Source organism: Pseudomonas sp. B14(2017) (assembly GCF_002113255.1).
Taxonomy (GTDB): domain Bacteria; phylum Pseudomonadota; class Gammaproteobacteria; order Pseudomonadales; family Pseudomonadaceae; genus Aquipseudomonas; species Aquipseudomonas putida_Z.
Window position 1 is genome coordinate 57,672 of record NZ_NEJY01000003.1, and the last position, 55,348, is coordinate 113,019.

Sequence of the window (55,348 nt, forward strand, 5' to 3'; positions counted from 1 at the left end):
AGCTGCGCCATGCGGTGGCAGGGTGCCTGGAGCTGCTGCCCCACTGCATGCCGATCTTCGCCCCCAACCACAATGCCTACCGCCGTTACGGCGCCATGGTCAACGCGGCGAGCAAGGCCAGCTGGGGTTTCGAAGATCGCGATGCGTGTATTCGCATCCCCGAGTCCGACCCGCGCAACCTGCGCATCGAACACCGCCTCGCCGGTGCTGACGCCAACCCGTACCTGGTGCTGGCGGCCATCCTGACCGGGATGGAGCATGGCCTGGAGCGTGGCGTCGAGCCCATTGCCCCGCTGAACGACAACCGCCAGAGCGGCATCGAGTTCCCCAAGGATGCCTTCAGTGCCCTGGCGGCCATGCGTCACCACCCGGAGGTGAACGAGGGCCTGGGCAGTGAATTCGTGATGGTCTACTGCGAAAACAAATACCAGGAGCAACTGGACTTCATGCGCCACATCGATGCCCGCGAATACCGCTGGTTCCTGTAGGTGCCGGGGTTGGGGCAGCGCCGCTGCGCCCTGCCTTTCTACCGTTTCAATACAACACGCAATATGGATTTGCCGGAGGAAGATATGCCACGTGTGCCCGTTATCGGCATTACCGCATGCACCAGCATGATCGAGCTGCATGCAACCCAGACCATCAGCGAGAAGTACGCGCGCGCGGCGGCCAAGGCAGCGTGCGGGCTGCCCATCGTGATACCCAGCCTCGCAGACCTGATGGACAGCGCCGATATTCTCGACGTGGTGGATGGGCTGATCTTCACCGGTTCGCCGTCCAACATCGAACCGTTGCACTACAACGGCCCGGCCAGTGCAGCGGGCACCCATCACGACCCGCTGCGTGATGCCACCACCTTGCCGCTGATGCGTGCGGCCATCGCCGCCGGTGTGCCGGTGCTCGGCATCTGCCGTGGCTTCCAGGAAATGAACGTGGCACTGGGCGGCACCCTGCACCAGAAGGTGCATGAGACCGGCATGTTCATGGACCACCGCGAAAGCAAGGGTGAGCCCATCGAAAAGCAATATGGCCCGCGTCACGCCCTGCATATAGAACCCGGCGGCATGCTCGACCGCATGGGCTTGCCGGCGGTCATCGATGTCAATTCCATCCACGGCCAGGGCATTGATGTACTGGCCCCCGGGCTGAGGGTGGAGGCGCTGGCACCCGATGGTCTGGTGGAAGCGATTTCGGTCGAGAACAGCAAAGGTTTTGCCCTGGCCGTGCAATGGCACCCCGAGTACCAGGTCATGGACAACCCGCATTACCTGACCATCTTCCAGTCCTTTGGCAAGGCCTGCCGGCATCGCTCGGTATTGCGCCAGATGCTGTTGAAGTCCGCCTGACAGCGATCTTTCCCAATTACAAAAAAGTACCTGCGTGGCACGGCTGCGCAACTTGATGGAGTGAAGTCAATGAGTGAGCAGAATTCCCAGACCCTCGCCTGGCAAGCCATGAGCCGCGACCACCACCTGGCCCCGTTCAGCGATGTTCGGCAACTGGCCGAGAAAGGCCCGCGCATCATCACCTCGGCCAAGGGTGTGTACCTCTGGGACAGCGAAGGCCACAAGATTCTCGATGGCATGGCGGGGCTGTGGTGCGTGGCGGTGGGCTATGGGCGCGATGAGCTGGCCGACGTCGCCAGCCAGCAGATGAAACAGCTGCCGTACTACAACCTGTTCTTCCAGACCGCGCACCCGCCGGCGCTGGAACTGGCCAAGGCGATCGCCGATGTGGCCCCGCAAGGCATGACCCATGTGTTCTTCACCGGCTCCGGCTCCGAAGGCAACGACACCGTGCTGCGCATGGTCCGCCATTACTGGGCGCTCAAGGGCCAGAAGAGCAAGAAGGTCATCATCGGCCGCATCAACGGTTACCACGGCTCCACCGTGGCCGGCGCGGGCCTGGGCGGCATGAGCGGCATGCACCAGCAGGGCGGGCTGATCCCGGATATCGTGCATATCCCGCAGCCGTACTGGTATGGCGAAGGCGGCGACATGACCGAGGCCGACTTCGGCGTGTGGGCGGCCGAACAGCTGGAGAAGAAGATCCTCGAAGTTGGCGTGGACAACGTTGCCGCCTTCATCGCCGAACCGATCCAGGGCGCTGGCGGGGTGATCATTCCACCGCAGACCTACTGGCCGAAGGTGAAGGAGATTCTGGCCAGGTACGACATCCTCTTCGTCGCTGACGAAGTGATCTGCGGCTTCGGCCGTACAGGCGAGTGGTTCGGTAGCGACTACTACGACCTCAAGCCCGACCTGATGACCATCGCCAAGGGCCTTACCTCCGGCTATATCCCCATGGGCGGCGTGATCGTGCGAGATGAAGTGGCCAAAGTCATCAGCGAAGGCGGCGACTTCAACCACGGCTTCACTTATTCCGGCCACCCGGTGGCGGCTGCGGTGGGCCTGGAGAACCTGCGGATACTGCGTGATGAAAAGATCATCGAGCAGGTGCACGACAAGACCGCTCCATACTTGCAACAGCGCCTGCGCGAGCTGGCCGACCACCCGCTGGTAGGCGAGGTACGCGGCCTGGGCATGCTCGGCGCGATCGAGCTGGTGAAAGACAAGGCCACCCGCGCGCGTCATGAAGGCAAAGGTGTCGGCATGATCTGTCGCCAGCATTGCTTCGACAACGGGCTGATCATGCGTGCCGTGGGCGACACCATGATCATCGCGCCGCCGCTGGTGATCAGCATCGAGGAGATCGACGAACTGGTGGAAAAAGCCCGCAAGTGCCTGGACCTGACGTACGAGGCTGTTCGTTAAGGGGGGCTGCTGTGCAGCCCATCGCCGGCAAGCCAGCTCCCACAGGTACTGCGCATGACTTGAAGTCGATGCGGTCGAGGTGGGAGCTGGCTTGCCGGCGATGGGCCGCAAGGCGGCCCCGGATTACACTGCCGGTTCCCGCAATTCCTTGAAGAATCTTGCTTTGTGAAATGAATCATGTACTTTTCAGGGCATCAATTTTCCCATCCGAAAGTCGCGATTCAACCATGAAAGTGCACGAAGAGATCGAAGGCCTGGCCGTACTGATTCGCGACCTGCGCAAGTTCAAGGGCCTGACACTGGGCGAGCTGGCGCAGCGCATCGGCCGTTCGGTGGGCTTTCTGTCCCAGGTCGAACGGGGCGTATCCCGCCCAACCGTGGCCGACCTCACGGCTATCAGCGAAGAGCTCGGCGTCTCCACGGCCTATTTCTACAAGCTGGACCAGCCGCGCGAGCTCGAGTGGGTCACCCGCCCTCACGAGCGTCGTACCCTTCACCTGGCCGGTGGCATCACCGATGTGCTGGCATCCCCCACCATAACGGGCGCGTTCTCCATGCTCGACAGCCACCTGGAGCCTGGGGCCAGCAGTGGCGAGGAGTACCTGGACGACAGCTCGGAGCAGGGCTGCTTCGTGCTCGAAGGCGAACTGACCGTATGGCTGGATGGCGGCGAGCCGGTAACGCTGCGCGCCAGTGACAGTTTTCAGCTGCAACCCCACGCAAGCTTTCGTTACGCCAACCTCACCGACAAGCCCACCCGCGTGCTCTGGGTGTTCAGCTGAAGGGCGGTAGTAGGCCCGACGCCTACTACGGGTTACGCCAGAAGTCTTGCCTCTGGGCGTAACCCGGTCCTGGGCCGGAATCATCACGCCCCGCGCGCTGGCCCAAAGCACCTGGCAGCCCCCTCCAAGGCAGCGTTCCTGGCTGTTTGCCAGCTTCTGATAATCGCCTCCGACATCCCGTCCCCGTTTCGGAGCGCGCCATGTACAACAATAAGAAACTGTCCCCACGCTTGCTGGCGGCTGTTACCGTCAGCCTCTCGACCCTTTGCCTGAGCAGCCTCGCCCGGGCCGAGATCATGCTGTACGACAAGGACCAGACGACGTTTTCCACCGACGGCTATATCAACGCCTTCTACGTCAACAGCGATGTCGACCGGCAGGGCGAGCAGTTCGATCGCCGCCAGTCACGGGTGAAGATGGGCTTTCTGCCCAACTACCTGGGCTTCAACATGGGCAAGCAAGTGGATGACCTGAAGCTCGGCGCGCGTGCCTCGTTCTGGGTGACCATCAACGACAGCGAAACCAACGGCACCGACACCGCCATCGATGTGCGCCAGTTCTACGGCACCGTGGCCAACCCCGAGTGGGGTGAGGTGCTGATCGGCAAGGACTTCGGGCTGTTCGCCCGTTCCAATATCCTGCTCGACGAACTGCTGGCCGGTTATGGCCAGGTCAGTGACACCCTGGGGCTGGTGGACGGCGGCGGGGTATCGTTCGGCAACATCGGTAGCGGCTACCCGTACCCGTTCCCCACCTCGCAGATCACCTACCGCACGCCAGTGATGGACGGCCTGCGGGTGGCGGTGGGCATCATGGACCCGGTGGACACCAACGACAGCAGCCCGACCGGCAAGGCCTACCAGGAAAACCCGCGTACCGAAAGCGAGATCACCTACCAGTTCGACCTGGGTGGGGCGCAGATCTACAGCTGGGTCAATGGCAGCTACCAGACCTCCGACAACACCGACCCGGCGGTGCAGTCGGTCACCTCCAAAGGCGTCGGCTACGGTGTGCAGGCGAAGATGGGGGGGCTGTCGCTGACCGGCTCGGGGTTCCAGGCCAAGGGCATCAACCCGTTCTTCACCAACAACGCTGGCGAACCGACCTTGCGCAATGTCGACAGCGATGGCTACCTGCTGCAGGGCTCCTACAAGGTCGGCAAGAACCGGGTGGCGCTGTCCTATGGCAAGACCAAGGACGATGGCAACGGCGCGGTGGGCAGTGGTGCGGATTACGAGACCCGTGGCGTGGCGCTGTTCCATGACGTCAACGACAACCTCAAGCTGGTTGCCGAGTACAACCAGTTTTCCATCGACGGCCATGAAACCAGTGACCAGAACGAAGACACCGATACCTTTGCGGTGGGGGCGGTGCTCACCTGGTAAGCCTTGCCAGACCGGGCAACACGGTCAATTGTAGGAGCGGCCTTGTGTCGCGAAAGGGCCGCAAAGCGGCCCCAGGATTTCAGCAGCGATGCACAAATTGCTGGGGCTGCTTTGCAGCCCTTTCGCGACACAAGGCCGCTCCTACAAGGTCCCGCGCATGCCGGTGATATTACGTCCATGGAACCGCCCACCCGCTACCCAAGTAGCATTCGTCGTCGATGATCGCCTTCGTACACTCATCACTCAGCCACCCCGCGCCGGAGACCACGATGCAGCAGGCTCACAACGACGGTGTGGTCAGCGCCATGTCCCAGGCAACCGACGCCCGGCAGGCAGCCCAGGAGCTGGCGGCGCAGTTGCTGCACCCGCACCTGGGCTTCGTGCTGTTCTTCTGCTCCGCCGAATACGACCTGCAAGCCTTGGGCGAAGCCCTGGAGCAGGGTTTTGGCGGCATCCGCCTGGTCGGTTGCACCAGCGCCGGCGAAATCACCCCACTGGGCTACGGCCGCAATTGCATAACGGCAGTCGGGTTCGATCATCGGCACTTTTCCATCGCCACCGAGCTGATCGATGAAATGGAGCGCTTCAGCCTGATCGACGCCCAGCAGATGGTCGAGCGCCTGGTCGGCACCTGCCGCAGCAATACCCTGGCGCCGATCAAGGGCCACAGCTTTGCCCTGACCCTGCTCGACGGCCTGTCCAGCCGCGAGGAGATGGTGCTCGCTGCCCTCAGTGCGGCCCTGGGCGATATCCCGCATTTCGGCGGTTCGGCCGGCGACGACAACTACCTGACCCGCACCCACGTGTATTTCGGCGGCGCGTTCCACCACGGCGCGGCGGTGGTGGTGCTGGTCAATACCTGGCTCGACTTCGAAGTGTTCACCACCCACCACATCCTGCCGCGCCAGGAAAAGCTGGTGGTCACCGGTGCCGACAGTGCCCAGCGCCGGGTCTTCGAACTGAATGCCGAGCCTGCTGCCGAGGAATACGCCCGGCACATCGGCGTGCCGGTGGCCGAGCTCGATCATCAAGTGTTCGCCGCCCATCCGCTGGCCGTGCGCATCCATGACCAGTATTACGTGCGGGCGATCCAGCAAGTGCACCCGGACCTGAGCCTGAGTTTCTACTGCGCGGTGGAGAACGGCATCGTGCTCACCGCCATGACCCCGGGCCCGCTGTTGCCGAACCTGCACCAGTTGTTCGACGGCTTGCAGCAGCGGCTCGGCCCGCTGCTGCTGACCATCGGTTGCGATTGCTTCCTGCGGCGGCTGGAGCTCGAAGCCCGGCACGGCCTGGAGCCGATCGGCGCGTTCCTGCGCGAGCAGCGGGTGATCGGCTTCAACACCTACGGAGAACAGTTCAATGGCATGCACATCAACCAGACCTTCACCGGGGTCGCCATTGCCCGCAACCGGCCTCCTGTCGGTCGCTGAACTGCAGGCCGAGGTCGCCCGGCTGCAGCACCAGAACCACAAGCTGCAGCGTATCAACGGCGCACTGATCGAGCGTATCGAGTCCGGCGTAACGCGTGGCAACGACCCTTATGCCGCGTTTCAGCATTCGGTGGTGCTGGCCGAGCAGGTGCGCGAACGCACAGAAGCGCTGAACCAGGCCATGGCCGAGCTCAAGGCCGTCAACCACCTGCTCAGCGAGGCCCGGCAGCGTGCCGAGACGGCACACCAGCACCAGATTCGCCTGATCACCGACCATGTGCCGGCGCTGATCGCCTACCTGAATGCCGACCTGGTCTACGAATTCACCAACAAGGTCTATGAAGAATGGTACTGCTGGCCTCGCGGCGTGATGCTGGGCCAGAGCCTGCGCGAGGCCCACAGCGAGCAGCATTACCAGCGCCTGGAGGCCTACGTGGCGCGGGCGCTGGCGGGGGAGAGCGTAACCTTCGAGTTTGCCGAAACCAACATCAACGGCCAGGAACGCTACATGCTGCGCTCCTACGTGCCGAACCGCCTGGCCAATGGCGAAGTGGTGGGCATCTTCGTGTTGATCCGCGACATCACCGAGCGGCGCAACACCGCGCAGGCGCTGCACCAGGCGTATCAGCATCTGGAACAACGGGTACGCGAGCGCACTGCCGAGCTGACCAGCCTGAACGAACAGTTGCTGCGCGAAATCGAGGAGCGCAGCCGGGTGGAATCGCGCCTGCGCGAGGCCAAGCGCGAGGCCGAGCAGGCCAACCTGTCGAAAACCAAGTTCCTTGCCGCCGTCAGCCATGACCTGCTGCAGCCACTGAACGCGGCGCGGCTGTTCACCAGTGCCTTGCTCGAACACCGCGAGCCGCACAACAGTGCTCACCTGGTGCGTAATGTCAGCAACTCGCTGGAGGATGTGGAGAACCTACTAGGTACCCTGGTGGATATTTCCAAGCTCGATGCCGGCGTGATCAAGGCCGATGTCGCCCCGTTCGCCCTGCGCGAACTGATGGACAACCTCGCTGCCGAATACGCCCAGGTGGCGCGCAGCGAAGGGCTTGAGCTGCATTTCGTGGGCTGTTCCGCCGTGGTGCGCAGTGATATCCAGCTGCTGGCGCGGATCTTGCGCAACCTGCTCAGCAATGCCATTCGCTACACCCGCAGCGGCCGCGTGGTGCTGGGCTGCCGGCGCCAGCGTGGCGGCTTGCGGATCGAGGTATGGGACAGTGGGATCGGTATCGCCGAAGAGCACCTGGAAGAAATGTTCCAGGAGTTCAGGCGCGGCGATGTGCAGCGCCCGGACCAGGACCGTGGCTTGGGCCTGGGCCTGGCGATCGTGGAAAAGATCGCCGGCATCCTCGGCCATCGGATTCGGGTGCGGTCATGGCTTGGCAAAGGCTCGGTATTCGCGGTCGAAGTGCCGGTGAGCGCCACTGCGCCAAAGGCCCAGCCGAGCCTGGCGATCAGCGAGCCGATGCTCGAGCGCCTGCGCGGGGCGCGGGTGTGGGTGCTGGATAACGATGCGGCGATTTGCGCCGGCATGCGCACCCTGCTGGAGGGGTGGGGTTGCCGGGTGGTCACCGCGTTGTCGGAGGAGGACCTGGCGCGCCAGGTGGACAACTACCATGCCGAGGCCGACCTGCTGATCGCCGACTACCACCTGGACAACGACTGCAATGGCGTCGACGCCGTGGCGCGGATCAATGCCCGCCGCGCCCAGCCCTTGCCGGCGATGATGATCACCGCCAACTACAGCAACGAGCTCAAGCAACAGATCCGCGAGCTGGGCCACACCCTGATGCACAAGCCGGTGCGGCCGATGAAGCTGAAGGCGGCGATGAGCCATTTGCTGGGCAGCCAGGGCTAGCCGCGATGCCAGACAGTCAGTGGTATTGGGGCTGCTGCGCAGCCCATCGCCGGCAAGCCGGCTCCCACAGGTGCTGCGCAGGACTCGAGAGTTGCGCAGTACCTGTGGGAGCTGGCTTGCCGGCGATGGGCCGCAAGGCGGCCCCAGATAGCGGTATCAACGCCGCAGGTAATCACCGAAATCGATATCACCGGCACTGAGGATGGCCTGCACCCGGTTGTGCACGTTGAGTTTGCGCAGGATCGCCGAAACATGGGCCTTGACCGTGGTCTCGGCGATATCCAGGGTGTAGGCGATCTGCTTGTTCGACTCGCCCTTGGTCATGCGCTCGAGCACCAGCAGCTGCTTGCGGGTCAGGGCCTGGAGCATCTCCGGCGGGAAGCTCGGGGCATCGTTCAGGCGCCGGCTGGTGCTGCTTTTCTGGGCACGGATGATGTCGGGCGGCAGGTAGACATTGCCGTTGAGGATCTGCTCGATCGCCTCGATCATCTGTGAGCGTGGCGAGGACTTGGTGATGAAACCCACCGCGCCATAAGTGATGGCCTGCAGCACGATCTGCTTTTCCTGCTCGGCGGAGACGATCACCACCGGCGTGGTCGGTGCCTCGTTGCGCAGGGTGATCAGGCCATTGAGGCCATGCATGCCGGGCATGTTCAGGTCGAGCAGGATCAGGTCGAGGTCGTCGTGCTCGTGGGTCAGCGCCAGGGCGCTGTCCAGGTCGGCAGTTTCCATGACTTCGCTGCCCTGGAAGCCATCGCTGATAACGTTGTGGATGGCTTCGCGAAACAGGGGGTGATCGTCGGCAATCAGAATTTTGTACATGGCCTTTTCACCTCGTTTTTATTGGATGGAGCGGGCACGCGTTTGCAGGCGATGAATTCAGGGGAAGGGCTCTGGCTGCGCCGGCTGCAGCGGCAGGTTGGCCTGCTGCCAGGCGTCCAGGCCGTCGCGGTACCAATACAGATTCTTATAGCCCAGGGCTTTCGCGCGTTTTACCGCGTTCCAGCTTAACCAGCAATCGGAGCGGCAGTAAAAGACCAGCGGTTGCTCCGTGCGCCCGGCGGTGGCTTGTTGCAGGTTGCGCACGAAGTAATCGTGCCACGCCGGGCTCAGCTCGCCGTCGCCGGTGTTGGCCAGCCAGCGGCTGCCGGGGATGTTGGCGTGGGGTTCATCTTCGATGAAGCGGCCTTGCAGCCATTGGCGGCGGTAGACGTCGATCAGTACCGGCCTTGGGGTGTGCCCCAGCAGGGCTTGCAGGGTGGCAGTGTCGATGACCTGGCCGCCCTCGACCTGTTGTGGGGTCGGGCTGCGGTAGAGGGTGGTGCGATAGCCGTCGGCGGAGAATAGCGGCGTGGTGTCGGCCTGGGCAATGCCCAGCGTCAGGCTCAGGGAAAGCGCCGCCAGCAATGGGCGTGGCAGCCGGGGCAGGGCACGTGGCATGGGGTTTGTCCTTTTTGTTATAGGCCCATTACATGCCAGTGGCGGTGCAATGTGAATGCGACGATCAGACAGCAAAGGCAGTACCAAAGTAGTAGAAAGCCGGGCGCCTGGAGCAACGCATATGCAACCGCTGTGGGAGCGGGCGTGCCCGCGAAACAGCCGATGCGGTGCTTGGCACCGGCTTCGCCGGTGTTCGCGGGCGCGCCCGCTCCCACAGGGTTCGCGCTAAGCAATGGATCGCTGCCAATCAGCGCGGCTTGCGCAGCGCCGCATGCTGGGGGTTGAAGGTAAGGATCGCCAGCAGGGTGAACAGCACGGTCAGCCCCAGGCATACCGCCAGCGCCAGCGGGTTGAAGCGCTCATACAAGGCAAAGCGCACCAGCTCCACGGCATGGGTGAACGGGTTCACTGCACACAGCCAGTACAGCCACTGGCTGGCCTCGCGCATCTTCCACAACGGGTACAGCGCCGAGGAAAGGAAGAACAGCGGGAATATCACGAAGTTCATCACCCCGGCAAAGTTCTCCAGCTGGCGAATCGCATTCGACAGCAACAGCCCCAGGGCGCTGAGCATCAGCGCCACCAGCAACAACGCCGGCAGCGCCAGCAACAAGCCCGCAGCCGGTGGCTGCACGCCATACAACCAGGCAATGGCAAGAAAGGCGTACACCTGCAGCAGGGAGATCAACGAGGTCGCCAGCAGCTTGCTGCCGAGCAGGAAGGGCCGCGGCAATGGGCTGGTCAGCAACACGCGCATGCTGCCCATCTCCCGGTCATAGACCATCGACAGCGAGCCCTGCATGCCGTTGAACAGCAGGATCATGCAGGCAAGGCCCGGGATGATGTACACCTCGTAGGGGATGTAGGTGTCGTAGGGCTCGATGATCGCAATGCCCAGGGCCGCGCGAAAGCCGGCGGCGAACACCAGCAGCCACAGCAGCGGGCGCACCAGGGCGCTGAGAAAACGGGTGCGCTGCAGGACGAAACGCAGGCATTCGCGCAGGAGAATGCCGTTGAAGCACTGCCAGTAAGCGTTCATCGGGCATTGGCTCCTGTGGGGGCGCTGGTCAGGCGGGCAAAGGCATGGTCGAGGTCACCGCCGTGCTCCAGGCTCAGGGCGTCGGCCGTGCCGCTGGCCACCAGGCGCCCTTGATGCAGGATCAGCAGGTCATCGCTGGGCTGCACTTCGTCCAGCAGATGGGTGGTCCACAGCACACTGAGGCGCTGCTCGCGGCACAGCAGCCGCAGGTGCTGGTTGAGCGCCAGGCGGCTGGCCGGGTCAAGGCCGACGCTGGCCTCGTCGAGCAACAGCAAGCGCGGTTCATGCAGCAGCGCGCGGGCAATCTCCACCCGGCGTCGATGGCCGATGTTTAGCGCCCGGACCGGCTCACGCCGCCGTTCATCGAGGCCCTGGCGGGCCAGTTCGGCATCGACCCGAATATTGCCCTGGCGCCGCGACAGGCCATGCAGCGAGGCGTGGTAGCGCAGGTTCTGCTCCACGCTCAAGTCAAGGTCCAGGGTGCTTTGCTGGAACACCACGCCCAGCTGGCGCAAGGCCGGGCGTGTGGCGTTGCGCAGCGAGCAGCCGCACACGCGGATGTCGCCATGCTGCAGGTCGTACAAGCGGGTGAGCAGGGCGATCAAGGTCGACTTGCCGGCGCCATTGGGGCCCAGCAAGGCGGCGAAGCGCCCGGGCGCCAGGCTGAAGCCGACCTGCCTGAGCGCCTCGCGCTGGCCGTAGGCAAAGCTCACGTCACTGACTTCGAGGGTATTCATGGCGTCACCACCACGCCCCAGGGGTAGCGGCCGACCTTCACCGACTTGAGCACCTTGAGGTTTTTTGCATCGATCACCGAAACGTCGCCGCTGACCCCGTTGGTGGCCAGCAACTGGCTCTGGTCCGGGGTGAACGCCAGTTGCCAGACCCGCCGGCCCACCAGCAGGTAGTCGAGTACTTCGTAGGTCTTGGCATCGACCACCGCCACATGGTTGGCCGGGCCCAGGGCGACGAACGCGTACTTGCCATCGGCGCTGAGCTTGATGCCTACCGGCTGGACCTTGTCCGGGTGCACGCCCTTGATCTGGAAGTTGAGGGTTTTCAGCACCTGGCGGCTGGCCACGTCGAGGATGGTCACCGTGCCGCCGATTTCCGCCGAGGCCCACAGCCGCGAGCCGTCCTGGCTGAACTCGACGAAGCGCGGCCGCTGGTCCACCGGGGTGCTGTCCGCCAGGGTCTGGGTGCTGGTATCGATCCAGTGCAGCATGTTGGTGGTTTCGCTGGTGTTGACCGCCCACTTGCCATCCGGGCTCACCGCCATGCCTTCGGGCTCGATGCCGACGTCGATCTGCCCGAGCACCTTGTCGGTCTGGGTATCGATTACCGTCACCAGCGCGTCGTCCTCGTTGGACACGTACAACCAGCGGTCGTTGGGGTGCAGGGCGAACTGCTCGGGGTCCTTGCCGGAGGGCAGTTCCTTGATGATCTTGCGGGTGGCCACATCCATCACTTGCACCCGGTCCGAATCGCTGGCGCAGATGTACAGCAGCGTGTTGTCGTGGGACAGCAGCAGGCCGCGCGGGCGCTGGCCCACCGGCAGGGTCTCGGTGACTTGCAGCGTCTGCATGTCGATCAGGCTGAGGCTGTTGTCCTTCTCGTTCGACACCCAGGCGGTGGCGGCCACGGCATGCCCGCCGGCAAGCGCCAGGGCGCCCGACAGCAGGCTGGGGTAAAGCAGTGCCCGGTGAAACGGGGAGCGGCGCATGGCGAAATCCTTTTTGTTGTGGTTATCGGGTCAGGGGTAGCCGCAGGTCACTTCGGGCTTGTCGTAGCCCAGGCTGTCCATTTCGTTGAACGGGTGCAGGAAGCCCTCCTGCGGTGAGGTACTGACCAGGGCCCGCGGCTGCACCAGCGGGATTGGCTGGCGCAGCTCGCCGTTCCACGGGCGGTAGCTGAGCTTGCGGCCCTTGAAACCGTCCAGTGGCAACTGCTCGCTGAGCAGCAGTTGCTGCAGGGCGCGGGGCTCGGCCTGGCGCAGTTTGCTCACTGCGCTGGCGATGCTGCGCACGGCCATCCAGGCGGCGAAGTCGCGGTCGTTCATCCAGCGCCCGGCCTGGGCTTCGAAGCGCTTTTGCAACTGCGCCGCGCCGAAGGTTTCCACGGTCTTGTACCAGCCGGTGGGGGTCAGGCCCTGGGTGCCGGCCACCGGGCGCGGGTACCAGGTCTGGTAGGGCAGGTACTCGCCGAAGTCGCCACGCTCGTCGGCCACCAGCACCACGTCGTACTCGGCGGTTTGGGTGAACAGCGGCATGTCGGCCTGGGCGCTGCGGCGCTGGTCGTTGTCGAAAGTCCAGGCTTTCTCCGCGACCAGCTGCATGCCAAAGCGCTTCATGGACCGGCGCAGGGCCGCCGCGTAGGCGCGGTCGTCGTCGGTCTGGCCGACGATCAACAGCGCTCGCTGCCATTTGCGCAGCACCAGGAACTGCGCCAGGGCATCGGCCAGCATGGCGCGGCTGGGCAGGCTGTGCAGCACATTGCCCAGGCACTGGCTGCTGCGCAGGCTGTCGTCCGGGCTGCCAGCGTTGAACAGCAGGCTGTCGGGCAGGGCGGCAGACAGCGCGCGCAGGCTGGCGGCGGGGGCATTCACCACGAACAGCCGCAGGCCCTGGTTGTGCTGGGCCTTGGCGGCTTTCAGCAGGGCTTCGGGGCTGTCGACGCTGGCATTGGCCAGGTGGAATTCCTGCTTGAGAAAACGCCCGCTGCTGTTGCTGTCGACAATCGCCAGTTCGGCGCCCTGCAGCCCGGCATCGGTGGGCTCGGGCAGGATGTTGGACAGCAGCGGGCCGGGATCGGGGCGATAGCCGAGGTAGCCGATGCGCACCTGCAACGGTTCTGCGGCCTGGGCCTGCGCAGCGGGCGCCGGGCTCGCAGAAAGCGTCGCGGCCAGGGCCAGCAGGCAGGTCAGGGCAAGGTGGGCAGGCTGGCGCATAAGGCAACTCCACGGCAGATGGCGCCAGCATAGGAAGCCCGCCGGGAGGGGGAAATATGCAGAAAGTAGCGCTCGGCCGGTACCAAGGTAGTAATTCACCACACGGGCCCGGGTTTTACGATGAGCCGCAGCCCCTGGAGGAGAATTGCCCATGCGCCTTGTCAACCTGTCGGCCCTGTGGCGTATCAACCTCTGGGTCACCTGTTGCTTCGCGCTGGTGACGCTGGCCTGTGCCGGGGTGCTGTTGCGCCAGGCGGTGGCTGATGTGGAGCGGGAGTTGCAGTCGGCGCAAGCCGTGGTGGCGTACCTCGGCGATACTGCCGAGCGCGCCCCACAGAGCCTGCAACCACGGCTGACGCAAAGCCTGCGTCATGTGCGGGTGCACTGGCTGGCGGCGGATGAACCTGCGCGGCTGCCGCAAGAAACCGACCTGAATGCCTGGCTGGGCCGCCAGCTGCTTGGCCAGCGTCATGACATCAGCCGGCTGCTGGAGCTGGGTGACGGCCGCCGGGTAATGATTGCCGTGGATGCGCGGGATGAAATCGACGAGGTCCGTGACTCGCTGCAGCAGCTGTTGGTCCTGTGCGGCCTGGCGTTGTTGCTGAGCTTGTTGACCATCCGCTGGGCGGTGCGGCGGGGCATGGGCTTGCTGGACGATCTGCTGCAGGCCTTGCGCCAGGTCTCGGGTGGGCAATTGACCACACGCCTGCGCGAGGCCGGCCTGCCGGAGGCGCGCCAGCTGGCCGAGCACTTCAACCGCATGACCGCGTCTCTGGAGCAGGCCCGCTGCGACAATACTCAACTTACCCAGGCCCTGCTGGCGGTGCAGGAGCAGGAACGCACCCAGTTGGCGCAGACCCTGCACGACGACCTCGGGCAATACCTGGCGGGTATTCGGGCCCAGCTCTGCCTGCTGCGCATGGTCGCGGACCAGCCCGCCGTGGTGGCGCAGACGACACGTACCCTGGAGCTCGATTGCGAACGCCTGCAGCAAGGTTTCCGCGCCCTGGTACACGACCTGTACCCGCTGGCGCTGCAGCACATGCCGCTGGCCGAAGCCTTTGGCCTGCTGGTGAGCCAATGGCAGGCCAGCCAGGGTATCGATTGCCGCCTGCGGGTCGGCGAGCAGCTGCCGGCGCTGCCCGGGGCGAGCCGGACGCATCTGTATCGCTTGCTGCAGGAGGCGTTGACCAACGTCGCCCGGCACGCCGGCGCCAGCCAGGTGCGTGTGCGCCTGCAACGCAGCGCCAAGGGCTTGCGCCTGCTGGTTCGCGACAACGGTTGCGGTGCCAGCCAGCCCCAGCGCCCCGGGGTAGGCCTGCACTCGATGGCCGAGCGCGCCCGCAGCCTGGGCGGTGAACTGCGCATCCTCAGCCGCCCGGGTGCCGGCTGGGCGCTGGACCTGAACATTCCCATGGAGGTGTGATGAATATCGTGTTGGTCGATGACCACGCCGTGGTCCGCCAAGGCTATGCCAGCCTGTTGCGGGCAGTGCTGCCGACAGTACAGGTACGTGAGGCTGCCAGTGGCGAAGAGGCGCTGGCCCGGGTTCAGGAGCAGGTGCCCAACCTGGTGATCATGGACTTCGGCCTGCCAGGCATCAGCGGCCTGGAAACCACCCGGCGCCTGCGCCAGCGCCTGCCGCAATTGCGGGTGCTGTTCTTCAGCATGCATGACGAACTGCCGTTGGTGCGCCAGGCGCTGGATGCCGGTGCCTCGGGATACCTGACCAAGAACTCGGCGCCCGAAGTGCTGATCGAGGCGGTGCAGCGGGTGTTGGCCGGGCATGCCTATATCGAACAGCCCCTGGCCACCCAGCTGGCCTGCACCTCACAGCACAATGCCAGCGACCCGCGCTTGCAGCGCATGACCCAGCGTGAGCTGGAGATTTTCGTGATGCTGGCCAAGGGCACACCGGTGCGGGGGATTGCCGAGCAGCTGTGCATCAGCGCCAAGACCGTGTCCAACCACCTGACCTTGCTCAAGAGCAAGTTGCAGGTCAGTTCCCATGCCGAGCTGGTGCATCTGGGGATTGATCTTGGGGTGGTGCGGGTGGCGGGGTGAGGTCTGTATGGTTCGGGCCCGGACCCTGTGGGAGCGGGCATGCCCGCGAACACCGGCGAAGCCGGTGCCAGGCACCGCGTTGGATTCTTCGCGGGCGCGCCCGCTCCCACACGGTACGCGGATCGCTTGCGTACTGAGTTCTCTGCGCGACAGCGCAGCCCAAAGGGCTGGGTAATCTCCCACAGGTAACCGAGTGGTTGCAAAAATGGCAGCGCTCATTTGTCCCAGGTCTCGGGGCACCCCTTGCACCCCTCCATGTTGGCCTCCTGAAAATTCCCGTAATGCTGCCGCGCCCCGCGCAAGTCGGCGCGGGCCAGGTTGCTCTGGCCAAACTTGGCCTCCTGCAGGTTGGCATCGCCAAGGTCGGCCTCTTGCAGGTCAGCCTTGCTCAGCCAGGCCATTTCCAGGTCTGCCGCCCGCAGGTTGGCCTGCTGCATCTTCGCCCCTGACAACCTGGCGAACTGCAGGTAGGCCGCGCTGAGGTCGGCCTTGGCAAATTGCGCACCCTGGGCAAACAGGCCCCAGCCCTGAATGGCCACGAGCCGGCCATGGCTCAGGTCGGCCAGGCGCAGGTTGCTCTGCTGCAGGCTGGCGCGGGTCAGGTTGGCGCCTTGCAGTCTGGCCTTTTCCAGGTTGGCCAGGTCCAGCCGGGCATGGCGCAGGTCGGCATCGCGCAGGTCGGCGCCGGCCAGGTTCATCTTGCGCAGGTCCTGGTTGGCCAGGTTGGCGCCCCGCAGGTCGGCCCCCGGGCACTGGCTGGCTTCGGCAATCACGCAGCCGTTGATGGTCAGGGGGGTATCGTTGCCAGCGTCGTCGGCATTCTCGGCCATGGCAGGGGCCAGCACGGTCAGCAAGGCAAGTGGCAGGTAGTTCATGGCGATAGGCTCTCAATGTGAAGTCGGGTGTGCACCCTCGGGCCGCTTTGCGGCCCATCGCCGGCAAGCCAGCTCCCACAGAAACTGCGCAACCCTTGAGACCTGCGCTGTACCTGTGGGAGCTGGCTTGCCGGCGATGGGCTGCATCGCAGCCCCAGTGATGCGTCAACTCATGCAGTCAACGCTGTGCAGTCTTGTTGTCCCAGCTGGGGATCTTGAACACCCAGAACGAACCACCCTGGGCCACCGGCTTGGTCAGTTCGGCCATGTCGCCGCCCCACAGCGGCACCGCACCGCCGTAGCCCACGGTCACGCCGATGTACTGCTCGCCGTCCTGTTCCCAGGTGATTGGCGGCGAGACGATGCCGCTGCCGGTCTGGAACTTCCAAAGCTCCTTGCCCGTCTTGGCGTCGAAGGCCTTGAAGAAGCCGTCGCCGGTGCCGGTGAACACCAGGTTGCCCTTGGTCGCCAGCACGCCGGCCCACAGCGGCAGCTGCTCCTTGTGCTCCCACACCAGCTTGCCGGTGCTCGGGTCCATGGCGCGCAGGGTGCCGACGTGGTCGTCATACATGCGCTTGATGCGAAAGCCCATGCCCAGGTAGGCGGAGCCCTTCTTGTAGTTCACTTCCTCGGTCCAGTACTCCTCCTTCCACTGGTTGCCAGGGATGTAGAACAGGCCGGTGTCCTGGCTGTAGGCCATGGGGTTCCAGTTCTTGCCGCCAAGGAAGGGTGGCGAGACCTCCACCGGCTTGCCCTTGGTTTCTCCCGGCAGCGGTTTGGCCGGGCGCTGCCCGGGGTTTTCCACCGGGCGCCCGGTCTTGAGGTCGATGTGGCTGGCCCAGGTGATGTTGTCGACGAAGGGGAAGGCGTTCTGCAGTTTGCCGTTGCTGCGGTCCACCACGTAGAAGAAACCGTTGCGGTCGGCGTGGCCGGTGGCCTTGACCAGCTTGCCGTCCTTGCCCTTGTAGTCGAACAGCACCAGTTCGTTGTTGCCGGAGAAATCCCAGGCATCGTTGGGCGTGTGCTGGTAGAACCACTTCACCTCACCGGTGCTCGGGTCGACGCCGACCTGCCCTGAGGTATACAGGCTGTCGTAGTCATGCGGGTTGCCGTCCTTCGAGGTGCGCGCCCAGGTGTTCCAGGGGCCGGGGTTGCCGGCGCCGACAATGATGGTGTTGGTCTCGGGGTCGAAGCTGGCGCTTTGCCAAGGCGCGCCGCCGCCGTGGCTCCAGGCTTCGACCTTGCCGGTTTCGGTGGTGGGGTCGTCCGGCCAGGACGGTGCCTTGACGTCACCGGTCGGCGTGCTGTCCTTGCCGTTCAGGCGGCCCATGTGGCCCTCGACGAAGGGCCGCATCCACACCTCTTCACCGGTGTCCGGGTCGCGGGCGAACAGTTGGCCGACCACGCCGAACTCATCGCCGGAGCTGCCGTGGATCAGCAGTACCTTGCCGCTGGTCTTGTCCTTGATCAGCACCGGGGCGCCGGTCATGGTGTAGCCGGCGGCGTGGTCGCCGAACTTCTTGTTCCACACCACTTTGCCGGTGCGCTTGTCGAGGGCGATGACCCGCGCGTCGAGGGTGCCGAAGTAGATCTTGTCGCCGTAGATCGCCGCGCCACGGTTGACCACATCGCAGCAGGGGCGAATGTTGTCCGGCAGGCGGTGGTTGTAGGTCCACAGGCGCTTGCCGGTTTTCGCATCGAGGGCGAACACCCGCGAATAGGAGCCGGTGACGTAGACCACGCCGTCACTGACGATGGCCTGGGATTCCTGGCCGCGCTGCTTTTCGTCACCGAAGGAATAGGACCAGGCCGGGGTCAGCTTGAACACGTTCTGGTCATTGACCTGGGCCAGCGGGCTCCAGCGCTGGGCGTTGGTGCCCATGCCGTACTGCAGCACGTCCTGGGTGGTCAGGTGGTCGTTGGCGATGTCTTCCCAGGTCACGTTCTTGCCGGCAGGTGCGGCTGGGGCGGTGGCGGCTGTGGCCGCGTTGCTCAGGGCCAGGCTACCGGCCAGCAGCAAGGCCCGCACGCTCAGGGCCAGAGGGGAAAGGGCGGGTAGCGTTCTTGTTGTCATGGTTGCAGTTCCCAGTGGAGGTTTTGGCCTGCACAGGGTGGGACGGGGCGGGCGTCGCCGGATACGGAAAATGTCCCGCCCTTGCCGGGAATAGTTCCCGCAGGGCACCTCATTTGGCCCTTCGCCACAAGCCCTACTACCAAGGGAGTAAGGCGCGGCCACCAAAGCAGCATTCGGCCGCTTGCGGGCTGTTTCTAAGATGGCGACACGGCCTCTGTGGTTGAGGCCTTGCGTGCAATCGTGAGGGCATAAAAATGACAACAAAACGCAACGTCTTGCTGGCTGCCGGGCTGCTTGCCAGTGCAGTGCTGACCGGCACGGCCTGGGCACATGGCAATGTGGTGCCCCAGGCCGTGGAAACCCAGGGCCTGACCCCGATCAAGGACGCTGGCGTAACCCTGGACGGCGATGGCTGGGCGGCGGTCAACCCGTACCGCAGCTCCCCGGAGCACGACAAGGCCGTGGAAATCGGTGCCTCGGCCTACAACCAGAACTGCGCCGCCTGCCATGGCCTGGAGGCCAAGTCCGGGGGCATCGCCCCGGATTTGCGCATGCTCGATGCCGGCGAGGCCGGGGATGAGTGGTTCGTCGAGCGGGTACGCCACGGTGCGGTCCGCGACGGCCGGGTATACATGCCGAAAATGGCCGACTACCTGAGCCAGGAGGCCCTGTGGGCGGTGCGCACCTACCTGGACAGCGTGCACGTCGAGGAATGACGGCCATGCGTCTGTTGGCGGTGCTGTTCAGTGGCTTGCTGCTGTGTTGCGCAGCGGCGCAGGCGCAGGTGCGCAGCTACGACGCGATCATCGCCGCGGGCGAACTGAAGGTGGCGGTGTACAAGGACTTTGCGCCCTACAGCTTCGAGGACCACGGCCAGCCGCGCGGTGTCGACGTGGAACTGGCGCAGGCCCTGGCCACTGCGTTGGGGGTGCGCTTGCAGCTGATCTGGGCGCCACCCGGGGAAAAGCTCGACGACGATCTGCGCGACTACATCTGGCGTGGCAGCCCGCTGCGCCACCAGCAGCTGGCCGACCTGATGATGCGGGTGCCGTACGACCATGCCTACGCGCAGCGGCGCAACGAGGTGGGCGAGCTGGAAAACGCCCAGGTGGTGATGTTCGGCCCTTATCAGGAGGAGCGCTGGCAGGTCGCCTACGATCGCCGCCGCCTGCCCTCGGTGGCCAGTGTCGCGGTGTTCCAGCAGCACCCGATCGGGGTCGAGGTGGACAGCGTGCCGTCGTTCTACCTGACTTCTGTGTTCAACGGCATGCTCAGTGCCAGGACCCATCATTACCCCAATGTGCAGCAGGCCTTCGGTGCCATGCAGGCCGGCCAGGTGGACGCGGTGATGGCGATGCGCGGCGAGGTTGACTGGCAACTGCACCAGGCCGCCGACCCGCAGCTGGCCCTGGCGGAAAACGCCTACCCGAACCTTGGCAAGCAGGCCTGGGAGATCGGCATGGCGGTGCATGAAAGCAACCGGCAGCTGGCCTATGCGGTGGAGGAGGCGCTTGAGGCGTTGATTCGTGATGGGCGGATGAAGGCGATTTATGCCAGTTACGGCCTGCGTTACCAGGTGCCGGAGATGTATCAGTAACAAGCTTCGCAGGCTTGTGAGTTTGTTAAGCAACACATCCCCCTGTGGGAGCGGGTTCACCCGCGAAGAATGCGACGCGGTATATGGCACCGGCTTCGCCGGTGTTCGCGGGTGAACCCGCTCCCACAAGGACCGTGCACTGTCAGCCAGGTTTGCGTTGATCAAAAGGAGTGGGCGATGAACTGGCGAGCAACTTTGCTGCTGGCCTGCTGGATGCCCTGGGCCGCACAGGCCCAGGCCAGCGAGCCGAGTAACCACAAGGACCCGGTGCCGTCGGTGATGTGGGACTTCTACCACAAGCAGCTGCTGGGGCAGGCCGCATTCGTGTTCGATGACCGGGTCAAGCTGCTGGCGCCGCCGTTTGCCGAGGACGCCCGCCAGGTGCCGCTGGAGATCGACGCCCGGGCGTTCAGCGGCGAGGTGGTGCGGATTCTCGCCTGGGCCGAACTCAACCCGCTGCCGCGCATTGTCGACTTCCAGCCTGGCGAGCGCGTGCTGCCCTGGTTGTCGATCCGCATCCGCGTCGAACAGGCCACACCGCTGCGCGCTGCGGTGCTGACGCGCGACGGCCTGTGGCATGTCGGCTCGGCCCTGATCGATGCCGCTGGCGGCGGTTGTACCGCGCCCAGTGTGGTACGTACCCAGCCCGGCTGGGAGGAGCACCTCGGTGAAGTCCTGGGCGGGCGCTACCCGCGCGGCGACAGCAGCCGCTTGCGCCTGCAGGTGGCCCACCCGATGGACAACGGCCTGGTCAGCGGCATTCCCGAATTTTTCCTCAACCATGCCGAGCTGCAAGGCGCGGACGGCCAGCGCCTGGCCAGCCTGGAACTGTACCCGGCGGTCAGCGAAAACCCCAACCTGGGCTTCGACATCCAGGGCCCTGGGCCGACCCGGTTGGTGTTGCAGGACAACAGCGGCAACCAGTTCGAGGCGGCAGTGCCCTGAACGCGTTGCCGACTCCATCCCTGACCAGAGGCGCCCGTCATGCGTTGCATTCTGCTGTTGCTACTGTGCCTGGGCCTGCCGGCCTGGGCTGACCTGGACTATCGGCTCAAGCCCCGGCAGATCGCCGAAGGCACCTGGCTGCTGGAGGGCAGCACCGACAATTTCGCCAAGGATAACGGCGGGAATATCGTCAACACCGCGTTCATCGTCACCGACAACGGGGTGGTGGTGATCGACAGCGGGCCGTCGAAACGCTACGGCGAAGCATTGCGCCAGGCCATTGCCGCCACCACCGACAAGCCGGTGGTCGAAGTGCTGCTGACCCATCATCACCCCGACCATGTGCTGGGCAACCAGGCCTTTGCCGATGTGCCCATCGGCGCCCTGGCCGGTACCGGCGAGCTGTTGCGCCAGCAGGGCGAGGCCATGGCTGAGAACATGTACCGCCTGGTCGGCGACTGGATGCGCGGTACCGAGGTGGTGCTGCCGACCCGGGTGCTGGAGCCGGGCATTCACGAGGTGGGTGGCCACCGCCTGCGGCTGCTGGCGCTGGGCGGGCATACCGGTGCCGACCTGGCGATTCTGGATGAAAGCACCGGCGTGCTGTTCGCCGGCGACCTGGTGTTCCACGAGCGCGCGCTGACCACGCCCAACACCCCGGGGCTGGAGGTGTGGCTGAAGGACCTGGACACCTTGCAAGCGCTGCCCTGGAAGCAGCTGGTATCCGGTCACGGCCCGCTGGCCAGCGATGCCCAGCCGTTTGCCCAGATGCGTGACTACCTGGGCTGGCTGGATGGGCTGATGCGTGATGGCGCAGCGCGTGGCGATGACATGGCCGAGATGATCCGCAGCCCGATACCCGAGCGGTTTGCCGGTATCAGCCTGACCCGTTACGAGCTGATTCGCAGTGTCAGCCACTTGTACCCCCGCTACGAACGCCAGCAGCTGCGGCGCGTGGACAGCAAGGACTGACACGGTCCTTGTAGGAGCGGCCTTGTGTCGCGAAAGGGCTGCAAGGCAGCCCCCGGCAATTTCAGCCATGGGCACAAATCCTGGGGCCGCTTCGCGCCCCTTTCGCGACACAAGGCCGCTCCTACAGGGAACCGCGTAGGTTCACTGATACCAAGGAACTAGAAAACTCAGCACTGCGGGCAATTGTTGGCAAGCAGGTCGGGACCAAGAATTCCCGACACACCGGGAAGTTTTCCCGGATACAACAAAAAAACCAAAGGTAGCCGTCATGACCCGATCCACACGTCGTCCCGTGTTCGCCTTGAGCCTGGTGCTCAGCGCCATGCTGCTTGCCGGTGCAGCCCACGCAGCTGTCAGCAATGAAGAAATTCTCCAGGACCCGAAGAACCCGCAGCAGATCGTGACCAATGGCCTGGGCGTGCAGGGCCAGCGCTACAGCCCGCTGAACCTGCTCAATACCGACAACGTCAAGGACCTGCGGCCGGTCTGGGCGTTTTCCTTCGGTGGTGAGAAGCAGCGCGGCCAGCAGGCCCAGCCGCTGGTCAAGGACGGGGTGATGTACCTGACCGGCTCCTACTCGCGGGTGTTCGCCGTGGACGCCCGAACCGGCAAGAAGCTGTGGCAATACGATGCGCGCCTGCCCGATGACATCCGCCCGTGCTGCGACGTGATCAACCGCGGCGTGGCGCTGTACGGCAACCTGGTGTTCTTCGGCACCCTCGATGCCAAGCTGGTGGCGCTGAACAAGGACACTGGCAAGGTGGTATGGAGCAAGAAGGTGGCCGACCACAAGGAAGGCTACTCCATCAGCGCCGCGCCGATGATCGTCAACGGCAAGCTGATCACCGGCGTTGCCGGCGGCGAGTTTGGCGTGGTGGGCAAGATCCAGGCCTACAACCCGGAAAACGGCGAGCTGCTGTGGATGCGCCCGACCGTGGAAGGGCACATGGGCTACGTGTACAAGGACGGCAAGGCGATCGAGAACGGCATTTCCGGCGGCGAGGCCGGCAAGACCTGGCCCGGCGACCTGTGGAAGACCGGCGGTGCGGCGCCATGGCTGGGCGGCTACTACGACCCGGAAACCAACCTGATCCTGTTCGGCACCGGCAACCCGGCACCGTGGAACTCGCACCTGCGCCCGGGCGACAACCTGTATTCCTCGTCGCGCCTGGCCCTGAACCCCGACGATGGCACCATCAAGTGGCACTTCCAGAGCACGCCGCATGACGGCTGGGACTTCGACGGCGTCAACGAGCTGATCTCGTTCAACTACAAGGACGGTGGCAAAGAGGTCAAGGCCGCCGCCACCGCTGACCGCAACGGCTTCTTCTACGTGCTGGACCGCACCAACGGCAAGTTCATCCGCGGCTTCCCCTTCGTCGACAAGATCACCTGGGCCACCGGCCTGGACAAGGACGGCCGGCCGATCTACAACGAGGCCAGCCGGCCGGGGGCGCCGGGTAGCGAGGCCAAGGGCAGCTCGGTGTTCGTGGCGCCGGCGTTCCTCGGTGCCAAGAACTGGATGCCGATGGCCTACAACAAGGACACCGGGCTGTTCTACGTGCCGTCCAACGAGTGGGGCATGGACATCTGGAACGAAGGCATCGCCTACAAGAAGGGCGCGGCGTTCCTTGGCGCCGGCTTCACCATCAAGCCGCTCAACGAAGACTACATCGGCGTGCTGCGCGCCATCGACCCGGTCAGCGGCAAGGAAGTATGGCGCCACAAGAACTTCGCGCCGCTGTGGGGCGGGGTGCTGACCACCAAGGGCAACCTGGTGTTCACCGGCACGCCGGAAGGCTTCCTGCAGGCGTTCAACGCCAAGACCGGCGACAAGGTCTGGGAGTTCCAGACCGGCTCCGGCGTGCTTGGCTCGCCAGTGACATGGGAAATGGACGGCGAACAGTACGTTTCGGTGGTTTCCGGCTGGGGCGGCGCGGTGCCGCTGTGGGGCGGCGAAGTGGCCAAGCGGGTCAAGGACTTCAACCAGGGCGGCATGCTCTGGACCTTCAAGCTGCCCAAGCAGCTGCAAACGGCAAGCGCCAGTCGCTAAGCCGATAACCTGCCGCTTGCTGCAGCAGACCCTGCGGCAGGCGGCCCTACTACCAAATGACGAGAGCCCCGCTGCCAACGATGCATTCGCCCGGCAGGCGGGGCTTTTTACCATCGGTCCATCGCCTGTCGCCGGACAGGCATCGACCCCCGCAGAGGCTCAGCATGATCTACGCACAACCCGGAACCCCAGGCGCCATCGTGTCCTTCAAGCCACGCTACGGCAACTTCATCAACGGTGAATTCGTGCCGCCGCTGGGCGGCCAGTATTTCACCAACAGCTCGCCGGTCAACGGCCAGCCGATTGCCGAGTTCCCGCGCTCCGGCGCCCAGGACATCGAGCAGGCCCTGGACGCCGCGCATGCCGCTGCCGAGGCCTGGGGCAAGACCTCGGTGCAGGACCGCGCCCTGGTGCTGCTGAAGATTGCCGACCGCATCGAACAGAACCTCGAAGTACTGGCCGTTACCGAAAGCTGGGACAACGGCAAGGCCGTGCGCGAAACCCTCAACGCCGATGTGCCGCTGGCGGCGGACCACTTCCGCTATTTCGCCGGCTGCATCCGCGCCCAGGAAGGCGGCGCCGCCGAGATCAACGAAGGCACCGTGGCCTACCATATCCACGAACCGCTGGGTGTGGTCGGGCAAATCATCCCGTGGAACTTCCCGCTGCTGATGGCCGCCTGGAAGCTCGCCCCGGCCCTGGCCGCTGGCAACTGCGTGGTGCTCAAGCCGGCGGAACAGACGCCACTGTCGATCACCATTTTCGCCGAACTGATCGCCGACCTGCTGCCGGCAGGCGTGCTGAACATCGTCCAGGGCTTTGGCCGCGAAGCCGGCGAAGCCCTGGCCACCAGCAAGCGCATCGCCAAGATCGCCTTCACCGGTTCCACCCCGGTGGGCTCGCACATCATGAAGTGCGCGGCCGAGAACATCATCCCGTCCACCGTCGAACTGGGCGGCAAGTCGCCGAACATCTTCTTCGAAGACATCATGCAGGCCGAGCCCGCGTTCATCGAAAAGGCAGCCGAAGGCCTGGTGCTGGCGTTCTTCAACCAAGGCGAGGTGTGCACCTGCCCGTCGCGGGCGCTGATTCAGGAGTCGATCTACGAGCCGTTCATGGCCGAGGTGATGAAGAAGATCGCCAGGATTACCCGTGGCAACCCGCTGGACACCGCGACCATGGTCGGTGCCCAGGCATCGGAGCAGCAATACGACAAGATCCTTTCCTACCTGCAGGTTGCCCGGGAGGAGGGCGCGCAGCTGCTCACCGGTGGCGCTGCCGAACGGCTCGACGGCGACCTGGCCAGCGGTTACTACATCCAGCCGACCTTGCTCAAGGGCAACAACAAGATGCGCGTGTTCCAGGAGGAGATCTTCGGCCCGGTGGTGGGCGTGACCACCTTCAAGGACGAAGCCGAAGCCCTGGCGATCGCCAACGACAGCGAGTTTGGCCTGGGCGCGGGGCTGTGGACCCGTGACATCAACCGTGCCTACCGCATGGGTCGTGGGATCAAGGCCGGGCGCGTGTGGACCAACTGCTACCACCTGTACCCGGCGCATGCCGCGTTCGGTGGCTACAAGAAGTCCGGGGTGGGCCGCGAGACGCACAAGATGATGCTCGATCACTACCAGCAGACCAAGAACCTGCTGGTGAGCTACGACATCAACCCGTTGGGCTTCTTCTAAAACCTGGGATGGCCTCGGGGGCTGCTTTGCAGCCCATCGCAGGCAAGCCAGCTCCCACAGGTACTGCACAAGGTTCAAGGCCCATGCAGTACCTGTGGGAGCTGGCTTGCCGGCGATGAGGCCAGGGCAGGCTCACCATTGCTTTTGAAGCCAGTGCCACCCTGTGGGAGCGGGCGAGCCCGCGAAGAGGCCGGCGCTGCCATGCACAGATCCACAGCAGCTCTGTGTTACCCCTACCAACGCACCCCGCAAACCTGTCCCAAAGTAGCATTCGGCCCCGCCGCCCCTCGTGCATTAATGCCTCTACCGGAATCGCCCGGCACCAAGAAGAGGAATGCCCCATGTGGACTAAACCCGCCTTTACCGACCTGCGCATCGGCTTCGAAGTGACGATGTACTTCGCCAATCGTTGATGCCTGTCCGGCCATCAGCGCGATGGCCGGGTCTTCATTGAGCAAGCCTGTTGTGAACCTGATCGATCGCGAACAAGCCCTGGCCTTGCGCCGGGGCTTCCGCCTGCGCTGGGAGCCGCGCCAGGCGTGCCATGTGCTGCTGTACCCCGAGGGCATCATCGAGCTCAATGCCAGTGCCGGCTGGGTGCTCGAGTTGCTGGACGGCCAGCGCAGCGTGGCGGCTGTCATCGACCGCCTGGCACAGCGCTTCCCCGGTGTGCCGGGGCTCGACGAGGACATCCTGGCGTTCCTGGAGGTGGCCCGTGCCAAGTACTGGATCGAATGAGCCATGGTCACGCTTTGGTCTGGTTGCTTTCGCTACGGGATGCTTTACGCTGGCGGTTACCTTCCAGAACAATAAGAACAGGCTTCCCGATGAGCCAGAGTTTCAGCCCGCTTCGCAAGTTCGTTTCGCCCGAGATCATCTTTGGTGCCGGCTGCCGGCACAATGTCGCCAATTACGCCAAGACCTTCGGTGCGCGCAAGGTGCTGGTGGTCAGCGACCCCGGTGTGATTGCCGCCGGTTGGGTGGCGGACGTGGAGGCCAGCCTGCAGGCCCAGGGCATCGACTACTGCCTGTACAGCGCCGTATCGCCCAACCCGCGTGTGGAAGAGGTGATGCTTGGCGCCGAGATCTACCGGCAAAACCACTGTGATGTGATCGTCGCGGTCGGTGGCGGCAGCCCGATGGATTGCGGCAAGGCCATCGGCATCGTGGTCGCCCACGGGCGCAGCATCCTCGAATTCGAAGGCGTGGACATGATCCGCGTGCCCAGCCCGCCGCTGATCCTGATCCCGACCACGGCCGGCACTTCGGCGGACGTGTCGCAGTTCGTGATCATTTCCAACCAGCAGGAGCGCATGAAGTTCTCCATCGTCAGCAAGGCGGTGGTGCCGGACGTGTCGCTGATCGACCCGCAAACCACCCTGAGCATGGACCCGTTCCTGTCGGCCTGCACTGGTATCGATGCGCTGGTGCATGCCATCGAAGCCTTCGTTTCCACTGGCCACGGCCCGCTGACCGACCCCCATGCGCTGGAGGCCATGCGCCTGATCAACGGCAACCTGGTGGAAATGATCGCCAACCCCACCGATATCGCCCTGCGCGAGAAGATCATGCTGGGCAGCATGCAGGCGGGGCTGGCGTTTTCCAATGCGATCCTGGGTGCGGTCCACGCCATGTCGCACAGCCTGGGCGGGTTCCTCGACCTGCCGCATGGCCTGTGCAATGCGGTGCTGGTGGAGCACGTGGTGGCGTTCAACTACAGCTCGGCACCGGAGCGTTTCAAGGTGATTGCCGAAGTGCTGGGTATCGACTGCCGCGGCCTCAACCACCGGCAGATCTGCGCGCGTCTGGTGGAGCACCTGATCGCCCTGAAGCATGCCATCGGCTTCCACGAAACCCTGGGCCTGCACGGGGTGCGCACGGCCGATATCCCGTTCCTGTCGCAACATGCGATGGATGACCCGTGCATCCTCACCAACCCGCGTGCGTCGAGCCAGCGTGATGTCGAGGTGGTCTATGGCGAGGCCCTCTGACGAGCAGCAACGGGCGCTGGCCGGGCTGCTGGGGCTGGGCGACCACTCGGCGCGCAAGAGCCATTACCCGGAGCTGGCGGCGCGCCTGGACGAACTGGAGGCCGAACGCAACCGATACAAGTGGCTGTTCGAAAACGCCGTGCACGGGATTTTCCAGGCCAGCCTGCAAGACGGCATGCGTGCCGCCAACCCGGCGTTGGCACGCATGCTCGGTTACGACAACCCGCAAGCGTTGCTGTTTCCGCTGACGGACCTTGCCGACAACCTGTTTGTCGGCGGGGCCGAAGAATTGCACGCCATCACCGCCACCCTCGCCCGTGAACGCAGCCTGCACGGCTATGAAACCCGCTTGCGGCGCAAGGATGGCAGCCACCTCGATGTGCTGATGAACCTGTTGCTCAAACCCGGCCAGGAAGGGCTGGTGGAAGGGTTTGTCGCCGACATCACCGAACGCAAGCTGGCCCAGCAGCGCCTGCAGCAACTGAATGACGAACTCGAGCAACGGGTGGCCGCCCGCACCGATGAACTGCTTGAGGCCAACCGCAACCTGCAACAGCAGATCGCCGAGCGCAAACAGATTGCCCGCGCCCTGCGCGATGCCCGCGACGCCGCGGAAACCGCCAACCGCAGCAAGGACAAGTACCTCGCTGCCGCCAGCCATGACCTGCTGCAACCGCTGAATGCTGCGCGGCTGCTGATCTCGACCTTGCGCGAAAGGCCATTGCCAGACGCGGAAAAGGTGCTGGTGGAGCGTACCCACCAGGCCCTGGAGGGCGCCGAAGACCTGCTGACCGACCTGCTGGACATTTCCCGGCTCGACCAGGCGGCGGTCAAGCCGGACGTGGCGCTGTACCGCCTCGACGAACTGTTCGGGCCACTGGTCTCGGAGTTCCGCACGGTGGCCGATGCGGCAGGCCTGAAGCTGCGCGCGCGCATTGGCGACTACGCCATCAGTACCGACCTGCGGCTGATGACGCGTATCCTGCGCAACTTTCTCAGCAACGCCTGCCGTTATACCGACGAGGGCAGGATCCTGCTGGGGGCCAGACGCCGCGGCGATCACTTGCGCCTGGAGGTGTGGGATACCGGGCGGGGCATCGCGGCGGATCGGCTGCAGGCCATTTTCCTCGAGTTCAACCAACTGGACGTAGGCCGCGCCGCCGACCGCAAGGGCGTGGGCCTGGGGTTGGCGATCGTCGAGCGGATCGCCAAGATTCTCGGCTACCGCATCGAGGTGCGTTCGTGGCCGGGGCGTGGCTCGATGTTCAGCATCGACGTGCCGATCGGCGAAGCCATGCCGCTGCCTATCCACCAGGCCGCGCCGCAGCCGGGCGCCGGCAACCCGTTGCCGGGCCGCCGCCTGCTGGTACTGGACAACGAAGTGAGCATTCTCGAGAGCATGGGCGCGCTGCTCGGGCAGTGGGGCTGCGAAGTGGTTACCGCGACCGACCAGGCTGGTGCCTTGCTGGCCTTGCAGGGGCGGGCACCGGAATTGATCCTGGCGGACTTTCACCTGGACCACGGTGTTGTCGGCTGCGAGGTGGTCAGGCACTTGCGTGAACATTTCGGCGTCGCCATTCCTGCGGTGATCATCACCGCCGACCGCAGCGATCAGTGCCGACGCTCCTTGAACAAGCTCGGTGCGCCGTTGCTGAACAAGCCCGTCAAACCGGGGAAGTTGCGTGCGGTGTTGAGCCAGTTGCTGGGCTGAAGCCTCAACCCCACGGCCTTGCGCGACAGATAACTGAATTCGCAAGCGATCCTCGTACCCTGTGGGAGCAACTGTCTTGCTCAAATTCTAAAAGTTGGCGCGATCCCTGTGGGAGCGGCCTTGTGTCGCGAAAGGGCTGCAAAGCAGCCCCAGCAATTTCAACTATTGCGCATCAATCCTGGGGCCGCGTTGCGGCCCTTTCGCGACACAAGGCCGCTCCCACAGGGGCCCTGCTAATTCAATGAGTCATGTGCAGTTCTATGAGAGCAGCCTTGTGCTGCTCCTACAGGGGTTCGCGCAGTGCCAGGTGGCTGTTCCCGAAATGGGACTCTGTGTTGCGGATGTCAGCCTGTCACGGCTCTGCCTGGCTGGTTATCTTACCGGGGCGCCATTGTTTGGGCGAAGTCATACCAAACGCATCCAACCCGAGTAAGGAAAACATCATGGCCTTTCAATACAAGCGACTGGACAAGAATAACGCCGCCGTACTGCTGGTGGATCACCAGACGGGTTTGCTCTCTTTGGTAAGGGATATCGAACCTGACCGTTTCAAGAACAATGTGCTGGCCCTGTCGGACCTGGCCAAGTACTTCAAGTTGCCGACCATCCTCACCACCAGCTTCGAGAACGGCCCAAATGGCCCGCTGGTGCCCGAACTCAAGGAGCAGTTCCCTGACGCGCCGTACATCGCGCGCCCGGGCAACATCAATGCCTGGGACAACGAAGACTTCGTCAAGGCGGTCAAGGCCACCGGCAAGAAACAGCTGATCATCGCCGGTGTGGTGACCGAGGTTTGCGTGGCCTTCCCGGCACTGTCGGCCCTGGAAGAAGGCTTCGATGTGTTCGTGGTCACCGATGCCTCCGGCACCTTCAACGAACTGACCCGTGATTCGGCCTGGCGCCGGATGGAAGCCGCCGGCGCGCAGCTGATGACCTGGTTCGGCGTGGCCTGCGAGCTGCACCGCGACTGGCGCAACGACATCGAAGGCCTGGGCACGTTGTTCTCCAACCACATCCCGGACTACCGTAACCTGATGACCAGCTTCAGCAAGCTTTCGAAGTAATCCGGCCGGGGCGCCATGCGCGTGCATGGCTCCCCGATCGCTTGTGTCACACGTCAGTTTTGTGCCGCCGGTGCCTGCGCCTCGAGCAGGGCGGTACCCAACCTGTCGTCAGTTAATCTGCTTATATGTCTTACGGTTGCTCGACTCGCGCACTTGAACGGTAATGTGAGTGTGCTCGCGGATGCGTAGAGACGCCTCCAGCTCATGAATCAACCCGGCCCGGAATGCCATGCGCCCATGCGCGGCTCCCTGGCCGTGTCCCGAGGTGCCGGATGGCTCCACTGATTTCCTATTTCAAGATGGCCTTGAACCCTGGCCGTGGGGTGCTGTTCTTCGCGCTGCGTACCATCGTTGCAGGCCTGTTGTGCCTCTACCTGGCGTTCATCTTCGACCTGGAGCAACCGAAGTGGGCGCTGATGACCGTGATCATCATCAGCCTGCCGTTGGCCGGCATGACCCTCAAGCGCAGTTTCGCCCAGGTACTGGGCACCGCAGCGGGGGCGGCCATGGCGGTGGTGATCATGGCCTTGTTCCCCCAGGCGCCAATGCCTTTCATCGTCTGCCTGGCCCTGTGGCTGGCGTTCTGCACGGCGGGCGGCACGCTGCTGCGCTATACCGACTCGCATGCCTTCGTCCTCAGCGGGTTTACCGCCGTGGTGGTCGCGATGCTGGCCGTGCCGGAACCGGACGGCATCCTCCTGCTGGCCATCACCCGGTTGACCGAAACCCTGCTGGCGGTGGCCTGCGTGGCCGTGGTCAGTTTGGTGAGCGCGCGCCCACAGGCAGTGGCGCATGGCTACTTCAGCAAGGTCGATAGCCTGGTCAAGCTGATCGCCCGGCACGCCGCCGAGGTGGTGCGCAGCGAAGAGGATGAAGCCGCGCTGCACCAGCGGCAGGCGCAACTGATCAGCGAGATCAGTGTGCTGGAAGGCCTGCGCCGCCATCTCTATTTCGATGCGCCGCACCTGCGCAACGCCGATGGGCTGGTGCAGCTGCTGGCCAACCAAATGGTGCTGCTGGTGTCGCGCCTGCTGGTATTGCGCCAACAGCGCGAGTTGATCAAGCAGCACTGGCAAGGGCCGTTGCCAGAAGAAATCCAGCTGTTGCGCCAGGACGAGCTGGACAACCTGGAGGCACTGGCCCGTGACGGCGTGAAGTTGTCGGCGCAGCGCCGCGAAGCGATCCACCACCTGTACCAGCGCTTCGACGCCGCCGCTGACCGGGTCGAGTTTCTCGACGAGCCCTTGCCCCCGCGCATGCGCTCGCTGGCCTGGGCCCTGCGCTGGGAGCAGGCGCGCCTGCTGCAGCAGCTGAACGAACTGATCGAGCTCAACGAGGCGATCCAGCAGCGCAGGGGCGCCAGTTGTCCCCACGCCCAAGGGCAAGCCAGCGCGCTGCATCTGGACTTCCGCCTGGCCGGCATGAACGCCGTGCGGGCCTTCCTGGCGCTGTTTCTCGCCGGTTGGTTGTGGATCGAAACGGCCTGGGACGGCGCGCGTTCCGGGGTGATCCTGATCGGTGTCATGTGCTCGCTGATGGCGACGCTGCCGCGGCCGTTGCTGGCCAGCCAAAACTACAACCGTGGCCTGCTGGTCGCGCTGCTGTTGTCCGCCGTGTACCAGTTTGCCCTGCTGCCGATGTTCACCGATTTCGAAATGCTTGCCGTGTGCCTGGTGCCGTTGCTGTACCTGGCGGCCGTCGGCCTGGCCAGCCCCATGACAGCGGGCATCGGCATGGGCATCGGGTTGATCAGCCTGTTGATGATCGGGCCGCAGAATGTCGGCGCCTACCACAACAGTGCCATGCAGTGGTTCGAGTTTGCCGGTGGCTATGCGGCGGCTGGCGGGCTGGCGATGGTGGTGTTCGCCCTGGTGTTCCCGTTCAACCCGCAAAAGCGCATGGCCCGGCTGTTCCGCCAGACCCGCGAGGATGTGCATGAGTACGTGACGGCACCTGCCAGCGTGGCGCGTCAGTTCGATTTCGAGAGCCGTATGCTGGACCGCCTGTCGGCGATGATCGGCCTGTTGCCCGCCGCCACTGATGCGCGCTCCCGGGAGCTGTTCGATTGCAGCCTGGTGTGCCCGGCGCTGGCCATTGCGCTGGGCCAGGCGCATGCCCAGTGCGTCAACCTCACGGTGCTGCCTGAAGGCACGAGGGCGCGTTTGCGCCTAGGGTTGCAGGAGATGGCGGATCTGATCGGCGCACGCCGGCGGGTGGATGTGGACGGGCTGTTGCGCGAGCTGGCCGAGCTTGCCGAAACCCTGGATGCGCTGCACCAGGCACACGCCGAGGCGGGCCGCGAGACGCTGCGGCAGTTGTTCATCCTGCGGGTCGCGCTATCGGTTGTCGGCCAGTTGTTGCAGCGCTATCGACCGGTGCTGGCAGCGCAGACGTTGCCTGAGGAGGAGGGCGCCTATGCCCGTTGATTTCGAGTTTGGCGGGGTCTACCTGCCGCCGATTGCCCAGGCGTTGTTGCTGGGGTTGCCGTTGTTTCTGGTGCTGGACGCCCTGTTGCGGCGCAGTGGCGTGCTGGCGCGTGTGTGGCACCCGGCGCTGTTGCAGGGCGCCTTGTATGCCGCGATCTGCGCGGCGCTGGTGTTGTCGATGGGAGCGAGTGCCTGAATATGCCTGTGTTGAAACCTGTTCTTGCCAAAGCCGTGACCCTGGCGGTGCTGGCGCTTGCGGTGGTGCTGGGCTGGTTTGCCTGGGACTACTACACCCGTGCGCCCTGGACCCGTGATGCCCGTGTGCGGGCCGATGTGGTGACCCTGTCGGCCGAGGTGGCAGGGCGCATCATCGAGCTGCCGGTGCAGGACAACCAGTTCGTCAGGCAGGGCGACCTGTTGCTGCAGATCGACCCGGCGCGCTACGAGCTGGCCGTGCTGCATGCCGTGCGAGCCGTCGAAGTCGCGCGTGCGGCGCTGGGGCAGTCGCAGGCCGCCATCGTCGCCAACGAGGCGCAGCTCAAGCAGCGGCGCAGCGAAGAGCAACGCCGACGCAAGCTGCAATCGATGTCGGCAATCTCTGCCGAAGAATGGGAAAAGGCCGGCACCGACGTGGCCGTGGCCCAGGCCGACCTGCTGCGCGAACAGTCCAACCTCGGCCTGGCACAGGCCAATGTGCAACTCGCCGAGGCCACGCTGCAGCAGGCCCGGCTGGACCTCGAACGCACCCGGGTCAGCGCCCCGGTCAGCGGTTACGTGACCAACCTGCTGACCCGCCAGGGCGACTATGCCCAGCCGGGCATGCCGCTGCTGGCGCTGGTCGACAGTTCGTCGTTCCACGTCAGTGGCTATTTCGAGGAAACCAAGTTGCCGAAAATCAAGGTGGGCAGCCGTGCGCGCATCGCCCTGATGAGTGGCGAGGTGCTGGATGGCACGGTAGAGAGCATCGCCTATGCCATTACCGACCGCGAGAACCAGCCGGGCAACCGCCTGCTGGCCAACGTCAACCCAAGCTACACCTGGGTCAAGCTTGCCCAGCGGATCCCGGTACGGCTGCGCCTGGAGCGCAGTGCCGATGCACCACCCTTGCGTGCGGGGACCACTGCCACCGTGACCATTCTCGAATAGCTGGGGGTGGGCGATGAGCATGATGTTCGATTTGAATGAGCTGTACCTGTATACCAAGGTGGTCGAGTGTGGCGGTTTCGCATCGGCCGGGCGCGCGCTCGGCCTGCCCAAGTCGCGGCTGAGCCGGCGAGTCGCCAATCTGGAGGACCGCCTGGGGGTGCGCCTGATCCAGCGCTCCACCCGGCAGTTCGCGGTCACCGAAGTGGGGTTGGAGTACTACCATCACTGTATGTCGATGGTCGATCGGGCATTTGCTGCCGAGGACGCGATCCAGCGCAGCCGCGCCGTGCCCAGCGGCATTGTCCGGCTGGCCTGCAGCACCTCGCTGCTGGATGCACGCCTGGCGCCGATGCTTGGGCAGTTCATGGTGCAATGCCCGGCGGTGGAGTTGCTGGTGAAGAGCTACAACCGGCGGGTCGATGTGATCGGCGAGGGCTTCGACCTGGTCCTGAGCGTGCGCCATCAACCGCTGGAAAGCAGCGAGCTGGTGATGCGCAAACTGGCGCAGAGCCGCCAGTGCCTGGTGGCTTCGCCCGGCTTGCTGGCGCAGTACGACCGCCCTCTGCAGCCTGCCGACCTGTTTGAACTGCCCAGCCTTGGCTGGGGGGCGAATGTTCAGGAGTACGTCTGGGACCTGGACGGCCCCGAAGGCGGGGTGGCGTCCATTCGCTTCCGCCCACGGTTGGTCTCCGACGATATCGCGGTGCTGTACCAGGGCGCGCTCGCGGGCGTGGGCGTGGTGCTGCTGCCAGCGGATATGGTGAAGGATGACCTGGCCGCCGGGCGTTTGCTGAACGTGCTGGAGAGCTGGGTACCCAGGATGGGCGAGATAATCGCCCTGTTTCCTTCGCGGCGAGGGCTGACGCCTGCGGTGCGGGAGTTGATCGACTTTCTTGCGGTGGCGTTCGAGCGGTCGGCGTAGCGCCTTTGACCGGGCGCAGCGTTCACCAGGCAGAACGCTGCGGCGCATTTCATCACCTACCGTCCGTTGCGTCGTGCAACTATCATTCAGGCTTTGCAGCCTGTGCAGCAGGGTGGCCACAGGCAATCGTCAATCAGGAGTTTCAATGTCAGAGCGAGCAATCCGCGCTTCGTTTGCAGGCGTGGCGTACCAGGTGAACGTGACAGATGGCCAGCACCAGTGGGCCAGCGATGTTGATGCGGCGGCAGGCGGCGGGGATGTCGGGCCGTCACCCCATGGGCTGTTGCTGTCATCCCTTGGCGCCTGCACCTCCATCACGGTTGCCATGTACGCACAGCGCAAGGAAATGCCGCTGCAAGCCATCGATGTGGATATCCGCATCGAGCAGGAACAACTGGGGCGCGAACCTCGGATCCAGATCGCTCGTGACATTCGCTTGAGCGGGCCGCTGAGCGAGGAGCAACGCACGCGCTTGCTGGAAGTTGCCAATGCCTGCCCCATTCACAAGGTGTTGAGCGGCGAAATCATCATCGCCAGCAAGCTGGTTGGATGAGGCCAGGCGCAGCGTTGCGCCTGCCGGCTGCCGGTTAGAGGAGCAGCACATGGGCACATGCGCCAACTATCCCTTGGCGGGCATGAGGTGCACGGCGATGGCGACCCTCGACGCGAATCGGCGCCTGCTGCTTTGCCCGTTGGGGCTTGGCCTGGTGCTTGCGGCGCCTGCCCAGGCCGACAACGCCCTGGGCCAGAAGGACAACATCTTCACCGGTGTCAATGACCGGCAGGCCGTGGAACTGGGCATCCCGCCCGGGCTGGTCGAAGGCGCGCGCCTGGATGCGCTGGTGAGGAACTACTATTTCCAGCGCGATAACCACTCTGACCTGGTACCCCGCGACCCGACCGAATGGGCCCAGGGTTTTCTGTTTTCGTTCCGCTCGGGCTTCACCGATACGCCTGTCGGGTTGGGCGTGGATGCGCACGCCTTCCTCGGCATCAAGCTCGATGGCGGCGGTGGAAGTGGCGGCGCTGGCTTGCTCCCGCTGGACTCATCGCTCAAGCCGGGTGACACGTTTTCCAGTGCCGGCGCGGCGCTCAAGCTGAGGTACCTCGACACCTTGGTGAAGGCCGGCGACCAATTGGTCGAGAACCCGGTGGTGGCGAGCGGCACAAGCCGCCTGTTCCCGCAGACGTATCGTGGCGTCACCCTGAAGAACCATGGCATCGACGACCTGTGGCTGGATGCCGGGTTCGTGGAATCTACCCGGCTGCGCAACCAGAGCGGCCACTCTCACCTGGTCACCGCCTACGGCGCGCGCAACAGCGCGGGTGTGGCGGCGGACCGCGAAAGCCCTCATATCGGCTGGCTTGGCGCGGTGTACGGCCGGCCGCAAGGGCTGCAGCTGACCGTTTATGGCGGCCAGCTGGAAGACATCTGGAATCAGTATTACCTGGGGGGTTCGCAGGTGTTTCGGGTCAATGATGCGCTGCTGCTCAAACCCTACCTGCACTACTTCAAGACCCGGGACCAAGGGCGCAGCCAGCTGGGCGACATCGATAACGACACCTACAGCGCCGGCATCTCCGCGACAGCCTATGGCCAGACCCTGACCCTGGGCTTGCAGAAGGTCGACGGCCGAACGCCGTTCGACTACATCACGCAGAACGACCGTGTCTTCCTTTACCTGAGCAACTCCCAGCAATTTGCCGATTTCAACGGCCCGGGTGAAAAGTCCTGGCGCTTGCAGTACGAAACCAGCCTGGCGCCGCTGGGGGCGCCCTCGCTGCAGTTCATCGCGGCCTACACCCGTGGCGAGGCCGATCTCAGTCGTGTCGACCCAGCAAGCGTCGGTTATGGCTATATCTACAACCCGGACGGCAAGCACGCCAAGCACTGGGAACGCGACCTTGCCCTCAAGTACCAGGTGCCAGCCGGCCCGGCGAAGGACCTGTCGCTGACCCTACGCTGGGCAACGCACCGCGAGGGTGATGGCTATACCGCGCCCGGCAATACCCGCGGCAACTCCAGTGCCGATGAGTACCGCCTGATCGTCGATTACCCGATCAGCCTGTTCTGATTGCGTGATGTGCGTCGGCCACGACGCACAGGCCCGCTGAAGGGATGATGCTTGGTCATGCAAGTCTGATGTGACATCGATTGGGGCTGCTTTGCAGCCCTTCGCGGGCACGCCCGCTCCCACAAGTACGGTGCAGGCCTCAAGGAATGCACCATCCTGTGGGAGCGGGCGTGCCCGCGAAGGGCCGCAAGGCGGCCCCGGCCTGACATCGGCCAGGCGCCGGCATAGCGCCGGTCATTCCCAGATATGTTCGGCCAGAAAGTCGATCAGGCTGCGCACTGAGGGCAACAGGCCGCGGCGGGAAGGGAACACCGCATGGACGATGCCGCAGCGCGGTTCCCATTGCGGGTTGAGCTCCACCAAGCGGCCGTTTTCCAGGTCCTGGTCAACCACCATGAACGGCAATTGCACGATGCCTACACCGTCAAGCGCCGCCTGCCGCAGTGCGCTCATGTCATCGGTGATGTAGCGCGGCGTGTGGCGGATTTCGGCATGCGCGCCGTCGGGCCCTTCAAGTTGCCAGATGTGGTCCCTGGGTGGCCCCCAATCCAGGCTCGGCTGCTCACCCAGGTGCTCTGGTTCGACGGGCAGTTGCAGCGCCAGCCGCTCCACCAGCGAGGGGCTCGCGACCAGCCGCTGCGGGCTCCTGGCCAGTGTGCGCATTACCAGGTCGCTGTCCTCCAGCGGCGGGAAGCGCACCCGCAGCGCCAGGTCGAGGCCTTCGCCCAATACATCCACACGGCGGTTGGTGGGTTCCAGGTGCACCTTCACTTTCGGGTTTTCGGCCATGAATCGACTGACCAGCCCGCCAACCCGGTAATGCAGCAGGGTTGTCGGGCAGCTCATGCGGACGGTGCCCTGGGGCTCGGCGCGGGTGCGTTCGACCACCCATCGGGCCGCTTCGGCCTCCACCAGCATGGCCCTGCAATGCTGGAAGAACTCCTGGCCCGTCTCGGTCACCGAGAAGTGTCGGGTGGAACGCTGGAGCAGGCGCACGCCCAGGCGTTCCTCCAGCTGCAGGACGCGCCGGCTGAGTGTTGATTTCGGAATGTTCAGTGCCCGCCCGGCCGGCGCGAAACCGCCGTGCTCGACGACTTGGGCGAAGTAATACAGGTCGTTCAGGTCTTCCATGTTCGATCGTTCACCAGATGGAACTCTGTGACCAATCTATCAGCTCTACCGCATGCAGCGTGAGAGCTGCCGCCGTTGCCGCTGGGCAACACCAGCTTCCTGGATGGGGTCGTACGGCCAGGCATGCTGTTCGAACTGCCGCGAAGGGCCGCAAAGCGGCCCCAATTTGCTTAGCCTCTCTGCACCTCGCACGCTTCCTGCGAAGGCACACCGTAGGACACGTAGTACGCCAACCCCACGAAGATCGCCCCACCCACCGCATTCCCCAGGAACACGGCCACCAGGTTCTCCACCAACTGCCCCCAGCTCAGGTAGCCGGCAAAGATCGCTGCGGGAATCAGGAACATGTTGGCTACCACATGCTGGAAACCGATGGCGACGAACGCCATGATCGGGAACCAGATGCCGAGAATCTTGCCGCTCATTTCACGGCTGGCATACGACAGCCACACTGCCAGGCACACCAGCCAGTTGCAGCCGATTCCGGACACGAAGGCGTGGAGGAAGTCGGCGTTGGTCTTGCTGGTCGCAGCCGCCAACACCTTGTTCAGGTAGGCCCCCTCGGTCAGGCCCAGCAGGTGACCGAAGCACCCGGCAACGAACAGTGCACCCAACAGGTTGGCGACGGTCACCAGCAGCCAGTTGCGCGCCACGGCGCCTGGGCCGATACGCCGGGCGAACATCGCCAAGGGCAGGCTCATCATGTTGCCGGTGAGCAGTTCGCCACCGGCCAGGATCACCAGGATCAGGCCGATGGGAAATACCGCGGCGCCCAGCAGTGTGCCGAACGAGGCCCACTGTACCGGGATCATGGTGCTGACGTGGATAGCCAGGAGAAACCCCAGCGAAATAAATGCACCTGCGAGAAACCCCAGGACCAGTGTCGCATGGGTGGATAGATGGGCTTTTTTGACGCCGCTCTCGATGACGAGCTCGGTGATACGGGTGGGGCTATTGACGGACATTTTGCAAACTCGAACACAGTGACGGCGACGCAACTGGCAGGCACGCCGTGGTGGGGCTTGATCAGTACGGGGTAGGCTGCGCAGCTGGCGCAAAGGTGTAACGCGCACCTTTGGGCCAGCTGCGAAGAGGGCGGCAAGCTACATGAGGCAATTTGACGCGGTCAAATCGATGGAATGGATGAGCTGATAGACCGCGTCGATGAGGCCCGCAGGTCAGCGCGCGTAGATCAGCTTCCCGGCAAACCAGGTCTGCACCACTTGGGTATCGCGCAGCGTTTCGGCATCGACGTCGAGCACGTCGCGGTCGACCACGATCATGTCGGCCTGCTTGCCGACCTTGAGCGAACCGATCTGCTGCTCCAGGCGCATGGTGCGGGCGGCGTTGAGTGTATAGGCCTGGAACATCACCTGACGGTCGATGGCTTCAGCAGCGTTGAGCACACCTTTGGGCCCCTTGCGGCTGATGGCCTGGTAGATCGCCTGCCAAGGATCCGGGGTGGTGATCGGCCAGTCGCTGGCGCCGGCAAGGGTGGCGCCATGCTTGAGCAGCGAACGGGCCGGGAAGGTGTGCATGAAGGCCATGGCGTTCACGTACGGCTTGACCAGCTCCATGTTCGATTGGTCGGCGCTGGCCCAGTACAGCTGCATGGCTGCAATCACGTCGAGCTGCTTGAAACGGGCGTATTCCGTGGGGTTGACCATCTGCAAGTGGGTGATGGAATGGGGGATGTCGCTGTGTCGATCACGCCGTGCCTGCTCGATGCCGTTGAGCGCCTCGCGCACGGCGCGGTCGCCGATGGCATGCACGTGCACCAGCCAGCCACGGGCGTCGGCGGCACTGACCAGCTCGCCAAAGTGCTTCGGGTCCAGCAGCAGTTCGCCGTGCTTGCCGGAGTTGCTGTAGGGCTCGAGCATCGCCGCCGTTTGCGCTGGCGCTTCGGCAACGCCGTCGGCAAACACCTTGATGCCTGGCAGGGTGAGGTTGTGCACGCCGAGAAATTGCCGGCGTACCTTGTCCAGTTCGTCCAGGTCGGCAGGGCGTGCCCTGGAATCGGCCATCAGCAGGGCGGCGACGTGGGCGGTCAGCTCGCCGCGCGCGGAGAGGTCCTTGTACACCGGCAGCACGCCCAGCGAATGGTTGTTCACATCGGCCCCCGGCAGCTCGTTGGCCAGCGGGTCCATCCAGCCGGTGATGCCCAGCTGCTTGTAATGGTCAAGGGCCATGCGCCCTGCGCTCAGCAGGGTGGCATGGGGCAGCGCGGGCAGCAGATCGGTCACCGGGTAGTAGCTGGCATCGGCGAGGAAACCGTTTGGTGTTCCGTCCGGGTGTTGGCCGATGGTGTTGCGTGCCTCGGCAGGCAGGGCAGCGATGGTGTCGGCATCGATTGCGGCGCGTTTGAGCATGGCCTGGTTGGCCCAGCCGGTGTGCATGTCGTTGGCGGCGAACAGGATCGGTTGCTCGGCCCATTCGCCGTGGTTGAAGCGCTGTTCCAGCGCCGGAATGTCATTCCAGTAGGTGCCCGGTACACCACCTACGACAAGGAACTCGCCGCGCACGGCCTTGCCGTCGCTGCGCCACTGGCGCAGGCGCCGTTCCAGTTCGTCCAGGGCAACCTGCTCGCCGGCGAGGTCGGCAAGCACCAGTTGCAGGCCACCCTTTATGGCATGCGAGTGGGCGTCGAGCATGCCCGGCATCAGCACCTTGCCACCCAGGTCGATGACCCGGGTGCCTTCGGCCCTAAGGCGTAGCACGGCCTGATCTGAACCTACCGCGACGATTTTCTCGCCCTCGACAGCCACGGCCTGCTGCAAGGGCTGGCCGGGCTCGGCGGTGTAGACCTTGGCGTTGTGCAGGATCAGGTCCACTGCCGCGAAACCCGGCATGCAGGTGCAGGCCAGGCCGGCGCTGATTGCCATCTTCAGGAGCTGCTTCATGCTGTGCCTCGTTGTTGTCGTGATGGCGCCGCAGCCTAGCCAGGGGGCCAGGGCGGATAAAGGCGAGGGCAGGCACAACTTTTTTCGTGATGGGGAAAGAATCCCGAGCCCGTATTTGCCAGGGTGCAAGCAGCGGACCTTGCCGTGCCTATTCAAATCGCCGGCATTTGCGGGTTTGATAGGAGGGGCAGATACTCGCCACCCTCGCATCACTCCCACCGTTTGTGCCGAACAGGAAGAAACCATGGACAAGATGATGGCCCTGACCATCTTCGTCGCTGCCGCCGAACACGGCAGCTTCAGCCGTGCGGCCGAGCAACTGGGCAAGACGCCGTCTGCCATCACCAAGGCTGTTGCGCACCTGGAGAGCGAACTGGGCGTGCGCCTGTTCGAACGCACCACCCGGCGCATGGCGCTGACCGAGGCCGGAACCTTGTACCTGGAAGGCGCGCGCCAGGCGTTGATGCACCTGCAACGGGTGACCGAGGAAGTGGAGCAGTTGCAGCACGCGCTGCGCGGTACCCTGCGCATTACCGCGCCACCGTCGTTCGGCCCCGCGTTTCTCAACCAGGTGTGTTGCCGCTTCATGCGCGAGCACCCGCAGGTGCGCCTGGAGGTCAACCTCAACGATGCCAACGAAGACCTGATCGATGGCGGCTACGACCTGTCGCTGCGCGACGGCCCCACCGACCAGCCGGAGCTGATCGCCCAGCCGCTGATCGAGAACCGCGTGATCCTTTGCGCCAGCCCTGCCTACCTGGCCCGACACGGCGAGGCGATCACTCTGGAGAACTATGCCCAACACGACTGGCTGCTGTTGCGCCACCCGCTGCTCAACCGCAGCTTCTGGTGGATCGAACACGGCGGCCAGACGCTGCGTGTGCGTCAGCCCACCCCTCGACTGGTGAGCGACAACTTCGACTTCCTGCTGGCCTGCCTGCTCGATGGGCAGGGCTTGCAGTTCGTACCCACCTGGTGTGCCGCCCCCTACCTGGCCAACGGGCAGCTGGTGGAGGTGATGCCCGACTACTGGCGGGCGCTGAGTGCGTTCGGCCCCTGGGTGCACGTGCTTTACCTGCCGCACCGGCGCAATACCCGCAAGGTGCAGGCGTTCATTGCCTTGCTGCATGAGCACCTGCACGGGCAAGGCGCGCAGGCGCTGGCACGGGGCTGAGTTTTTCCATCGGGGCACAAAAGTTGTGCGGGTTGTGGCGATGATCGATTGGGGGAGGCCTCGTTAGGCTAGCGGTGCTTGCCTGACCACCGCGGCCTGTACCAGGAGTTCCCCGCCTTGAAGATCCACACCCATGTCAGCGACATCCGCAACCCCCACGAGCGTGGCCACCAGATTGGCGCGCGCTTCGCCGAGCAGATCCGTACCACCACTGCACTGTACCTGGGCTTTTTCCCGCGGGTTGGCGTGCCCTTGAGTGAGGCGCAGCGCATCGGCGAAAACAGCTTGGCAGCCCTGGAAGCCTGGAGCCCGGGCCTGGCCGCTGAAGTGGCCGGCATGGCCAGCGGTGCCGAGCTGCCGCTGTGGCAGCTGGCGAGCCTGAACGCCCGCACTGAAGTACTGGCGGCCCGAACCCGCCACAGCGAATGCTCCACCACCGTGCATGCACCCCGTGGCGCACGTGCGCCGCAGACCCTGCAGACCTGGGATTGGCATGACAGCCTGTGCCCCCATGGCCTGATGCTGGCGCTGCACACCGAGCGCGGCATGAACGTCAAGCTGTTCTGCGAGTTCGGCATGCTCGCCAAGCTTGGTGTGAACAGCGCGGGCCTCGGCCTGCACTTCAATATCCTCCACCACGCCAGTGACAACGACAGTGGTGGTGTGCCGGTGCACGCCATCGCCCGGCGTCTGCTGGAGGAGGCCAGCAGTGTCGAGGAGGCCATCGAGCTTGCCCGTTCGGCGCGGGTCAGTGCCTCCACCGTGCTGACAGTGTTCTCCCGCCAGGACCGCAGCCCGCGCGCGGCCAGCATCGAATTGAGCCCCGCGCGCACCGCCTTGGTCCTGCCACGGGAAGACGGCTGGCTGCTGCACACCAATCACTTCCTCGACCCACAGCTGAGCCTGGGCGAGCAGGTCGCCGACCGTGCCGATACGCAATGCCGCCTGGGCCACCTCGAGCAGGTGGTCGGCCAGATGGCCAGCGCTGACCTGCGTGCCCGGGCCGAGGCCATGTGCGGCGCCGAGGGCGACAGGGCGCCAATCTGCTTCCACCCGGACATGGCCATGCCCGATACCGAGCGCTGGGAAACCTTGCTCAGCGTCGGCATCGACACCGAACGCTGTGCCCTGCAGTACGTGGCCGGCACGCCTGTGCAACTGGCCAAGGCCGGCTTCGACACCTTCTGAGCCAACCCGGTGCCGCCAGCTCAAGGCGGCGCCGCTGAACGAGAACAACAACAATGCATGCGCAACATTCCCGCCCTGCGTCATCCCGTTCCGCCTTGCGAACCTTCTGCGTCTCCGGACTGGGGACGGCGCTGGAGTTCTATGACTTCATCATCTACGGCACCGCCGCCGCACTGGTGTTTCCCCAGGTGTTCTTCCCGCAGATGGACCACCTGACAGCCACGTTGGTGGCCTTCAGCGCTTTCGGTGCGGGCTTTCTTGCCCGACCGTTGGGAGGCCTGGTGTTCGGCCACTTCGGTGACCGCATCGGCCGGCAGAAGGTACTGGTTGCCACCTTGCTGCTGATGGGCATGAGCACCTTCCTCATCGGCTGCCTGCCCGGCCATGCCAGCGTCGGTGTGGCCGCGCCGATCCTGCTGGTGCTGCTGCGCCTGGTCCAGGGCTTTGCGGCTGGCGGGGAGTGGGGCGGCGCCGCGCTGTTCGGTATCGAGTCTGCGCCACCGGGGCGGCGCGGGCTGTGGGGTAGCTTCACAAGCATGGGGATTGGCGTGGGTGGCATCCTCGGGGCTGGGGTGTTCGCCATCGTCAGCGCGGCCTTTGACGACAACCTGGTCGATTTCGCCTGGCGCATCCCGTTCTGGCTGGGCGGTACCTTGGTGCTGATCGGCCTGTACGCGCGCCTGAAGGCACCGGCAGCGGCCACCACGCCCGTGACCAAACCTGAACATGCACCGTTGGCCGCGGCCCTGCGCCAACGTCCGCGGCAGCTGTTGCTGTGCACCGGGATCGCCTTCGGTTACTGCACCATCGCCTACATCGGCAGCACCTTCTTCCTGACTTACGCCACACAGGTGGGCTTTGGCAGCACCGAGGCGTTGATGTTCGACTTGGCGATGTCGGTCGCCATCGTGCTGTCTGCGCCGTTGTTTGGCTACCTGTCGGACCGTTTGGGGCGGCGCACGGTGATGTGCTTTGGCGCAGTGGCAATGGCCGTGGGGCTGTTCGTGTTCTTTTCCCTGGTGGGCATGAAGAGCTTCGCCATCGCCTTGTGCGCCTACAGCCTGACCGGCCTGCTGATGGGCGCGACCCAAGGGCCTATCCCGGCCTTCCTCGGCGAGCAGTTCCCGCGCAGCATGCGCTACTCGGGTATCTCGGCCAGCTACCAGATCGGCGCCGCGCTGGGCGGCGGCACCGCTTCGAGCATCGCCACGGCAATCCTGATCCTCACCAACCATGACCCGTTGGGCGTGGCGCTGTATGGCGCGGCGGCACTGGCACTGGTCGCGGTGTGCTCGCTCATGCTGCGCGAGACATCGCGGTTGAGCATGGCGCAGATCGATGAGGAGGTGCCGGGGCGCCTGGCGTCTGTGGCATTGGGCAGTCATTGAGGATATTTTCGCTGCCTGCCATCACCCAGGACAAATTTGAGGGTGTTGGCAGGCTGAAGGCGACAGACGGGCTGCTGGCCGCGCGAGGCGATCGAAATAGGTCTGGTCTTGGCCTGACTGATGGCACTTCAGCCACGACCACTTGTAAAACGAGATCTGCGAAACAGCGGAATAGAGCATTCAAAGTCACTTGCGAAGTTTGGATCCAGTTGTCGATAAAACTTTCCACTCGGTCAAATTACAACAACTTAGCAAACTAACTAACTTGATTTAGTGTACCGCCTGTCGGTCGTTTTGCTCGAGAAATGAACGATTTGGGTGACGCTGACTCCTATTTGCCAGCAGGTGCCTTCAATGTGATTGCACCTCGCGCCTTTCCCCCAGAACTTATGGACGTTCAACCTCATCGGCATCGCAGGAATGCTCATGGGGCTTTTTTTTTCCTGAATAGTGGAGCAATGCCATGCCCAACCGAGGCTCTTCGGGTGAGCCACCGTGTGTATTGAATAATGATCTGCTTTTTCATTTAACGATTCGAATTTGGCTTTGCCGCTGCGATTAAATCGTTCGCACGCCTATTGCAAGGTCATCTAGCGCTAACGCATTACGTGGAGAAAACGTCGTGGAGATTAATACAATTATTAGCCTGTTCGGGCAGAAAGAATCCATGGAGCTGGTGCGGTTGTCGGTGATTTACGTTCATTTACTGGCCTGTTGCATTGCCATTGGCCTGGTATTCGCCAGTGACGCCGAGATGGTCAGGAACTTGTTGAAAGGTCATAAAGAGGCCGGGCATGACAGTAAGCATATGACGAGCTTGCAGAAGTCCGTGGCCAATGCCCTGATATTCTTGTGGCTCACGGGCGCCGCAGTGATTGGAATTGACTACCTTGATAAAGGTATGAACTATTTTGCCAATCCGAAACTTCAAGCGAAGGTCATTATTGTCATGTTGCTGACCTTCAATGGCATGCTGTTGCATCGTTATGTATTGCCTGCCCTGCTCAAAGCGGGCAACTTGCTGGACCTTAATTTTGGCGTGCGGATGTTCGCACTGTTCTCCGGCGCACTGTCTGGTGTGTCCTGGTTGTATGCGGCGATGTTGGGCGTTGGCCGGCCACTGGCCTGGAAATACTCGCTGACCGAGTTGCTGCTGGCTTATCCGGTACTGATCCTGCTTGGCTTTGCCATGATGGCTGCCCTGACCCAGTGGGCACGCAACCGTAGCCAGGCCGAACCGGTTCCGGCGCCTGTCTGGCGACTGGCAGGCATTCCTACCTGATTGCCTGAGTAACGCTTCAATTACGCCGCGAACCGGGAAACCTGGTTCGCGGCGAGCTCGTTTCATGCGCAGCGTCTGGGCGGTTCGGCTGGCGGTTGGTAAAGGCCCGAAGTGATGTGTCGCCTGATCCGGCCTCTTCGCGGGCGCGCCCGCTCCCACAAGGTCCCGCGCAGTTCTGTGGGATATCGCCCGGTCCTTTGGGCTGCGCTGTCGCGTAGAGAACTGAATCCGCAAGCAGTACGCGTACCCTGTAGGAGCGGGCGTGCCCGCGAAAGGGCCGGAACAGGCAGTCGAGAAATTTCAGGACTTCCACTTCTACCAAGATTGCAAACCAGCCTCATCCGCTGACGGCTCAGGCGCGAACCAATAGAAATATCGCCGGTAGCAGTTGCCCATCGTCAGGCGGCAGCCCGCCTGCATTGGTTTTTTGCGCTCGTTGCAGCGTGGTGGCGATGGTGATTTCCGTTCGCGACTCGATACTCGGATTTGAACGTCGCTGCATGGTTGAGGCTCTTAATGCAAAGGACACCGTGAGGGCTCCCTTATGAGCATTGAACGCAGTATCCCCGAGCTCGAGGCCTGGTACGCCCAGTACGACGACATCAGTTACCGCCGTGAGTCGCCGGATGCCTACCACCATGAACTGCTGCGCACCGCCGAGGCTTTGCGTGACGATGGCGCCATCGATTGGGACGACTGGCTGGCACTCAAGGCATTGGCCGATGACGCCCATGTGCGTGCTCTGGAAGATGCCGTGCAGGCCCACGTCAGCGACCCCGACGCATGAAAGCGCTGAAGATTGCCACGTTCAACATCAACGGCATTCGTAGCCGGTTGCCGGCACTGCTGACTTGGCTGGAGCGGGAAAAGCCCGACATCGCCTGCCTGCAGGAACTCAAGGCGGCGGATCAGCAGTTTCCTCGCCAGGCGCTCGAAGCGGCGGGTTATGGTTGCCTCTACCAAGGGCAGCCTTCGTGGAATGGCGTGGCCATTATGGCGCGGGGCAGCGAACCGCTGGAAGTACGTCGTGGCCTGCCTGGCATGGAGGACGACAACCAGAGCCGCTACCTCGAGGCAGCGGTGCAGGGAGTGCTGGTGGCATGCCTGTATCTGCCGAACGGCAACCCGCAACCGGGGCCGAAATTCGATTACAAGCTCCGCTGGTTCGAAAGCCTGATCGCCCATGTGAAAGGGCTGCATGACAGTGGTCATCCCGCGGTGCTGGCGGGCGATTTCAATGTGGTGCCTACCGACATGGATATCTACAACACGCGCTCCTGGATGAAGGATGCGCTGCTGCAGCCCGAATCACGTGCGTGCTACCAGAAACTGCTGAATCAAGGCTGGGTCGATGCCATTCGTCATCTGTATCCGGACGAACGCATCTATACCTTTTGGGATTATTTCCGCAACCACTGGGCCCGCAACGCCGGGTTGCGTATCGACCACCTGCTGCTCAACCCCGAGCTCGCGCCTTACCTGAAGCGGGCTGGTGTCGATGCCTGGGTGCGTAACGAACCCAAGGCCAGCGACCATGCACCAGTCTGGATCGAGCTGAGCACGCGTCGTCGGCCGTAGGGCAGTTCGAGCGAACCTTCAACTACCGGAACTACCGCTGGAGCCCGAACCACCGGAGCCTCCGGTCCCGTTGCCGCGTTCCGATCCATTGCTGTCACTACCCGATCGGTCGGTAGTGCCATCGCCACCGGTATTGTCAGTATCATTGCTATCGGTGCCGCCAGAGCCCGTCCCCATGGCATCCGCAGGCGTGCCGGAGCCGGTCGCTCCGCCTTGGCCGTTGATGTGCCCACTGTCGTGCGGCTGCGTGCCAGGAGCACGCTGATCGTTCATGTCGGTGGCTGCCAGCACCACAGGTGCGCTGACCCCCAGGTACAGCGCGAGCAGTAACGAATGAGGCTTCATGATCTTCATGGCGATACTCCGTTGCGGGTTGGTCACCTTCTGTTCGGCCTGCATCACCCACGGGCGTGCCGTGAAATCGACGGAATGCATGGAGCGCTGACATGCACGGGGGCGGGTTACCCCACGTGAATACTTTGAGGCCCGCGCTTCGATTCCTCTGGCAAGGCCGTGACCTTGATCGCGCGTACCGGTACGGCGAATTTTGCACCGACCTTCGAAAAGCGCTCGAGCAGGTGGAAATTGATCGCTTGCTGGATGTCCATGTACAGGTTGTAGCCCGGATCTTTGACGATATACACGCACTCGAATTCCAGCGCCTCCTTGCCGAAGCCGCGCAGGTGGGCACGGTCGAAGCGCACCTGCTGTTGTGCCTTGATCGCTTCCTCGACGATGGCGGGTGCCTTTTTCACGGCCTCGGTTGGCGTGTCGTACGACAGGCCGAACTCGAACACGATCCGTCGTTCCTGCAGGCGCTTGTAGTTCTGGATGGTGCTGCTGATCATGCTGGCATTGGCCATGACGATCTGCTCGCCGCCCAGGCTGCGGATGCGTGTAGTCTTCAGCCCTACGTGCTCCACCGTGCCGGCCAGCGGGCCGATGACGATGAAGTCGCCCACCTCGAACGGCTTGTCGACGGCTATGGACAACGAGGCGAACAGGTCGCCGAGGATGTTCTGCACGGCCAGTGCAACAGCGATACCGCCTACCCCCAGGCTGGCGACGAAGGCGGTGATGTTCACGCCCAGGTTGGACAGCATCGCCAGTAGCACCACTGACCACAACAGCACCCGCGCGCCCCATGCCGACAGCGTGGCCAGCGCGCTGCCCTGGTTCAAGCCGTCGGTGCGATGCCGGGCGAAGTAGCGACTCAGGCCCAGGCCGATGGCGCGGTTGGCCCACAGCCCGATCTGCAATGCCGCGACCACGAACCACAGGCTACCGACCCGGGTCAGCCAGCGCTCGGGCAGGTCGAGCATGCTCAGGCCCACCAGCAGCGAGGCAAGGAACAGCAGAAAATTGCTGGTCCCGGCGAGCACCTTGGCCAGCACCTGGCTGAGCGCGCCGTCACGCTCGGACCAGCGCCTGACCCGATGCAGCATGAAACTGATGGCCGCCCGCGCCACGAGGAATGTCAACAGCGCTACCGTCAGTGCCAGCAACAAATTGAGAACGGAAACTCCGAACAGTGTGGTATCGGTGAACAAGGCGATGATGCGATCACTCATGGGACACTTGCCTCCTTGCGCAGGATTGGGTGACTGGGGGAGCGGCATTGCCGGCGAAGCAGGCAACGCCACTCGTTAGGTGAGCCTCAGCCGTCGGACTGCTCCTCTGGCGGCACCTGGCCTTCGGGCCAGTCGGGTGCTTCCTGCTCCTGTTTCTGTTCAGGCACAGGCTCGCCTGGGTTGTGGGGTACTTCGTCCACGTACGGGTCGGGTGTGTTGGGTTCGATCATGGTCTGGCTCCTCGCCGTTGGGCTTTCGGGCATGGGACCGGGCTTTCAGCCCGACTCCACGGCAGTGTTTTTCTTCCAGCCTCGCAGGTTCATGGCGCACAGGCAGCCCTGCAGGAGGATCAGCGCCCAGGCTTGCGCCTGCCACCCCCAGGCGGCCCACAGCACGTTGCTGGCAATGAAGCAGCAGAAACCCAGCTTGCGCCGGCCTGGGCGCCGTGAGCCGATGCACCAGGCGGCAAGTACCGTCAGGACCATGGCGGGCCATTCAAGAAAGTCGATCCAGGCCTCCATCACGCGGCACGCTGTTCGCCCTTGAGCAGTTTCTTCTGCGCTTCCATGGCCTGGCCGAGCTCATCCAGTTCCTGCTTGCCCAGCAGCTTGCGGGCGGTCGGGAACAGCTCGCTTTCTTCCTCCTCGATATGGTGTTCCAGCAGTTCCTTCATCACCTTGACCCGCCCGGCGAACTCGACGGTACCGGTCTCGGTTTGCAGCAGGTCCGGCAGCACCAGCGAGTCGACGGTGCGGTGCTCTTCCTTGGCTTCGTAATACATCTTCGCTTCTTCCTTGCCGCCGGCCTGCTTGATGGCCGGGTACAGGAGCTCTTCTTCCAGGGCGGTGTGGATGCTTACTTCCTGCTTGATGCGTTCGAGCAACTCGGCGCGCTTCTTCACTGCGCGCTCAGTGGTGGAGGACAGTTCCTCCAGCAGCTTCTTCACCAGCTCATGGTCCTGGATCAACAAATCGATAGCGTTCATGCAACACCTCTTAGGGGCTGGAAAAATCACGATTGCCTTCGATGGAGTAGGGCCCGCGCGCCAAGGTTCAAAGCGGATGATCAACGTACTGGTTTCGCGAAAGGCTGCACCCACAAGGAACCACGCAGGTTGCACCAGCCCGGCAGGGTCACTCCTGCGGGATGATCGAGATCTTGCCGTTGCGCTCGACGATGGCGAACTTGATCTGCCCGACGCTTTCGATGCCCTGGCTGTCCCGCGCCGATTCGAGAATGTCGTCTTCGGTCAGCCGCGCCCGCCGCATTCGGTGGTGGAGAAAGCGCCCATGGTCCACGACCAGTGTCGCGTGGCCGTCGACCAGCCGGGCCAAGCGCTTGGAGTTGAGCTTGGCCAGCGACAGGCCGACATCCAGGACGATCAGTGTGGCGATCACCAGCATGGCGTTGGTGAACGAGAAGTCCTCGCCGAGCAATGCCTGCTGGGTTGCTTCGCCGATGATCAGCAGCAGGACGAAGTCGAAGGTGGTCAAGTCTGCCAGCGAGCGCCTGCCAGCCACGCGAAACAGCAGCATCAGCGCGATGTACATGCCTGTCGCACGGAGAATGGAGTCCATGTCGCGCTCCTACGGGTAGAGAAAGGTCGAGAAATGCACTGCGCTGCCCGGGCCGGCGCTGACAACTCCTTCGAGCGTGCCGACGTATTCGCTGCGCAGGGTGAGGTAGAGGGTGGCGATACCCTCTTTGCTGGTGCCAAGCTGGAGCAGAAGCGACCTGCCATGGGAACGCGACACTTGCGGCTCTGGCTGCAGCGTTTCGATGCTGGCTTCGCGTAGCAGGGTCCCCCCGAGCAACAACATCACAGGCTCCCCGGCAGTACCGCGAACCGTGATGCGCAGGTTGTCGGTGGTGCCGCTGCGGCTGAGGCGCTGATACTCCACATGCACCCGGCCGTCCTCACTCATGACCTGGGCGTCACTGAGCGGACCGTTGCCGAACAACCCGGCCAGGCCCAGCAGCACGACCAGCACCAGCGCGTACCATCCCACCCGTTCGAAACGCCAGACCCGCTGCTGCATTCGCATGTCTTCTTCGACGGGGTGGTGCCTTGAAGCCAACTCGTCTTCGTCCATGCTCGTAGCCCTTCACGTAGCCCCTCAGGCGCGCTCACCGCGCAGCCAGCGTTGGTGGTAATGGGCCAGGTGCGACAACCCGTAGAGCGCGCCTTGGCGGATTACCTCCGCGCGCTCGCCAAAAAAGCGCTGGCTGCGAGTGAACACGGCCAAGGGCTCGCCGGCAAAGGCCCAGGCAAAGCACACCGTGCCCGGGGCGATGGCATCCTGCGGCTCCGGCCCGGCGACACCCGTGCTGGCGATGGCGACGGTGGCGTCGCTGTCTTTCAATGCGCCGAGCGCCATCTCCCAGGCTACCGCCTCGCTGGTCAGGCCGTAGCGTTCGATAGTCTGCGGGCTGACGCCGAGCAGGCGTTTCTTGGCACTGGGCGAGTACACCACGTAGCCGCTTTCCAGTACCTCACCGGTCCCCGGCACTGCTGCCAGCAGCGCAACCATGGCGCCGGCTGTGCAGGATTCTGCCGTGGTCAGCACCAGCTTGTGGGCCTTGAGGTAATCAAGGGCCTCGAGTACGGGGTCGGTCGTCATGGCCGGTCACTCGTGCGTTGTTTTTTGGTGGACGTGTTTCCTGCGGGATTGGTTCATTGCTTGTGTACCACCCATCAATGGTGGGGAAAGCTTCCTGAACTTTGTTCCGCTTGCTGGCTTCCTCTGGGTAGTAGGGTGGTAGCGCGGGCCACGCGCTGCTGCCGGAACAACCGGAGGAGAAGCGATCATGACCGAGCCTGTGACGTATTTCTGGATCGCGGTGGCGGCGATCATTGTGTTGCTCGATCTGTGGGCCATCGTCAGTGTTCTCCGCAGTGACAAGAGCGATGTGACGAAGGCGATGTGGGCACTGTTGCTGTTGGCGCTGCCCATTGTCGGCCTTGCCATCTGGGGCGTGCTTGGACCGCGTGGAATCAAACGCGGTACTGGGCCGTCGTCGCCTGAACATAGCAAGGGGTAGGAGGGGAAATGAAGAAAGGATCGGAGACACCTCGCGGCGGAACCCAAGGTGAAGAAGAACGGGACAATGATGCGCAGCGTCCTGATGGGTCAACTGGCACGTCCCATGATTCCACTGCGCAGAAAACAGCTCGTGATGAAACGCAACGCAAGCGGTCCGCGTAACCTGTGGGAGCGGCTTTAGGCGCGAAGAATTCACCGCGGTGCATGGCACCGGCTGCGCCGGTGTTCGCGGCTAAAGCCGCTCCCACAGGGTCCCTGCTAATTCAATGAGTCATGGGCAGTTCGATCATCGCTGTATCCCCCCGAATGCATGGTCAGGTCCCAATGTACCGGCGGCAGCGCCCGGCACGAGGATGACCTTGCGGCAGTCGTCTTGCTTCTGGTCGAACAACTTGTAACCCAACGCCGCTTCTTCCAGGGCCAGACGGTGGGTGACGATCAGTTCCGGTTCCAGGCGCCCGGCCTCGATATGTTCGAGCAGTTCAGGAAGGAATTTCTGCACGTGGGTCTGGCCCATCTTGAACGTCAGGCCCTTGTCGAAGGCATCACCGAACATGAAGGCGTGGATAAAACCCGCATAGACTCCAGGCACGCTGACCACGCCGCCCCGGCGCACCGCGGCGATGCTCTGGCGCAGCGCCTTGCCGCTGCTGCCCTCGATTTTCAGCGTGGTCAGTACCGTTTCGGTGGTACTGCCCTTGGCCTCGAAACCGACCGCGTCGATGACGGCGTCCACGCCGCGCATGCCTGGGGTCAGGCGGATGATGCTGTCTGCCGGGTCATCATCCTGCTCGAAGTTGATCGGCACCACACCGTAGGCGTCGCGAGCGAACGCCAGGCGGTAGTCATTGTCGTCGACCATGAAGATCGTCTGGGCGCCCAGCATGCGCGCGCAGGCTGCGCTCAGCAGGCCGACTGGCCCGGCGCCATAGATGGCCACTGTCGAACCGGGGCCGACCTGCGCATTGGTAACGGCCTGCCAGGCTGTTGGCAGGATATCCGAGAGGAACAGCACCTTGTCGTCCGGCAGGGCGGTAGGCACCTTGAACGGGCCGACGTTGGCCTTGGGCACCCGCACGAAATCCGCCTGGCCGCCGGGCACGCCGCCATACAGATGGCTATAGCCGAACAGTGCGGCCCCGGGCGGGATGCCTTTCTTGTTGATGATTGCACCGCGGCCGGTGTTGGTGGTTTCGCAAGCGGCAAACTGGTCGAGTTGGCAAAAGAAGCAGCTGCCGCAGGCGATCACGAAGGGAATCACTACGCGGTCACCGACCTGCAGGTTGGTCACCCCGCGGCCGGTATCTTCGACGATGCCCATGAACTCGTGGCCGAAGATATCACCCGGCTCGGTCTGTGGAATCTTGCCATGGTAGAGGTGCAGGTCGGAGCCGCAGATGGCGGTAGCGGTGACCCGGAGGATGATGTCGTCCTCGTCCTGGATGATCGGGTCGGGGACATTGTCGACCCTGACGTCCTGGGTTCCGTGGTATGTCAGTGCTCTCATTGGTTCATCTCCTGCAGAGGGGGGGCCGGGTGGTCTATGCAGGGGAAGCCAAGGAGGGAGGTAAAGTTCAGGTGGAATCATCCATCGGTAATTTTCAGTGCTACTGGCCCCACCAACATCATGAAGAACTGTCGTTGAGGTGGCATGGCATCAGGTGAAGCCGGCGCCCGGAGGAAACTTTAGCTGCCCTGCGAGGCTCAACCGTGCTCAAGCCGAGCGTAAAACCATGAACAGGAATCCAGCATTGCAAACAAGCTTTGCCCCTTCGGCCACGCCACGCCAAGCCGCGGGCTTGCTGACATCGGCCATGTTGCTGATGCTTGCCTCGGGGGTTGCGCCGCTTGATCGTGCGGATTGGTGGCTCGAAAACGTTTTGCCGCTGGCGCTTCTGCTCACCTTGGCTGCGACCAGCCGTTATTGGCGCTTTTCTCGGCATGCTTACCTGGCAATCGTGGTGATGCTGGCGATTCACGAGCTAGGAGCGCATTTTACCTATGCCAAAGTCCCCTATGACGCTTGGCTGCGTGCGCTTACCGACCACTCTCTGAATGCCTGGATGGGCTGGCAGCGCAACCAGTTCGATCGTCTGGTGCATCTGAGTTACGGCCTTTTGTTCGTCCTGCCGATCAGGGAGCTGCTCCAGCGCCAGGCCCGGTTGCGAGGCGGCTGGTTGGCGTTGTGTACTGTTTCCTTCGTCCTCGCCACATCGGCGCTGTACGAGCTGCTGGAGTGGATAGGTGGCCAATACCTGGGTGATGACCAGGCACAAGCCTTTGTCGCGACCCAGCAAGACCCTTGGGATGCGCAAAAGGACATGGCCTTGGCTTTGCTCGGCGCACTTTTCACCTTGTTGATCCAGTGGTTTGGGTCACGCAAGCTTTGGGGCAGAAGGGTAGTGTGTCTGGAGGACGGGCACGGCTGACGGGGCAGGACTTATCGCTGTGTAGAAGCGGCCTTGTGTCGCGAAAGGGCTGCGAAGCAGCCCCAGGGTTTCGGCGCAGACGCATAAGTTGCTGGGGCTGCTTCGCAGCCCTTTCGCGACACAAGGCCGCTCCTACAAGGCCAGCAGGCAGTATCCAGCGCGATCAGAACTTCAAAAGGCCTCTCCATCACTGGAAAGGCCTTTCGCAATCAGCCTGTGACCAGCGAAAATCCCTAAAGTTTCCGTTGGGAAAACAGTAACTTGGAGAATTTCTCCAAGTCGTGTCACTCGTCGGATTTCCATTGTAAGGCCCTGTGCAGAGCCTCAGGATCGCCTCCGTATCCCTCTGAGGCTTTCACATATGAAGTACTCCTCGATTCTCTTGTTGTCACTTGGCCT

At 63.8% G+C, this 55,348-nt stretch carries 56 protein-coding genes and 1 pseudogene (2 of these 57 only partly in view); 36 read left to right on the forward strand and 21 right to left on the reverse strand.

The features are described 5' to 3' along the window. The 7 genes from CAG34_RS03680 to CAG34_RS03710 all read left to right on the forward strand — a co-directional run. Nucleotides 1-488, forward strand: partial view of a glutamine synthetase family protein gene (locus tag CAG34_RS03680; protein ID WP_061550788.1) — the final stretch only. The gene continues 859 nt to the left of window position 1, outside the view; the window shows 488 of its 1,347 coding nt (coding positions 860-1,347); its start codon lies beyond the left edge, outside the window; the stop codon is at nt 486-488. 84 nt (nt 489-572) lie between these two features. Beyond that, on the forward strand, nt 573-1,346 hold the full coding sequence (locus tag CAG34_RS03685) for a gamma-glutamyl-gamma-aminobutyrate hydrolase family protein (RefSeq protein WP_025339571.1): 774 nt from the start codon (nt 573-575) through the stop codon (nt 1,344-1,346). 69 nt (nt 1,347-1,415) lie between these two features. Beyond that, nucleotides 1,416-2,774: an aspartate aminotransferase family protein gene (locus CAG34_RS03690; protein ID WP_085588071.1), complete on the forward strand. Its 1,359-nt coding sequence runs from the start codon at nt 1,416-1,418 to the stop codon at nt 2,772-2,774. A 227-nt stretch (nt 2,775-3,001) separates the two neighbouring features. Then, on the forward strand, nt 3,002-3,556 hold the full coding sequence (locus tag CAG34_RS03695) for a helix-turn-helix domain-containing protein (RefSeq protein ID WP_025339569.1): 555 nt from the start codon (nt 3,002-3,004) through the stop codon (nt 3,554-3,556). A 200-nt stretch (nt 3,557-3,756) separates the two neighbouring features. Beyond that, nucleotides 3,757-4,941, forward strand: coding sequence for a porin (locus tag CAG34_RS03700; protein WP_085588073.1), 1,185 nt, complete (start codon nt 3,757-3,759; stop codon nt 4,939-4,941). A 269-nt stretch (nt 4,942-5,210) separates the two neighbouring features. Then, nucleotides 5,211-6,374, forward strand: coding sequence for a nitric oxide-sensing protein NosP (nosP, locus tag CAG34_RS03705; protein ID WP_025339567.1), 1,164 nt, complete (start codon nt 5,211-5,213; stop codon nt 6,372-6,374). After that, the gene (locus tag CAG34_RS03710; RefSeq protein ID WP_085588075.1) at nt 6,343-8,238 is read left to right on the forward strand and encodes a NahK/ErcS family hybrid sensor histidine kinase/response regulator; all 1,896 of its coding nucleotides are present in this window, start codon (nt 6,343-6,345) and stop codon (nt 8,236-8,238) included. The genes nosP and CAG34_RS03710 overlap by 32 nt, the downstream gene beginning before the upstream one ends. 156 nt (nt 8,239-8,394) lie before the next feature. On the opposite strand, the gene CAG34_RS03715 is transcribed toward CAG34_RS03710, so the two are convergent. The 6 genes from CAG34_RS03715 to CAG34_RS03740 all read right to left on the reverse strand — a co-directional run bounded on the left by CAG34_RS03715 (nt 8,395) and on the right by CAG34_RS03740 (nt 13,664). Then, a complete protein-coding gene (locus CAG34_RS03715) occupies nt 8,395-9,060 on the reverse strand; it encodes a response regulator transcription factor (protein WP_013972165.1) in 666 nt (221 codons plus the stop codon). Between the two features lie 57 nt (nt 9,061-9,117). Next, nucleotides 9,118-9,678, reverse strand: a complete 561-nt coding sequence (locus CAG34_RS03720; protein ID WP_075045534.1) for a PQQ-dependent catabolism-associated CXXCW motif protein — start codon at nt 9,676-9,678, stop codon at nt 9,118-9,120. Between the two features lie 247 nt (nt 9,679-9,925). Next, the gene (locus CAG34_RS03725; RefSeq protein WP_013972167.1) at nt 9,926-10,717 is read right to left on the reverse strand and encodes an ABC transporter permease; all 792 of its coding nucleotides are present in this window, start codon (nt 10,715-10,717) and stop codon (nt 9,926-9,928) included. Beyond that, nucleotides 10,714-11,454, reverse strand: a complete 741-nt coding sequence (locus CAG34_RS03730) for an ABC transporter ATP-binding protein (RefSeq protein WP_038409366.1) — start codon at nt 11,452-11,454, stop codon at nt 10,714-10,716. Before CAG34_RS03730 ends, CAG34_RS03725 begins: the two co-directional genes overlap by 4 nt. Further along, entirely contained in the window at nt 11,451-12,440 is a 990-nt protein-coding gene (locus tag CAG34_RS03735; RefSeq protein WP_085588077.1) for a YVTN family beta-propeller repeat protein, read from the reverse strand. The genes CAG34_RS03730 and CAG34_RS03735 overlap by 4 nt, the downstream gene beginning before the upstream one ends. A 30-nt stretch (nt 12,441-12,470) precedes the next feature. Then, nucleotides 12,471-13,664: an ABC transporter substrate-binding protein gene (locus CAG34_RS03740; protein WP_085588079.1), complete on the reverse strand. Its 1,194-nt coding sequence runs from the start codon at nt 13,662-13,664 to the stop codon at nt 12,471-12,473. Nucleotides 13,665-13,815: 151 nt separating this feature from the next. Between CAG34_RS03740 and CAG34_RS03745 the strand changes: the two genes are divergently transcribed. After that, complete coding sequence (locus CAG34_RS03745) at nt 13,816-15,090, forward strand: histidine kinase (RefSeq protein ID WP_085588081.1); 1,275 nt, start codon at nt 13,816-13,818, stop codon at nt 15,088-15,090. Then, nucleotides 15,090-15,728, forward strand: coding sequence for a response regulator transcription factor (locus CAG34_RS03750; protein ID WP_046613887.1), 639 nt, complete (start codon nt 15,090-15,092; stop codon nt 15,726-15,728). The genes CAG34_RS03745 and CAG34_RS03750 overlap by 1 nt, the downstream gene beginning before the upstream one ends. 215 nt (nt 15,729-15,943) lie before the next feature. Here the strand turns inward: CAG34_RS03750 and CAG34_RS03755 are convergent, their stop codons facing one another. Beyond that, a complete protein-coding gene (locus tag CAG34_RS03755) occupies nt 15,944-16,603 on the reverse strand; it encodes a pentapeptide repeat-containing protein (RefSeq protein ID WP_085588084.1) in 660 nt (219 codons plus the stop codon). Between the two features lie 178 nt (nt 16,604-16,781). Further along, nucleotides 16,782-18,677: a quinoprotein ethanol dehydrogenase gene (gene exaA, locus CAG34_RS03760; protein WP_085588086.1), complete on the reverse strand. Its 1,896-nt coding sequence runs from the start codon at nt 18,675-18,677 to the stop codon at nt 16,782-16,784. Nucleotides 18,678-18,931: 254 nt separating this feature from the next. On the opposite strand from exaA, the gene pedF reads away from it, so the two are divergent. The 17 genes from pedF (at nt 18,932) to CAG34_RS03845 (ending at nt 37,264) form a co-directional block, all read left to right on the forward strand. Further along, entirely contained in the window at nt 18,932-19,393 is a 462-nt protein-coding gene (pedF, locus tag CAG34_RS03765; protein ID WP_046613884.1) for a cytochrome c-550 PedF, read from the forward strand. A 5-nt stretch (nt 19,394-19,398) separates the two neighbouring features. Continuing rightward, a complete protein-coding gene (locus CAG34_RS03770; RefSeq protein WP_085588088.1) occupies nt 19,399-20,274 on the forward strand; it encodes an ABC transporter substrate-binding protein in 876 nt (291 codons plus the stop codon). A 177-nt stretch (nt 20,275-20,451) separates the two neighbouring features. Further along, a complete protein-coding gene (locus CAG34_RS03775; protein WP_085588090.1) occupies nt 20,452-21,219 on the forward strand; it encodes a quinoprotein dehydrogenase-associated SoxYZ-like carrier in 768 nt (255 codons plus the stop codon). Between the two features lie 39 nt (nt 21,220-21,258). Continuing rightward, the gene (locus CAG34_RS03780) at nt 21,259-22,191 is read left to right on the forward strand and encodes a quinoprotein relay system zinc metallohydrolase 1 (RefSeq protein ID WP_085588092.1); all 933 of its coding nucleotides are present in this window, start codon (nt 21,259-21,261) and stop codon (nt 22,189-22,191) included. Between the two features lie 268 nt (nt 22,192-22,459). Further along, on the forward strand, nt 22,460-24,244 hold the full coding sequence (pedH, locus tag CAG34_RS03785) for a PQQ-dependent alcohol dehydrogenase PedH (RefSeq protein ID WP_025339553.1): 1,785 nt from the start codon (nt 22,460-22,462) through the stop codon (nt 24,242-24,244). A gap of 164 nt (nt 24,245-24,408) precedes the next feature. Then, the gene (locus tag CAG34_RS03790) at nt 24,409-25,929 is read left to right on the forward strand and encodes an aldehyde dehydrogenase family protein (RefSeq protein ID WP_025339552.1); all 1,521 of its coding nucleotides are present in this window, start codon (nt 24,409-24,411) and stop codon (nt 25,927-25,929) included. Between the two features lie 341 nt (nt 25,930-26,270). Further along, a complete protein-coding gene (gene pqqA, locus CAG34_RS03795) occupies nt 26,271-26,342 on the forward strand; it encodes a pyrroloquinoline quinone precursor peptide PqqA (protein WP_003253598.1) in 72 nt (23 codons plus the stop codon). Between the two features lie 52 nt (nt 26,343-26,394). Continuing rightward, complete coding sequence (pqqD, locus tag CAG34_RS03800; protein ID WP_085588093.1) at nt 26,395-26,667, forward strand: pyrroloquinoline quinone biosynthesis peptide chaperone PqqD; 273 nt, start codon at nt 26,395-26,397, stop codon at nt 26,665-26,667. 89 nt (nt 26,668-26,756) lie between these two features. Then, nucleotides 26,757-27,920: an alcohol dehydrogenase-like regulatory protein ErcA gene (ercA, locus tag CAG34_RS03805; RefSeq protein ID WP_025339550.1), complete on the forward strand. Its 1,164-nt coding sequence runs from the start codon at nt 26,757-26,759 to the stop codon at nt 27,918-27,920. Continuing rightward, entirely contained in the window at nt 27,904-29,631 is a 1,728-nt protein-coding gene (locus CAG34_RS03810; RefSeq protein WP_085588095.1) for a NahK/ErcS family hybrid sensor histidine kinase/response regulator, read from the forward strand. The genes ercA and CAG34_RS03810 overlap by 17 nt, the downstream gene beginning before the upstream one ends. A gap of 443 nt (nt 29,632-30,074) precedes the next feature. Beyond that, nucleotides 30,075-30,695 (forward strand): isochorismate family cysteine hydrolase YcaC, encoded by a 621-nt coding sequence (ycaC, locus tag CAG34_RS03815; protein ID WP_046613875.1) that lies wholly within the window; start codon nt 30,075-30,077, stop codon nt 30,693-30,695. A gap of 272 nt (nt 30,696-30,967) precedes the next feature. Continuing rightward, nucleotides 30,968-33,121 (forward strand): FUSC family protein, encoded by a 2,154-nt coding sequence (locus tag CAG34_RS03820; protein ID WP_085588098.1) that lies wholly within the window; start codon nt 30,968-30,970, stop codon nt 33,119-33,121. Beyond that, a complete protein-coding gene (locus CAG34_RS03825) occupies nt 33,111-33,317 on the forward strand; it encodes a DUF1656 domain-containing protein (RefSeq protein WP_025339545.1) in 207 nt (68 codons plus the stop codon). Before CAG34_RS03820 ends, CAG34_RS03825 begins: the two co-directional genes overlap by 11 nt. A gap of 11 nt (nt 33,318-33,328) precedes the next feature. Then, entirely contained in the window at nt 33,329-34,267 is a 939-nt protein-coding gene (locus CAG34_RS03830; RefSeq protein ID WP_085588350.1) for an HlyD family secretion protein, read from the forward strand. A gap of 22 nt (nt 34,268-34,289) precedes the next feature. Continuing rightward, nucleotides 34,290-35,189: a LysR substrate-binding domain-containing protein gene (locus CAG34_RS03835; protein ID WP_085588352.1), complete on the forward strand. Its 900-nt coding sequence runs from the start codon at nt 34,290-34,292 to the stop codon at nt 35,187-35,189. A gap of 145 nt (nt 35,190-35,334) precedes the next feature. Beyond that, entirely contained in the window at nt 35,335-35,742 is a 408-nt protein-coding gene (locus CAG34_RS03840; protein WP_025339542.1) for an OsmC family protein, read from the forward strand. A 97-nt stretch (nt 35,743-35,839) separates the two neighbouring features. Continuing rightward, nucleotides 35,840-37,264: an OprD family outer membrane porin gene (locus tag CAG34_RS03845; RefSeq protein ID WP_085588100.1), complete on the forward strand. Its 1,425-nt coding sequence runs from the start codon at nt 35,840-35,842 to the stop codon at nt 37,262-37,264. A gap of 234 nt (nt 37,265-37,498) precedes the next feature. Here CAG34_RS03845 and CAG34_RS03850 read toward each other — a convergent pair whose 3' ends face one another. Then, on the reverse strand, nt 37,499-38,395 hold the full coding sequence (locus CAG34_RS03850; RefSeq protein WP_046613870.1) for a LysR family transcriptional regulator: 897 nt from the start codon (nt 38,393-38,395) through the stop codon (nt 37,499-37,501). A 66-nt stretch (nt 38,396-38,461) separates the two neighbouring features. On the opposite strand from CAG34_RS03850, the pseudogene CAG34_RS29120 reads away from it, so the two are divergent. After that, a pseudogene (locus CAG34_RS29120) lies at nt 38,462-38,536 on the forward strand (hypothetical protein); the annotation flags it as partial. A gap of 29 nt (nt 38,537-38,565) precedes the next feature. Here the strand turns inward: CAG34_RS29120 and CAG34_RS03855 are convergent. Together CAG34_RS03855 and CAG34_RS03860 are read right to left on the reverse strand one after the other, a co-directional pair. Continuing rightward, complete coding sequence (locus CAG34_RS03855; RefSeq protein ID WP_085588102.1) at nt 38,566-39,360, reverse strand: formate/nitrite transporter family protein; 795 nt, start codon at nt 39,358-39,360, stop codon at nt 38,566-38,568. A gap of 213 nt (nt 39,361-39,573) precedes the next feature. Then, nucleotides 39,574-41,295, reverse strand: a complete 1,722-nt coding sequence (locus CAG34_RS03860) for an amidohydrolase (protein WP_085588104.1) — start codon at nt 41,293-41,295, stop codon at nt 39,574-39,576. 244 nt (nt 41,296-41,539) lie between these two features. Here CAG34_RS03860 and CAG34_RS03865 point away from each other — a divergent pair, with 244 nt between their 5' ends. The 4 genes from CAG34_RS03865 to CAG34_RS03880 all read left to right on the forward strand — a co-directional run bounded on the left by CAG34_RS03865 (nt 41,540) and on the right by CAG34_RS03880 (nt 46,327). Then, nucleotides 41,540-42,469 (forward strand): LysR family transcriptional regulator, encoded by a 930-nt coding sequence (locus tag CAG34_RS03865; RefSeq protein WP_085588106.1) that lies wholly within the window; start codon nt 41,540-41,542, stop codon nt 42,467-42,469. 117 nt (nt 42,470-42,586) lie between these two features. Further along, nucleotides 42,587-43,657 carry a C45 family peptidase gene (locus tag CAG34_RS03870; RefSeq protein ID WP_085588108.1) on the forward strand — a complete coding sequence of 357 codons (1,071 nt, stop codon included), beginning with the start codon at nt 42,587-42,589 and terminating at the stop codon, nt 43,655-43,657. A 53-nt stretch (nt 43,658-43,710) separates the two neighbouring features. Continuing rightward, the gene (locus CAG34_RS03875) at nt 43,711-45,045 is read left to right on the forward strand and encodes an MFS transporter (protein WP_085588110.1); all 1,335 of its coding nucleotides are present in this window, start codon (nt 43,711-43,713) and stop codon (nt 45,043-45,045) included. A gap of 667 nt (nt 45,046-45,712) precedes the next feature. Then, on the forward strand, nt 45,713-46,327 hold the full coding sequence (locus CAG34_RS03880; protein WP_085588354.1) for a hypothetical protein: 615 nt from the start codon (nt 45,713-45,715) through the stop codon (nt 46,325-46,327). Between the two features lie 352 nt (nt 46,328-46,679). Here CAG34_RS03880 and CAG34_RS28840 read toward each other — a convergent pair whose 3' ends face one another. Next, nucleotides 46,680-46,829 (reverse strand): hypothetical protein, encoded by a 150-nt coding sequence (locus tag CAG34_RS28840; RefSeq protein ID WP_158091090.1) that lies wholly within the window; start codon nt 46,827-46,829, stop codon nt 46,680-46,682. A gap of 42 nt (nt 46,830-46,871) precedes the next feature. Between CAG34_RS28840 and CAG34_RS03885 the strand changes: the two genes are divergently transcribed. Both CAG34_RS03885 and xth read left to right on the forward strand, forming a co-directional pair. Then, on the forward strand, nt 46,872-47,114 hold the full coding sequence (locus CAG34_RS03885; RefSeq protein WP_003257678.1) for a hypothetical protein: 243 nt from the start codon (nt 46,872-46,874) through the stop codon (nt 47,112-47,114). After that, complete coding sequence (gene xth, locus CAG34_RS03890; RefSeq protein ID WP_085588112.1) at nt 47,111-47,905, forward strand: exodeoxyribonuclease III; 795 nt, start codon at nt 47,111-47,113, stop codon at nt 47,903-47,905. The genes CAG34_RS03885 and xth overlap by 4 nt, the downstream gene beginning before the upstream one ends. An 18-nt stretch (nt 47,906-47,923) precedes the next feature. Here xth and CAG34_RS03895 read toward each other — a convergent pair whose 3' ends face one another. From CAG34_RS03895 to CAG34_RS03925, 8 genes are all read right to left on the reverse strand, one after another. Beyond that, a complete protein-coding gene (locus tag CAG34_RS03895) occupies nt 47,924-48,340 on the reverse strand; it encodes a hypothetical protein (protein WP_085588115.1) in 417 nt (138 codons plus the stop codon). Between the two features lie 26 nt (nt 48,341-48,366). Next, complete coding sequence (locus tag CAG34_RS03900) at nt 48,367-49,476, reverse strand: mechanosensitive ion channel family protein (RefSeq protein WP_085588117.1); 1,110 nt, start codon at nt 49,474-49,476, stop codon at nt 48,367-48,369. An 86-nt stretch (nt 49,477-49,562) separates the two neighbouring features. Further along, on the reverse strand, nt 49,563-49,706 hold the full coding sequence (locus CAG34_RS28845) for a hypothetical protein (RefSeq protein WP_158091091.1): 144 nt from the start codon (nt 49,704-49,706) through the stop codon (nt 49,563-49,565). A gap of 45 nt (nt 49,707-49,751) precedes the next feature. Continuing rightward, nucleotides 49,752-49,997: a hypothetical protein gene (locus CAG34_RS03905; protein ID WP_025339513.1), complete on the reverse strand. Its 246-nt coding sequence runs from the start codon at nt 49,995-49,997 to the stop codon at nt 49,752-49,754. Next, nucleotides 49,997-50,461 (reverse strand): hemerythrin domain-containing protein, encoded by a 465-nt coding sequence (locus tag CAG34_RS03910; protein WP_025339512.1) that lies wholly within the window; start codon nt 50,459-50,461, stop codon nt 49,997-49,999. Before CAG34_RS03910 ends, CAG34_RS03905 begins: the two co-directional genes overlap by 1 nt. A gap of 148 nt (nt 50,462-50,609) precedes the next feature. Then, a complete protein-coding gene (locus tag CAG34_RS03915; RefSeq protein WP_004376294.1) occupies nt 50,610-51,053 on the reverse strand; it encodes a DUF421 domain-containing protein in 444 nt (147 codons plus the stop codon). Between the two features lie 9 nt (nt 51,054-51,062). Continuing rightward, the gene (locus tag CAG34_RS03920; protein ID WP_085588119.1) at nt 51,063-51,569 is read right to left on the reverse strand and encodes a hypothetical protein; all 507 of its coding nucleotides are present in this window, start codon (nt 51,567-51,569) and stop codon (nt 51,063-51,065) included. Between the two features lie 24 nt (nt 51,570-51,593). Beyond that, on the reverse strand, nt 51,594-52,097 hold the full coding sequence (locus tag CAG34_RS03925; RefSeq protein ID WP_085588121.1) for a CinA family protein: 504 nt from the start codon (nt 52,095-52,097) through the stop codon (nt 51,594-51,596). Nucleotides 52,098-52,284: 187 nt separating this feature from the next. Between CAG34_RS03925 and CAG34_RS03930 the strand changes: the two genes are divergently transcribed. After that, a complete protein-coding gene (locus CAG34_RS03930; protein ID WP_085588123.1) occupies nt 52,285-52,518 on the forward strand; it encodes a PLDc N-terminal domain-containing protein in 234 nt (77 codons plus the stop codon). Between the two features lie 288 nt (nt 52,519-52,806). Here the strand turns inward: CAG34_RS03930 and CAG34_RS03935 are convergent, their stop codons facing one another. After that, nucleotides 52,807-54,027 carry a zinc-dependent alcohol dehydrogenase gene (locus CAG34_RS03935; RefSeq protein WP_075045504.1) on the reverse strand — a complete coding sequence of 407 codons (1,221 nt, stop codon included), beginning with the start codon at nt 54,025-54,027 and terminating at the stop codon, nt 52,807-52,809. A gap of 226 nt (nt 54,028-54,253) precedes the next feature. Between CAG34_RS03935 and CAG34_RS03940 the strand changes: the two genes are divergently transcribed. Next, the gene (locus CAG34_RS03940) at nt 54,254-54,949 is read left to right on the forward strand and encodes a DUF2238 domain-containing protein (protein ID WP_085588125.1); all 696 of its coding nucleotides are present in this window, start codon (nt 54,254-54,256) and stop codon (nt 54,947-54,949) included. A 361-nt stretch (nt 54,950-55,310) separates the two neighbouring features. Beyond that, on the forward strand, nt 55,311-55,348 hold the 5' portion of the coding sequence (locus tag CAG34_RS03945) for a glycine zipper domain-containing protein (protein ID WP_085588127.1). 448 nt of this gene lie beyond the right edge of the window; 38 of the gene's 486 nt are visible here — the first part of the coding sequence; it begins with the start codon at nt 55,311-55,313; the stop codon falls past the right edge of the window.

Excerpts from the sequence above, each read along its gene's own strand:
- CAG34_RS03685 (WP_025339571.1), top strand. The coding sequence starts at position 573 with ATGCCACGTGTGCCCGTTATCGGCATTACCGCATGCACCAGCATGATC.
- CAG34_RS03690 (WP_085588071.1), top strand. The coding sequence starts at position 1,416 with ATGAGTGAGCAGAATTCCCAGACCCTCGCCTGGCAAGCCATGAGCCGC.
- CAG34_RS03695 (WP_025339569.1), top strand. The coding sequence starts at position 3,002 with ATGAAAGTGCACGAAGAGATCGAAGGCCTGGCCGTACTGATTCGCGAC.
- CAG34_RS03700 (WP_085588073.1), top strand. The coding sequence starts at position 3,757 with ATGTACAACAATAAGAAACTGTCCCCACGCTTGCTGGCGGCTGTTACC.
- nosP (WP_025339567.1), top strand. The coding sequence starts at position 5,211 with ATGCAGCAGGCTCACAACGACGGTGTGGTCAGCGCCATGTCCCAGGCA.
- CAG34_RS03715 (WP_013972165.1), bottom strand. The coding sequence starts at position 9,060 with ATGTACAAAATTCTGATTGCCGACGATCACCCCCTGTTTCGCGAAGCC.
- CAG34_RS03720 (WP_075045534.1), bottom strand. The coding sequence starts at position 9,678 with ATGCCACGTGCCCTGCCCCGGCTGCCACGCCCATTGCTGGCGGCGCTT.
- CAG34_RS03725 (WP_013972167.1), bottom strand. The coding sequence starts at position 10,717 with ATGAACGCTTACTGGCAGTGCTTCAACGGCATTCTCCTGCGCGAATGC.
- CAG34_RS03730 (WP_038409366.1), bottom strand. The coding sequence starts at position 11,454 with ATGAATACCCTCGAAGTCAGTGACGTGAGCTTTGCCTACGGCCAGCGC.
- CAG34_RS03735 (WP_085588077.1), bottom strand. The coding sequence starts at position 12,440 with ATGCGCCGCTCCCCGTTTCACCGGGCACTGCTTTACCCCAGCCTGCTG.
- CAG34_RS03740 (WP_085588079.1), bottom strand. The coding sequence starts at position 13,664 with ATGCGCCAGCCTGCCCACCTTGCCCTGACCTGCCTGCTGGCCCTGGCC.
- CAG34_RS03745 (WP_085588081.1), top strand. The coding sequence starts at position 13,816 with ATGCGCCTTGTCAACCTGTCGGCCCTGTGGCGTATCAACCTCTGGGTC.
- CAG34_RS03750 (WP_046613887.1), top strand. The coding sequence starts at position 15,090 with ATGAATATCGTGTTGGTCGATGACCACGCCGTGGTCCGCCAAGGCTAT.
- CAG34_RS03755 (WP_085588084.1), bottom strand. The coding sequence starts at position 16,603 with ATGAACTACCTGCCACTTGCCTTGCTGACCGTGCTGGCCCCTGCCATG.
- exaA (WP_085588086.1), bottom strand. The coding sequence starts at position 18,677 with ATGACAACAAGAACGCTACCCGCCCTTTCCCCTCTGGCCCTGAGCGTG.
- pedF (WP_046613884.1), top strand. The coding sequence starts at position 18,932 with ATGACAACAAAACGCAACGTCTTGCTGGCTGCCGGGCTGCTTGCCAGT.
- CAG34_RS03770 (WP_085588088.1), top strand. The coding sequence starts at position 19,399 with ATGCGTCTGTTGGCGGTGCTGTTCAGTGGCTTGCTGCTGTGTTGCGCA.
- CAG34_RS03775 (WP_085588090.1), top strand. The coding sequence starts at position 20,452 with ATGAACTGGCGAGCAACTTTGCTGCTGGCCTGCTGGATGCCCTGGGCC.
- CAG34_RS03780 (WP_085588092.1), top strand. The coding sequence starts at position 21,259 with ATGCGTTGCATTCTGCTGTTGCTACTGTGCCTGGGCCTGCCGGCCTGG.
- pedH (WP_025339553.1), top strand. The coding sequence starts at position 22,460 with ATGACCCGATCCACACGTCGTCCCGTGTTCGCCTTGAGCCTGGTGCTC.
- CAG34_RS03790 (WP_025339552.1), top strand. The coding sequence starts at position 24,409 with ATGATCTACGCACAACCCGGAACCCCAGGCGCCATCGTGTCCTTCAAG.
- ercA (WP_025339550.1), top strand. The coding sequence starts at position 26,757 with ATGAGCCAGAGTTTCAGCCCGCTTCGCAAGTTCGTTTCGCCCGAGATC.
- CAG34_RS03810 (WP_085588095.1), top strand. The coding sequence starts at position 27,904 with ATGGCGAGGCCCTCTGACGAGCAGCAACGGGCGCTGGCCGGGCTGCTG.
- ycaC (WP_046613875.1), top strand. The coding sequence starts at position 30,075 with ATGGCCTTTCAATACAAGCGACTGGACAAGAATAACGCCGCCGTACTG.
- CAG34_RS03820 (WP_085588098.1), top strand. The coding sequence starts at position 30,968 with ATGGCTCCACTGATTTCCTATTTCAAGATGGCCTTGAACCCTGGCCGT.
- CAG34_RS03825 (WP_025339545.1), top strand. The coding sequence starts at position 33,111 with ATGCCCGTTGATTTCGAGTTTGGCGGGGTCTACCTGCCGCCGATTGCC.
- CAG34_RS03835 (WP_085588352.1), top strand. The coding sequence starts at position 34,290 with ATGTTCGATTTGAATGAGCTGTACCTGTATACCAAGGTGGTCGAGTGT.
- CAG34_RS03840 (WP_025339542.1), top strand. The coding sequence starts at position 35,335 with ATGTCAGAGCGAGCAATCCGCGCTTCGTTTGCAGGCGTGGCGTACCAG.
- CAG34_RS03845 (WP_085588100.1), top strand. The coding sequence starts at position 35,840 with ATGGCGACCCTCGACGCGAATCGGCGCCTGCTGCTTTGCCCGTTGGGG.
- CAG34_RS03850 (WP_046613870.1), bottom strand. The coding sequence starts at position 38,395 with ATGGAAGACCTGAACGACCTGTATTACTTCGCCCAAGTCGTCGAGCAC.
- CAG34_RS03855 (WP_085588102.1), bottom strand. The coding sequence starts at position 39,360 with ATGTCCGTCAATAGCCCCACCCGTATCACCGAGCTCGTCATCGAGAGC.
- CAG34_RS03860 (WP_085588104.1), bottom strand. The coding sequence starts at position 41,295 with ATGAAGCAGCTCCTGAAGATGGCAATCAGCGCCGGCCTGGCCTGCACC.
- CAG34_RS03865 (WP_085588106.1), top strand. The coding sequence starts at position 41,540 with ATGGACAAGATGATGGCCCTGACCATCTTCGTCGCTGCCGCCGAACAC.
- CAG34_RS03875 (WP_085588110.1), top strand. The coding sequence starts at position 43,711 with ATGCATGCGCAACATTCCCGCCCTGCGTCATCCCGTTCCGCCTTGCGA.
- CAG34_RS03880 (WP_085588354.1), top strand. The coding sequence starts at position 45,713 with ATGGAGCTGGTGCGGTTGTCGGTGATTTACGTTCATTTACTGGCCTGT.
- CAG34_RS28840 (WP_158091090.1), bottom strand. The coding sequence starts at position 46,829 with ATGCAGCGACGTTCAAATCCGAGTATCGAGTCGCGAACGGAAATCACC.
- CAG34_RS03885 (WP_003257678.1), top strand. The coding sequence starts at position 46,872 with ATGAGCATTGAACGCAGTATCCCCGAGCTCGAGGCCTGGTACGCCCAG.
- xth (WP_085588112.1), top strand. The coding sequence starts at position 47,111 with ATGAAAGCGCTGAAGATTGCCACGTTCAACATCAACGGCATTCGTAGC.
- CAG34_RS03895 (WP_085588115.1), bottom strand. The coding sequence starts at position 48,340 with ATGCATTCCGTCGATTTCACGGCACGCCCGTGGGTGATGCAGGCCGAA.
- CAG34_RS03900 (WP_085588117.1), bottom strand. The coding sequence starts at position 49,476 with ATGAGTGATCGCATCATCGCCTTGTTCACCGATACCACACTGTTCGGA.
- CAG34_RS28845 (WP_158091091.1), bottom strand. The coding sequence starts at position 49,706 with ATGATCGAACCCAACACACCCGACCCGTACGTGGACGAAGTACCCCAC.
- CAG34_RS03905 (WP_025339513.1), bottom strand. The coding sequence starts at position 49,997 with ATGGAGGCCTGGATCGACTTTCTTGAATGGCCCGCCATGGTCCTGACG.
- CAG34_RS03910 (WP_025339512.1), bottom strand. The coding sequence starts at position 50,461 with ATGAACGCTATCGATTTGTTGATCCAGGACCATGAGCTGGTGAAGAAG.
- CAG34_RS03915 (WP_004376294.1), bottom strand. The coding sequence starts at position 51,053 with ATGGACTCCATTCTCCGTGCGACAGGCATGTACATCGCGCTGATGCTG.
- CAG34_RS03920 (WP_085588119.1), bottom strand. The coding sequence starts at position 51,569 with ATGGACGAAGACGAGTTGGCTTCAAGGCACCACCCCGTCGAAGAAGAC.
- CAG34_RS03925 (WP_085588121.1), bottom strand. The coding sequence starts at position 52,097 with ATGACGACCGACCCCGTACTCGAGGCCCTTGATTACCTCAAGGCCCAC.
- CAG34_RS03930 (WP_085588123.1), top strand. The coding sequence starts at position 52,285 with ATGACCGAGCCTGTGACGTATTTCTGGATCGCGGTGGCGGCGATCATT.
- CAG34_RS03935 (WP_075045504.1), bottom strand. The coding sequence starts at position 54,027 with ATGAGAGCACTGACATACCACGGAACCCAGGACGTCAGGGTCGACAAT.
- CAG34_RS03940 (WP_085588125.1), top strand. The coding sequence starts at position 54,254 with ATGAACAGGAATCCAGCATTGCAAACAAGCTTTGCCCCTTCGGCCACG.